The organism is Bacillus sp. Medicinal_06 (assembly GCF_056711665.1).
The window spans coordinates 56674-113518 of the sequence record NZ_JBWYHD010000006.1; the positions used below are offsets into that span (position 1 = coordinate 56674).

At 37.0% G+C, this 56845-nt stretch carries 67 protein-coding genes, 2 pseudogenes, 1 riboswitch and 1 other annotated feature (2 of these 71 running past the window's edge); of the genes and pseudogenes, 23 read left to right on the forward strand and 46 right to left on the reverse strand.

What is annotated here, in order from left to right; translation table 11 throughout:
* Both AC1M36_RS15855 and AC1M36_RS15860 read right to left on the reverse strand, forming a co-directional pair.
* Window positions 1-535, reverse strand: partial view of a helix-turn-helix transcriptional regulator gene (locus tag AC1M36_RS15855; RefSeq protein WP_336453441.1) — the 5' portion only. It extends 98 nt beyond the left edge of the window; 535 of the gene's 633 nt are visible here — the first part of the coding sequence; it begins with the start codon at window positions 533-535; the stop codon falls past the left edge of the window.
* A 76-nt stretch (window positions 536-611) separates the two neighbouring features.
* Complete coding sequence (locus AC1M36_RS15860) at window positions 612-1052, reverse strand: DUF86 domain-containing protein (protein WP_336453440.1); 441 nt, start codon at window positions 1050-1052, stop codon at window positions 612-614.
* A gap of 147 nt (window positions 1053-1199) precedes the next feature.
* Between AC1M36_RS15860 and glpX the strand changes: the two genes are divergently transcribed.
* From glpX to AC1M36_RS15875, 3 genes are all read left to right on the forward strand, one after another.
* Window positions 1200-2171, forward strand: a complete 972-nt coding sequence (gene glpX / locus AC1M36_RS15865; protein WP_336453439.1) for a class II fructose-bisphosphatase — start codon at window positions 1200-1202, stop codon at window positions 2169-2171.
* Window positions 2172-2188: 17 nt separating this feature from the next.
* On the forward strand, window positions 2189-2455 hold the full coding sequence (locus AC1M36_RS15870; RefSeq protein ID WP_003208880.1) for a DUF3055 domain-containing protein: 267 nt from the start codon (window positions 2189-2191) through the stop codon (window positions 2453-2455).
* A 373-nt stretch (window positions 2456-2828) separates the two neighbouring features.
* On the forward strand, window positions 2829-3329 hold the full coding sequence (locus AC1M36_RS15875; RefSeq protein ID WP_336453438.1) for a S4 domain-containing protein: 501 nt from the start codon (window positions 2829-2831) through the stop codon (window positions 3327-3329).
* A 39-nt stretch (window positions 3330-3368) separates the two neighbouring features.
* On the opposite strand, the gene AC1M36_RS15880 is transcribed toward AC1M36_RS15875, so the two are convergent.
* Window positions 3369-3671 carry a YutD family protein gene (locus AC1M36_RS15880; protein ID WP_336453437.1) on the reverse strand — a complete coding sequence of 101 codons (303 nt, stop codon included), beginning with the start codon at window positions 3669-3671 and terminating at the stop codon, window positions 3369-3371.
* 118 nt (window positions 3672-3789) lie between these two features.
* On the opposite strand from AC1M36_RS15880, the gene AC1M36_RS15885 reads away from it, so the two are divergent.
* Complete coding sequence (locus AC1M36_RS15885; protein ID WP_479846030.1) at window positions 3790-4368, forward strand: YhcN/YlaJ family sporulation lipoprotein; 579 nt, start codon at window positions 3790-3792, stop codon at window positions 4366-4368.
* 218 nt (window positions 4369-4586) lie between these two features.
* On the opposite strand, the gene AC1M36_RS15890 is transcribed toward AC1M36_RS15885, so the two are convergent.
* A complete protein-coding gene (locus AC1M36_RS15890) occupies window positions 4587-5321 on the reverse strand; it encodes a MerR family transcriptional regulator (protein WP_336453435.1) in 735 nt (244 codons plus the stop codon).
* Between the two features lie 156 nt (window positions 5322-5477).
* Between AC1M36_RS15890 and AC1M36_RS15895 the strand changes: the two genes are divergently transcribed.
* The 4 genes and pseudogenes from AC1M36_RS15895 (at window position 5478) to AC1M36_RS15910 (ending at window position 8149) form a co-directional block, all read left to right on the forward strand.
* Window positions 5478-6257 carry a YhfC family intramembrane metalloprotease gene (locus tag AC1M36_RS15895; protein ID WP_479846031.1) on the forward strand — a complete coding sequence of 260 codons (780 nt, stop codon included), beginning with the start codon at window positions 5478-5480 and terminating at the stop codon, window positions 6255-6257.
* 88 nt (window positions 6258-6345) lie between these two features.
* Window positions 6346-6915 (forward strand): histidine phosphatase family protein, encoded by a 570-nt coding sequence (locus tag AC1M36_RS15900; protein WP_479846032.1) that lies wholly within the window; start codon window positions 6346-6348, stop codon window positions 6913-6915.
* Between the two features lie 28 nt (window positions 6916-6943).
* Window positions 6944-7653: pseudogene (locus AC1M36_RS15905) on the forward strand (GNAT family N-acetyltransferase).
* 19 nt (window positions 7654-7672) lie between these two features.
* A complete protein-coding gene (locus AC1M36_RS15910; RefSeq protein ID WP_336453432.1) occupies window positions 7673-8149 on the forward strand; it encodes a YbaK/EbsC family protein in 477 nt (158 codons plus the stop codon).
* Window positions 8150-8355: 206 nt separating this feature from the next.
* On the opposite strand, the gene AC1M36_RS15915 is transcribed toward AC1M36_RS15910, so the two are convergent.
* A complete protein-coding gene (locus AC1M36_RS15915) occupies window positions 8356-8685 on the reverse strand; it encodes a DMT family transporter (protein ID WP_479846033.1) in 330 nt (109 codons plus the stop codon).
* Window positions 8686-8740: 55 nt separating this feature from the next.
* A complete protein-coding gene (gene lipA, locus AC1M36_RS15920) occupies window positions 8741-9637 on the reverse strand; it encodes a lipoyl synthase (RefSeq protein WP_336453430.1) in 897 nt (298 codons plus the stop codon).
* 190 nt (window positions 9638-9827) lie between these two features.
* On the opposite strand from lipA, the gene AC1M36_RS15925 reads away from it, so the two are divergent.
* A complete protein-coding gene (locus AC1M36_RS15925; RefSeq protein WP_336453429.1) occupies window positions 9828-10826 on the forward strand; it encodes a M23 family metallopeptidase in 999 nt (332 codons plus the stop codon).
* Window positions 10827-10895: 69 nt separating this feature from the next.
* On the opposite strand, the gene yunB is transcribed toward AC1M36_RS15925, so the two are convergent.
* The 3 genes from yunB to AC1M36_RS15940 form a co-directional block, all read right to left on the reverse strand.
* A complete protein-coding gene (gene yunB, locus AC1M36_RS15930) occupies window positions 10896-11633 on the reverse strand; it encodes a sporulation protein YunB (protein ID WP_336453428.1) in 738 nt (245 codons plus the stop codon).
* Between the two features lie 55 nt (window positions 11634-11688).
* Window positions 11689-11991, reverse strand: coding sequence for a YunC family protein (locus AC1M36_RS15935; protein WP_026594181.1), 303 nt, complete (start codon window positions 11989-11991; stop codon window positions 11689-11691).
* Window positions 11992-12058: 67 nt separating this feature from the next.
* Window positions 12059-13474 carry a bifunctional metallophosphatase/5'-nucleotidase gene (locus AC1M36_RS15940; protein WP_431612963.1) on the reverse strand — a complete coding sequence of 472 codons (1416 nt, stop codon included), beginning with the start codon at window positions 13472-13474 and terminating at the stop codon, window positions 12059-12061.
* 464 nt (window positions 13475-13938) lie between these two features.
* Between AC1M36_RS15940 and AC1M36_RS15945 the strand changes: the two genes are divergently transcribed.
* From AC1M36_RS15945 to AC1M36_RS15955, 3 genes are read left to right on the forward strand one after another with little or no spacing between them, the layout of a single operon-like run.
* Window positions 13939-14310 carry a GntR family transcriptional regulator gene (locus AC1M36_RS15945; RefSeq protein ID WP_336453427.1) on the forward strand — a complete coding sequence of 124 codons (372 nt, stop codon included), beginning with the start codon at window positions 13939-13941 and terminating at the stop codon, window positions 14308-14310.
* Between the two features lie 5 nt (window positions 14311-14315).
* Window positions 14316-15182 carry an ABC transporter ATP-binding protein gene (locus AC1M36_RS15950; protein WP_336453426.1) on the forward strand — a complete coding sequence of 289 codons (867 nt, stop codon included), beginning with the start codon at window positions 14316-14318 and terminating at the stop codon, window positions 15180-15182.
* Window positions 15175-15780 (forward strand): ABC-2 transporter permease, encoded by a 606-nt coding sequence (locus tag AC1M36_RS15955; protein WP_479846034.1) that lies wholly within the window; start codon window positions 15175-15177, stop codon window positions 15778-15780. Before AC1M36_RS15950 ends, AC1M36_RS15955 begins: the two co-directional genes overlap by 8 nt.
* 234 nt (window positions 15781-16014) lie before the next feature.
* On the opposite strand, the gene sufB is transcribed toward AC1M36_RS15955, so the two are convergent.
* From sufB to AC1M36_RS16030, 15 genes are all read right to left on the reverse strand, one after another.
* A complete protein-coding gene (sufB, locus tag AC1M36_RS15960) occupies window positions 16015-17412 on the reverse strand; it encodes a Fe-S cluster assembly protein SufB (RefSeq protein ID WP_336453424.1) in 1398 nt (465 codons plus the stop codon).
* Between the two features lie 48 nt (window positions 17413-17460).
* A complete protein-coding gene (gene sufU / locus AC1M36_RS15965) occupies window positions 17461-17892 on the reverse strand; it encodes a Fe-S cluster assembly sulfur transfer protein SufU (protein WP_017153241.1) in 432 nt (143 codons plus the stop codon).
* The gene (gene sufS, locus AC1M36_RS15970) at window positions 17882-19102 is read right to left on the reverse strand and encodes a cysteine desulfurase SufS (protein WP_336453423.1); all 1221 of its coding nucleotides are present in this window, start codon (window positions 19100-19102) and stop codon (window positions 17882-17884) included. Before sufS ends, sufU begins: the two co-directional genes overlap by 11 nt.
* Entirely contained in the window at window positions 19102-20394 is a 1293-nt protein-coding gene (sufD, locus tag AC1M36_RS15975; protein ID WP_336453422.1) for a Fe-S cluster assembly protein SufD, read from the reverse strand. The genes sufS and sufD overlap by 1 nt, the downstream gene beginning before the upstream one ends.
* Before the next feature lie 15 nt (window positions 20395-20409).
* Window positions 20410-21195 (reverse strand): Fe-S cluster assembly ATPase SufC, encoded by a 786-nt coding sequence (gene sufC, locus AC1M36_RS15980; protein ID WP_017153244.1) that lies wholly within the window; start codon window positions 21193-21195, stop codon window positions 20410-20412.
* Between the two features lie 236 nt (window positions 21196-21431).
* A complete protein-coding gene (metQ, locus tag AC1M36_RS15985; protein WP_479846035.1) occupies window positions 21432-22238 on the reverse strand; it encodes a methionine ABC transporter substrate-binding lipoprotein MetQ in 807 nt (268 codons plus the stop codon).
* A 102-nt stretch (window positions 22239-22340) separates the two neighbouring features.
* On the reverse strand, window positions 22341-23153 hold the full coding sequence (gene metQ / locus AC1M36_RS15990) for a methionine ABC transporter substrate-binding lipoprotein MetQ (protein WP_336453419.1): 813 nt from the start codon (window positions 23151-23153) through the stop codon (window positions 22341-22343).
* Between the two features lie 22 nt (window positions 23154-23175).
* Window positions 23176-23841, reverse strand: a complete 666-nt coding sequence (locus AC1M36_RS15995) for a methionine ABC transporter permease (RefSeq protein ID WP_336453418.1) — start codon at window positions 23839-23841, stop codon at window positions 23176-23178.
* Window positions 23834-24859 (reverse strand): methionine ABC transporter ATP-binding protein, encoded by a 1026-nt coding sequence (locus AC1M36_RS16000; protein ID WP_336453417.1) that lies wholly within the window; start codon window positions 24857-24859, stop codon window positions 23834-23836. Before AC1M36_RS16000 ends, AC1M36_RS15995 begins: the two co-directional genes overlap by 8 nt.
* Before the next feature lie 228 nt (window positions 24860-25087).
* Window positions 25088-25197, reverse strand: a riboswitch (SAM riboswitch).
* A gap of 125 nt (window positions 25198-25322) precedes the next feature.
* Window positions 25323-25667 (reverse strand): hypothetical protein, encoded by a 345-nt coding sequence (locus AC1M36_RS16005; protein WP_336453497.1) that lies wholly within the window; start codon window positions 25665-25667, stop codon window positions 25323-25325.
* A 150-nt stretch (window positions 25668-25817) separates the two neighbouring features.
* Complete coding sequence (locus AC1M36_RS16010; RefSeq protein ID WP_336453416.1) at window positions 25818-26126, reverse strand: thioredoxin family protein; 309 nt, start codon at window positions 26124-26126, stop codon at window positions 25818-25820.
* Window positions 26127-26129: 3 nt separating this feature from the next.
* Window positions 26130-26474 carry a toprim domain-containing protein gene (locus AC1M36_RS16015; RefSeq protein ID WP_000263236.1) on the reverse strand — a complete coding sequence of 115 codons (345 nt, stop codon included), beginning with the start codon at window positions 26472-26474 and terminating at the stop codon, window positions 26130-26132.
* Window positions 26475-26866: 392 nt separating this feature from the next.
* Complete coding sequence (gene gcvH / locus AC1M36_RS16020) at window positions 26867-27250, reverse strand: glycine cleavage system protein GcvH (RefSeq protein ID WP_336453415.1); 384 nt, start codon at window positions 27248-27250, stop codon at window positions 26867-26869.
* Between the two features lie 41 nt (window positions 27251-27291).
* Window positions 27292-27657 carry an arsenate reductase family protein gene (locus AC1M36_RS16025; RefSeq protein ID WP_026049293.1) on the reverse strand — a complete coding sequence of 122 codons (366 nt, stop codon included), beginning with the start codon at window positions 27655-27657 and terminating at the stop codon, window positions 27292-27294.
* Between the two features lie 343 nt (window positions 27658-28000).
* Window positions 28001-28534: a hypothetical protein gene (locus AC1M36_RS16030; RefSeq protein ID WP_479846036.1), complete on the reverse strand. Its 534-nt coding sequence runs from the start codon at window positions 28532-28534 to the stop codon at window positions 28001-28003.
* Window positions 28535-28675: 141 nt separating this feature from the next.
* On the opposite strand from AC1M36_RS16030, the gene AC1M36_RS16035 reads away from it, so the two are divergent.
* On the forward strand, window positions 28676-29323 hold the full coding sequence (locus tag AC1M36_RS16035) for a phosphatase PAP2 family protein (protein ID WP_336453413.1): 648 nt from the start codon (window positions 28676-28678) through the stop codon (window positions 29321-29323).
* Between the two features lie 81 nt (window positions 29324-29404).
* On the opposite strand, the gene AC1M36_RS16040 is transcribed toward AC1M36_RS16035, so the two are convergent.
* From AC1M36_RS16040 to AC1M36_RS16055, 4 genes are all read right to left on the reverse strand, one after another.
* Entirely contained in the window at window positions 29405-30418 is a 1014-nt protein-coding gene (locus AC1M36_RS16040; RefSeq protein WP_336453412.1) for a PTS sugar transporter subunit IIC, read from the reverse strand.
* Between the two features lie 20 nt (window positions 30419-30438).
* Window positions 30439-31389, reverse strand: a complete 951-nt coding sequence (locus AC1M36_RS16045; RefSeq protein ID WP_336453411.1) for an L-lactate dehydrogenase — start codon at window positions 31387-31389, stop codon at window positions 30439-30441.
* Window positions 31390-31644: 255 nt separating this feature from the next.
* Entirely contained in the window at window positions 31645-31893 is a 249-nt protein-coding gene (locus AC1M36_RS16050; RefSeq protein WP_336453410.1) for a spore coat protein, read from the reverse strand.
* A gap of 13 nt (window positions 31894-31906) precedes the next feature.
* The gene (locus AC1M36_RS16055; RefSeq protein ID WP_012096045.1) at window positions 31907-32092 is read right to left on the reverse strand and encodes a hypothetical protein; all 186 of its coding nucleotides are present in this window, start codon (window positions 32090-32092) and stop codon (window positions 31907-31909) included.
* 246 nt (window positions 32093-32338) lie between these two features.
* Here AC1M36_RS16055 and AC1M36_RS16060 point away from each other — a divergent pair, with 246 nt between their 5' ends.
* Window positions 32339-32467, forward strand: coding sequence for a hypothetical protein (locus AC1M36_RS16060; RefSeq protein WP_336453409.1), 129 nt, complete (start codon window positions 32339-32341; stop codon window positions 32465-32467).
* 228 nt (window positions 32468-32695) lie between these two features.
* Here the strand turns inward: AC1M36_RS16060 and AC1M36_RS16065 are convergent.
* The 5 genes and pseudogenes from AC1M36_RS16065 to AC1M36_RS16085 all read right to left on the reverse strand — a co-directional run.
* Window positions 32696-32845: pseudogene (locus tag AC1M36_RS16065) on the reverse strand (DUF2178 domain-containing protein); the annotation flags it as partial.
* A gap of 459 nt (window positions 32846-33304) precedes the next feature.
* Window positions 33305-35089 carry an acyl-CoA dehydrogenase family protein gene (locus AC1M36_RS16070; RefSeq protein WP_336453408.1) on the reverse strand — a complete coding sequence of 595 codons (1785 nt, stop codon included), beginning with the start codon at window positions 35087-35089 and terminating at the stop codon, window positions 33305-33307.
* Window positions 35090-35174: 85 nt separating this feature from the next.
* Window positions 35175-35309, reverse strand: coding sequence for a hypothetical protein (locus AC1M36_RS16075; protein ID WP_336453407.1), 135 nt, complete (start codon window positions 35307-35309; stop codon window positions 35175-35177).
* Between the two features lie 3 nt (window positions 35310-35312).
* Complete coding sequence (locus tag AC1M36_RS16080; protein ID WP_336453406.1) at window positions 35313-36488, reverse strand: acetyl-CoA C-acetyltransferase; 1176 nt, start codon at window positions 36486-36488, stop codon at window positions 35313-35315.
* A gap of 21 nt (window positions 36489-36509) precedes the next feature.
* On the reverse strand, window positions 36510-38891 hold the full coding sequence (locus AC1M36_RS16085; RefSeq protein WP_336453405.1) for a 3-hydroxyacyl-CoA dehydrogenase/enoyl-CoA hydratase family protein: 2382 nt from the start codon (window positions 38889-38891) through the stop codon (window positions 36510-36512).
* 238 nt (window positions 38892-39129) lie between these two features.
* Here AC1M36_RS16085 and AC1M36_RS16090 point away from each other — a divergent pair, with 238 nt between their 5' ends.
* Window positions 39130-39276: a YuzL family protein gene (locus tag AC1M36_RS16090; protein ID WP_174102368.1), complete on the forward strand. Its 147-nt coding sequence runs from the start codon at window positions 39130-39132 to the stop codon at window positions 39274-39276.
* Between the two features lie 412 nt (window positions 39277-39688).
* On the forward strand, window positions 39689-40528 hold the full coding sequence (locus AC1M36_RS16095; RefSeq protein WP_336453404.1) for a D-alanyl-D-alanine carboxypeptidase family protein: 840 nt from the start codon (window positions 39689-39691) through the stop codon (window positions 40526-40528).
* A gap of 23 nt (window positions 40529-40551) precedes the next feature.
* Here the strand turns inward: AC1M36_RS16095 and AC1M36_RS16100 are convergent, their stop codons facing one another.
* Window positions 40552-41469, reverse strand: a complete 918-nt coding sequence (locus AC1M36_RS16100; protein WP_479846037.1) for a proline dehydrogenase family protein — start codon at window positions 41467-41469, stop codon at window positions 40552-40554.
* 482 nt (window positions 41470-41951) lie between these two features.
* Here AC1M36_RS16100 and AC1M36_RS16105 point away from each other — a divergent pair, with 482 nt between their 5' ends.
* Complete coding sequence (locus AC1M36_RS16105) at window positions 41952-42479, forward strand: GNAT family N-acetyltransferase (RefSeq protein ID WP_336453402.1); 528 nt, start codon at window positions 41952-41954, stop codon at window positions 42477-42479.
* A gap of 136 nt (window positions 42480-42615) precedes the next feature.
* On the opposite strand, the gene AC1M36_RS16110 is transcribed toward AC1M36_RS16105, so the two are convergent.
* Window positions 42616-42861 carry a YusU family protein gene (locus AC1M36_RS16110; protein WP_336453401.1) on the reverse strand — a complete coding sequence of 82 codons (246 nt, stop codon included), beginning with the start codon at window positions 42859-42861 and terminating at the stop codon, window positions 42616-42618.
* Between the two features lie 114 nt (window positions 42862-42975).
* Window positions 42976-43278 carry an MTH1187 family thiamine-binding protein gene (locus tag AC1M36_RS16115; RefSeq protein ID WP_001018864.1) on the reverse strand — a complete coding sequence of 101 codons (303 nt, stop codon included), beginning with the start codon at window positions 43276-43278 and terminating at the stop codon, window positions 42976-42978.
* A 188-nt stretch (window positions 43279-43466) separates the two neighbouring features.
* Here AC1M36_RS16115 and AC1M36_RS16120 point away from each other — a divergent pair, with 188 nt between their 5' ends.
* Window positions 43467-44102, forward strand: coding sequence for an adhesin (locus tag AC1M36_RS16120; protein WP_336453400.1), 636 nt, complete (start codon window positions 43467-43469; stop codon window positions 44100-44102).
* A 131-nt stretch (window positions 44103-44233) separates the two neighbouring features.
* Window positions 44234-44992: a TrmB family transcriptional regulator gene (locus tag AC1M36_RS16125; RefSeq protein ID WP_336453399.1), complete on the forward strand. Its 759-nt coding sequence runs from the start codon at window positions 44234-44236 to the stop codon at window positions 44990-44992.
* A 250-nt stretch (window positions 44993-45242) separates the two neighbouring features.
* On the opposite strand, the gene AC1M36_RS16130 is transcribed toward AC1M36_RS16125, so the two are convergent.
* A complete protein-coding gene (locus tag AC1M36_RS16130; RefSeq protein WP_479846038.1) occupies window positions 45243-46415 on the reverse strand; it encodes an MFS transporter in 1173 nt (390 codons plus the stop codon).
* A gap of 252 nt (window positions 46416-46667) precedes the next feature.
* Here AC1M36_RS16130 and AC1M36_RS16135 point away from each other — a divergent pair, with 252 nt between their 5' ends.
* Entirely contained in the window at window positions 46668-46916 is a 249-nt protein-coding gene (locus AC1M36_RS16135) for a PepSY domain-containing protein (RefSeq protein WP_336453397.1), read from the forward strand.
* A 103-nt stretch (window positions 46917-47019) separates the two neighbouring features.
* On the opposite strand, the gene AC1M36_RS16140 is transcribed toward AC1M36_RS16135, so the two are convergent.
* The 4 genes from AC1M36_RS16140 to AC1M36_RS16155 all read right to left on the reverse strand — a co-directional run bounded on the left by AC1M36_RS16140 (window position 47020) and on the right by AC1M36_RS16155 (window position 51249).
* Window positions 47020-48333 (reverse strand): APC family permease, encoded by a 1314-nt coding sequence (locus tag AC1M36_RS16140; RefSeq protein ID WP_479846039.1) that lies wholly within the window; start codon window positions 48331-48333, stop codon window positions 47020-47022.
* Between the two features lie 65 nt (window positions 48334-48398).
* Window positions 48399-48636, reverse strand: a binding site (T-box leader).
* Window positions 48637-48893: 257 nt separating this feature from the next.
* Window positions 48894-49730, reverse strand: a complete 837-nt coding sequence (locus AC1M36_RS16145) for a hypothetical protein (protein WP_336453395.1) — start codon at window positions 49728-49730, stop codon at window positions 48894-48896.
* A 423-nt stretch (window positions 49731-50153) separates the two neighbouring features.
* Window positions 50154-50936, reverse strand: coding sequence for a membrane protein insertase YidC (locus AC1M36_RS16150; RefSeq protein ID WP_336453394.1), 783 nt, complete (start codon window positions 50934-50936; stop codon window positions 50154-50156).
* 28 nt (window positions 50937-50964) lie between these two features.
* Window positions 50965-51249 (reverse strand): hypothetical protein, encoded by a 285-nt coding sequence (locus AC1M36_RS16155; RefSeq protein ID WP_336453393.1) that lies wholly within the window; start codon window positions 51247-51249, stop codon window positions 50965-50967.
* A 275-nt stretch (window positions 51250-51524) separates the two neighbouring features.
* On the opposite strand from AC1M36_RS16155, the gene AC1M36_RS16160 reads away from it, so the two are divergent.
* The gene (locus AC1M36_RS16160; protein WP_336453392.1) at window positions 51525-52418 is read left to right on the forward strand and encodes a YitT family protein; all 894 of its coding nucleotides are present in this window, start codon (window positions 51525-51527) and stop codon (window positions 52416-52418) included.
* Between the two features lie 365 nt (window positions 52419-52783).
* Window positions 52784-53170, forward strand: a complete 387-nt coding sequence (locus AC1M36_RS16165; protein WP_336453391.1) for a DUF3938 domain-containing protein — start codon at window positions 52784-52786, stop codon at window positions 53168-53170.
* Between the two features lie 78 nt (window positions 53171-53248).
* On the opposite strand, the gene AC1M36_RS16170 is transcribed toward AC1M36_RS16165, so the two are convergent.
* From AC1M36_RS16170 to AC1M36_RS16185, 4 genes are all read right to left on the reverse strand, one after another.
* Window positions 53249-53389 carry a DUF3985 family protein gene (locus tag AC1M36_RS16170; RefSeq protein WP_336453390.1) on the reverse strand — a complete coding sequence of 47 codons (141 nt, stop codon included), beginning with the start codon at window positions 53387-53389 and terminating at the stop codon, window positions 53249-53251.
* A gap of 141 nt (window positions 53390-53530) precedes the next feature.
* Window positions 53531-54607 (reverse strand): site-2 protease family protein, encoded by a 1077-nt coding sequence (locus tag AC1M36_RS16175; RefSeq protein ID WP_479846040.1) that lies wholly within the window; start codon window positions 54605-54607, stop codon window positions 53531-53533.
* A 29-nt stretch (window positions 54608-54636) separates the two neighbouring features.
* Entirely contained in the window at window positions 54637-55170 is a 534-nt protein-coding gene (locus tag AC1M36_RS16180) for a DUF3169 family protein (RefSeq protein WP_479846041.1), read from the reverse strand.
* A 164-nt stretch (window positions 55171-55334) separates the two neighbouring features.
* Window positions 55335-55553, reverse strand: a complete 219-nt coding sequence (locus tag AC1M36_RS16185; protein ID WP_336453388.1) for a helix-turn-helix transcriptional regulator — start codon at window positions 55551-55553, stop codon at window positions 55335-55337.
* Between the two features lie 164 nt (window positions 55554-55717).
* Here AC1M36_RS16185 and AC1M36_RS16190 point away from each other — a divergent pair, with 164 nt between their 5' ends.
* Window positions 55718-56494: a hypothetical protein gene (locus tag AC1M36_RS16190; RefSeq protein ID WP_336453387.1), complete on the forward strand. Its 777-nt coding sequence runs from the start codon at window positions 55718-55720 to the stop codon at window positions 56492-56494.
* A gap of 116 nt (window positions 56495-56610) precedes the next feature.
* On the opposite strand, the gene AC1M36_RS16195 is transcribed toward AC1M36_RS16190, so the two are convergent.
* Window positions 56611-56845: the 3' portion of a DedA family protein gene (locus AC1M36_RS16195; RefSeq protein ID WP_336453386.1), read on the reverse strand. 380 nt of this gene lie beyond the right edge of the window; the window shows 235 of its 615 coding nt (coding positions 381-615); the start codon falls outside the window, past its right edge; it ends in the stop codon at window positions 56611-56613.

The window sequence follows — 56845 nt, forward strand, 5'->3', positions numbered from 1 at the left end:
TATTTTCTTCCTCCAAACAAAGCTGTGGATATTTTTCAGCAACGGCTTTTAATGGACAATTTTGTTTTTGTAATATGTATGAGTTTTCTTCCTCTTGCTTCACTTGGACCATATATCCATTTTCCTCTTGAATAACGGCAACTTCCCGAAGCTTTTGCAGTACATGATCTTGGCGACTTACTCGCTTTTGTAATTGCTCTTCCATTCGATTCGTTCTTGCCTTTAAGATAGCATTTACAAGCGTTTCATCACCAATTTCCTCTAAATCCTCTAACATACCTAAAGCAAATTGCTTATAATCTTTCGGAAATGAATCTTCCCCTTTTTGGCTTAGACCGTATACATATGTTGGTCTACCAACGTGCTGGCGCACCATTTTCGATTGAATAACTTGTTCTTTCTCAAGCTTACTTAAATGTCGGCGTACTGCCATCTCTGTAATCTCTAAAAATTCGGCTAGCGATCCAACGGTTTGTTCACCATTTCTTTTTAAGATCTGTACAATCTCTTCCTTTGTTGTACGAGCTTGCCCCATTGCTCACCCCTTCTTCCTATTAACCTATAATAAAAAGTAGAAGATCCCCAAAAGGTGATTGGGGATCTTCTTACATTTATTCTGCCACGAATGCAGATACAGGTCCTAATTCCTTTTCTAAATAACGTCGAATATTCGCAGGGTATTTCTGTACCACAGCGATTTGTTTTTGAATCGTTGTATATAATTCCTCATGGTTCATTTGAATATAATCTTGCATAAGCATTTTACGAAGAAGGATTACCTCTTTAATTCCTTTTCCTTCTTCATCACTTATAACTTTTTCATCCATTAAAATATCAATAATATCTTCATAACTTCCTGGATCACGCATAATAAATCCATCTATCATTGCATTTCCAACATCTAATATGCAATCCATGATAAGATGCGACATACGCTCTAATGCGTAATATTCAAAAGGCGTTTCATATCGCTGCTTCTCTTGAAATGTATCTACTGCTTGTTCTAAACATGTTAACATTTGTTCTATTTTTTTTCTGTCTACAAAGTACATGAATGTCACCCACCTAGAAATAAAAGCATTTATATTTCAATTGTAACCGTTTCCCTTGAAAAAATCGACAATTTTTCGAATTCACCTTTTCCTCGTTATTTGTTATAGTTATAACTGTATGATTTTTGAAATTGGAGGAATGTCACCTTGGAACGTGAACTCGCACTAGAAATTGTCCGTGTAACAGAAGCAGCAGCCTTAGCATCCGCACAATGGATGGGCCGCGGAAAGAAAAACGAAGCAGATGATGCAGCAACTACAGCTATGCGCGATATGTTTGATTCAGTAAACATGGCAGGTACTGTTGTAATTGGCGAAGGAGAACTTGATGAAGCACCAATGTTATATATTGGTGAGGAACTAGGAACAGGTAACGGTCCAGAAGTTGATATTGCCGTTGACCCATTAGAAGGTACAAACATTGTTGCAAAAGGTCTTGCAAACGCAATGGCAGTTATCGCAATCGCAGATAAAGGAAACCTTCTTCATGCTCCGGATATGTACATGGAAAAAATCGCGGTTGGTCCAAAAGCAGCTGGTAAAATTAGCTTAGATGATCCAATTGAAAAAACAATTGAAATTGTAGCAGAAGCAAACAATAAAAAAATTCGTGACCTAACGGTTATCATCCAAGAACGTGAACGTCATCAAGATATTATTGACCGTGTTCGTGCAAAAGGTGCACGTGTAAAACTATTCGGTGATGGCGATGTTGGTGCGTCAATCGCAACAGCTCTTCCCGGAACAGGTATTGATTTATTCGTTGGTGTTGGTGGTGCTCCAGAAGGCGTTATCTCTGCAGCTGCACTGAAATGTCTTGGCGGAGAAATGCAAGCACGCTTAGTGCCAATGAACGAAGAAGAAGAAGCACGTTGCCGTAAAATGGGATTAGAAGATCCTCGTCAACTTCTTATGTTAGATGACCTAGTATCAGGAGATGATGCAATCTTCTCAGCAACAGGCGTATCTGCCGGCGAGTTATTAGATGGTGTAAAATTCCTTGGCGGAGATTTAGCAGAAACATATTCTATCGTTATGCGTTACAAAACAAGAACAGTGCGCTTTATTAAAACACATCACCATTTAGATCATAAGCCTCACTTAAATTTAGACATTTAAAAAGGAGCTTTTGTAATATGGAAGAACGTTTCTTTCTTTACGACGATACAGTCGATACAAAAACACGTTTCGTTAGCTTTATGGGAGAAAATGAGCGCCACGATTTAGCGCTTTTATATTCCGATCGTCATTACGGTAAAACAATTGTCCTTGATATGCAGCGCAATAAATTTGCAATCATTGGAACCGATGATTTAAACGAACCGGGCTACTTAGAGCACGCATTTTCTGTCTCTGAAGAAATTGCAGAGGAACTACGCTCATTCTTATTTGAACTTATATAATATTATGCACCAGCTATTATAGTAGCTGGTGTTTTTTTACGAAATGTATTTTGAATATTCCGACTTTTTTGTTATAATTATGAGCAAATCTATTTGGAAGAAAGGACGTCTACTACGTATGCCAACATTTACTTTGTAATGGATCAGCAATTGAATAGCACTACTCTCAAAAAAGCCGTGTGCTTTATCAAGGGAGTAGTCTGTTCATTTCCCATTACAAAGGAACGTAACACATCTGTAGTATGATGTTGTACGGAGGTTCCTCTTAAGGGAACCTCCTTTTATTTTTATCCATTTCTTCCCTATTCATACTGCAAGACATCCAAATAGCTGTATTACGTTCCTTTATCCCATATATACGAGGTGAAGGAAAATGCAGAAAGTACAACTTTCTTGGAATTTATATGAAAATGAATTTGAAACAACTGCCCTAAAACATTGTAAAAACTGTGGGCATACCACCCTTTTTATTGATACAAATATTCGCAGGCATAACGCAAATGGAAAGAACATTTACCGCTTTGCTATTTATAAATGCCCGAAAGGTCATACGTGGAATAAAAAACTTCACATTTATAAATCGTTTTCTGATCATGTGGAAACGATTGATGTGTTTCAAAAAGAACAAGTTGAAACAACAACTACCATCTCGATTATGCAATATAAAGAAGCTGGTACTACAGAAATAACCATTGTATTAGAAACAGTCTTTGGCTCCCATCGCATTGACAAAGCTTTATCAACATATATTTCAGATTGGAGCCGCACATTGATTGTAGACAGAATAAAGAACGGACACATTCAGTTGAATGGACAGAGGATGAAACCAAATACAACGCTTTCTGAAGGTGACCTTATTTCAATTTGCTTGTAAAAAAGAAATCCTCTTACGCTTATCGTAAGAGGATTTCTTTTATTTCTTCACTTTTCGCAATACAAAGTGTGCACAACCAAAATTACAGTACTCATATAAGTACTCCGATAAAGTACTAATTTTCGTATCATATGTCGCACGTTGGTTACTATCATCAAAAAATCCGCGTAATCTGAGTTGATCGTAGCCCCAGTCACCAACGATATAATCATATTTATTTAAAATTTCTGCATAGCGCTCTTTAAATGCTTCTTCACGAAAACCGTCACGATTGTCTTTAATTACTTCGTACTGAACATTATTAATGTTCACCGTAGCATGAATCTCTTGCTTTTGCTCCATCACTAACTTCCTTTCTAAGCATTCTTCTTTTTATCGTATCACAAAGCCCAACAACCAACAATTTCAAATACAAAAAATTGAAAAGTAGTACATGCTATGGAGAAGGAGGTGATACATCGTGAAAAAACAAATAATACTCTCTCTTCTCACCCTTTCCTTATTTGCAGGGTGTCAAACAGCAAATAAAGCTGAAATGGAACGTGAGGAAGGCAGCCGTGTTCTTGTTTCCAATAGAAACGACATGTATCATACAGAAAATACAAATACAAGGCTCACAAGAGTCGGCTATTCCTCTAAACAAAAAGACGAAGTATCTAACAAACAAGTAGGCGTAATTAACCGTGAGAAAGTAGCTGAAATGATTACAAATATGACCGTACAACTCCCTGACGTCACAAATGCCGCTACGCTTGTCACTGACGATGAAGTATTTGTTGTATACCGATCAAATACTTCAGACCCTGGGCTAGTAACAGATCAAGTCTATAGAACTGCTTTGTCCATCGTTCCTCGCTATTATAAAGCATATGTATCAACAGACCAAAAATTGATTACACAAATTCAAGGGCTGCAATCTGGTACATTAAACAATAAGGAATATGAGCAAAGCCTTGATATGTTAAAACGCGAAATGGGGAAAAATCCACATTTAAATAATAGTCAAAATGCTACGCTAAGTGACATGATAAAGAAGTAAAGTGAAACTCTCCATCCAAATTATTGAAAAACAGGAGCTAGCAGGCTCCTGTTTTTGTTGTTATTTGTCGCATCGTCGATATCCTTTGTCGAATCGCTGATATATTGAGAAAATCGCCGATATATTTTGAGAAACGTTCGATATATTTAAATTTACGCCGATAAAATTTCATTTACCATTTTACACCAACAAAATCGATCACTAAAAGCCCCATCTTTTTATTTTTTACGCTTATCTGCATACACTGCCATTGCCTCACACATAAACTGTGCTAACCCTTCTCCAAACTGATCAATATTTTTTGTAAAGCGTTCATCATCGACATACATTTGCCCTAATCCTTTAAACGCCTCTAATGAATATTGACCAAAGTTTTGCAAGTAATCATACCATACTTGGATCGCTTCTTGCGCTTCTTTAGAATCAGGTGCACCATGCCGAAGTGTAGCAAGATTTCTATAAATATTATTAAACTCTTCTTGCTTTTCCTTAGACATACCAGCAGCTGCTTTATTCGCCTTTTCCACAGCTTCGTCTCCCCATCGTGTGCGTGCTTCTTCTTCATATGGGTTATGACTAAAATCAAATCCTTCAAATTTTTCTTTGTTCGTCATTTCAATCTCTCCTTTTGTATGCTGAATCGTCTTATCAATTGTCGCAATCACCTTATCCAGTCGAGCTCGCTTTTCAAGTAACATTTTCCGGTGCATCTGAAGCGCCTCTTGCCTGTCAAATGAAGGACTACTGATAATTTCTTTAATCTTCTTTAAAGGGAAGCCAAGCTCTTTAAAAAATAAGATTTGCTGTAATAGCTCTAGATTTTCATTGGAATACAAACGATAACCAGACTCGGTCGTTTCATCTGGGGTTAAAAGCCCAATTTCATCATAATGATGCAGTGTGCGCACACTAATACCAACTAAATCGGCTACTTCTTTTACCTTCATTGCCATGATTTCGCCTCCCTTAATACATACAATAAAGTATTACGCAACGTGAGAGTCAACTGAAAAAACTCTTTTTTAATACCTATATTTTTTCTAAGGTAAACGATTCCCATAATTCCCTGTATAATATAAAAGTACATATATTAGAAAGTGGTGAAAAGTATGGTTTCAAATGCTGTAATGGCCAGTATCATTACACAGCTTGTACTCTCGGTTCTCGTTCCGATTATAGTACTTGTTTATTTTCGAAAAAAATACCATATAAACTGGAAAATAGTTGGGATTGGCGTTCTTATCTTTATCGGATTTGCACAAATTCTCGAAACGCCTTTTCACGTATTTATGTTAGGGAACGAGACAACATCAGAAGTCTTAAAGAATCCATTTCTTTATGCCATCTATGGCGGACTCACTGCTGCTATCTTTGAAGAAGCAGGACGGTTCATTGCCTTCTTCTACTTACTTAAGAAATTCCGAGAATATAAAGATGGTTTAGCATATGGAATTGGACATGGAGGAATTGAATCTATTTCAATTGGAGCTCTAGCTAGTCTCCAAACTCTATACTTTGCTATTTCAATCAATAATGGAAGTTTTTCAAAGCTTATTGAAAAAGCTCCTCAGCTCAGTCAAGTACAAGATCTATTGCTTAGCACGCCTTCCTATCTCTACTTACTAGGTAGCTTAGAGAGGATTTTCGCACTGATCCTGCAAATCGCTTTCACAATGCTTGTATTATATGGCGTAAAACATAAGAAATATATTTTTGTCTTATACGCTGTACTTTTCCACGCTTTTGTGGATTTCTTTGCGGCCCTATATCAGAAGCACGTAATCAACATATTCATTACAGAGGGCCTCATGGTTGTGTTTGCAATTTGCGCTTTTATCCTTATTCGCAAAATGAAAGAAAAACTGATTACAGAATCCACTACAAGCTAAGCCAACATGGCTTAGCTTTTTTGTATAGAGGACTTTTTCCCTCTTTGTCGAAGTATGTATCGTCAACTAAAAAAATGAGGGATGGATTTTGAAAAAACTTATTGTTATACGTCACTGCTCAGCTGCTGGACAAGAGCAAGATGCAGCACTAACAATTGCAGGAAGAGAGCAAGCAAACGCTCTTGCGGAGTTTCTCATAAATAATAACCTGCAAATACAGTCCATTATTTCAAGCCCGTTTACTCGTGCTATTCAATCCATTGCACCATTTGCATTACAAGCTAATTTACCAATTCAAGAAGACGACAGACTATCAGAGCGCATATTAAGCGAGGTTCCAATGGAAGATTGGCTAAACAAACTAGAACATACTTTTACAAATATAGATATTGCCTTTTCAGGCGGAGAGTCAACAAAACAAGCGATGAACCGCGTTGCATCGCTTATTCAAAATGTTTTAAACCAAGAACAACAAGTAACATTACTTGTTACACATGGAAATTTATTAACACTCCTTTTAAAATACTTTGATAATCGGATTGGTTTTCTAGAGTGGAAAAGCTTAAGCAATCCTGATGTGTATGAAATTACGATTGATGAACAAACAACAATCCACAGATTGTGGGGAGCTACTGTTGAAAACTGTAACACAAAATAATATTGAACAAGAACATATTTGCTGTGCAATGTCAGATAAGAAAGTGAAACGTGGTGTCGAGCTAAAAAAAGAGTGGTTACAAGATCGATTTGAAGAAGGACTTGTATTTAAAAAGCTAGATGTGAAAGGAAAAGTGTTCATTGAATACCTTCCAGCTGAGTACGCATGGGTACCTATCTCCGCACCAGGATACACATGTATCAATTGCTTTTGGGTATCAGGGCGCTTTAAAGGGCAAGGATACGGAACAGAGCTCTTAGAAGAATGTATTCAAGATTCTAAAGCAAATGAGAAGCATGGTATCGTTGTTATTTCAAGTAAGAAGAAACGCCCATATTTATCAGATGGCAGCTACTTAAAGAAAAAAGGATTTCAAGTATGTGATACAGCACCGCCTTATTTTGAATTACTTGTGTATAAGTTTGATTCAAATGCTCCTTCACCACATTTTATAGCAAGTGCCAAAAACATGAAAATACCAAATCAAAACGGCTTAGTTGTCTATTATACAAATCAGTGTCCTTACACTGATTATTACATTCATCAAGAATTAGCCAATATCACAAAGCAATATAACATCCCTTTTGAATACATTCAGTTGACATCGCGAGAAGATGCGCAGCATGCTCCTTGTGCCTTTACAACATACGGAGCTTTTTACAATGGAAAATTTTGAAACATGAAATTTTAAGTGCGAAAAAATTTAAAAAAGTGATGATGAAACTGCAACAAATATAGAAAGGGGTATCACCAAAATATGTACGAAGAAGTTATCTCTTTATTACATAAAACAAATGCTTCCTACGAAAAATTTGAACACGAACCCGTTCTCGATTATGAGACGGATCGAGTCGTTCGTGAACGTCTCGGCTTGCAAGGTGCTCCTAGTAAAAGCTTATTTTTAAAATCAAAATCTGGATTCTATTACGTTTTCTTCACACTGGAAGGAACTCGTCTCGAGAGAAATGAAATGAAGGAACTTACCGGTGAGCGCTTATCCATTTGTTCACCTGATGAACTAAGGGAACAAACAGGATGTATTCCTGGATGCGTCGCTCCTTTTGGCTATTCACAAGAAGTAACGATTATTGTGGATAGCTCCGTTTATAACTATGACAAAATTTTAATTACACCAGGTGTTCCGGAATTTACAATTGAATTATCCACAGAGGAATTAAAAAAAATTTTATCCACATGTCAAAATAATGTTTTGGAGTATAGAAAAGCAAATTAAAAAACCTAGGTAAAACATTTCTTTTAGGTGGCAGAGAGCGTCCGACCGTGGATAGATGCGGTCAGGGACTCTTTTCGCCCATTCCATGTGAAAACCAAAAGATTCAATCAGTAGAGATTCCTCTTTTATTTTTATAGCCATAGTTTATGTGTCAGCAAATCACTATGAATGGATATCAAAAACAGAGCTAATGATTCAGCTCTGTTTTAATGTGCGCTAGATCCTGACATATTTAGTACTGCTACCCCGCCTATGATAAGTACTAATCCAACTGCTGTTTGCCACGTGAAGGCATCTTTCCAAACAAGCACACCAATTAATGCCGTTAAAGCTGTTCCTACTCCTGACCAAATGGCATATGCCGTACTAAGTTGTATATGTTGCAATGCTTTTGACAGAAAGAAAAATGCTGAGGCAAACCCTAACACGACTCCTATGCTGGGCAATACTTTTGTAAAACCATTTGAGACCTTTAACATGGATGTACCAAATACTTCACTTACAATCGCAATTGCTAAAAACAGAAAGGCTTTCATACAGTCCCTCCTAAAAAATCCTTCTTAGCATGTCACTAAGAAGGATTTTTTACAATTATTTTGCTGCTGCTGTATTTTCTTTCGCAGAGCGTACTTGCTCATCTGCATGATAAGAAGAACGAACAAGCGGACCAGCTTCACAGTGGCTAAATCCTTTGCTAAGTGCAATTTCTTTCAGCTCAGCAAATTCAGCTGGTGTGTAGTATTTAATAACTGGTAAATGCTTTTTAGATGGTTGTAGATATTGTCCAAGTGTTAAAATATCCACATTGTTCGCACGTAAGTCGTCCATTGCTTCAATTAAGTCTTCTCTTGTTTCACCTAGTCCCACCATAATGCTAGATTTAGTTGGAATATCAGGTTGCATTTCTTTTGCACGACGTAAAAACTCTAATGAACGAGGGTATTTTGCTCTAGCGCGAACTCGGTCAGATAATCGACTTACTGTTTCAATGTTATGGTTTAAAATATCTGGTTTTGCATCCATTAACATTTTTAAGTTTTCTTCTACCCCGCCCATATCAGATGGTAACACTTCAATAGACGTGAATGGATTTTTACGACGAACAGCGCGTACTGTTTCAGCAAAAACAGCTGCTCCGCCATCTTTTAAATCATCACGTGCAACCGCTGTTATAACAACGTGTTTTAAACCCATTTGTACAACAGAATCTGCTACGCGTTCTGGTTCTTGTAAATCAAGCTCTGTTGGTAAGCCTGTTTTAACCGCACAAAAACGACAAGCACGTGTACAAACCGCACCTAAGATCATAAATGTTGCTGTTTTTCTTACTGCCCAACATTCGTGAATGTTTGGACATTTTGCCTCTTCACAAACGGTATGAAGCTGCTTAGAACGCATCATTTTCTTTAAGCCTGTATAGTTTTCATTTGTATTTAACTTAATTTTCAACCATTCGGGCTTGCGCTTATATTCTGTTTGTTTTGCCATGTTATCAACTCCGCACAATATGAAATAGTTTACCGTGTTCGCTTCTTTCAATGTAACATATCTATTCTAACGTATGAAAGCGATTTGCTCAAATGAAGATTCCAAGAATTTTTACCAATGATTTACTATAATGAAATATCTCGTATATCCCACACTAAAAAGAGTGATGTTGTGAAAGGAGTTTATTTTCATGCTTCGAAAGATTGCCCTATTTCTTTCTATTTACTTTTTTCTTGGGCAAGGTATTGCCTATGGTGAAGTGGATCAAAATCAAATTTATGAAAAGCGCATGACATTATATAAGGAAACTGAAAAAAATACTAATATTCCATGGTATTATGTAGCAGCAATTGATCAATATGAACGTAACATTCGTAGCGTAAGAAAAGATATTCCGAAAAAACCTGATGCCGTCATATCCATTTACTTTAAACCAGAAATGTGGTCTGGTCCTGCCAATGCCACTTACAATGATACATTACCCCATACGATTTCTCTCTTTGGCGGGATTGGTTTAGACGGCGATAAAGATGGATTTGCAAATGCAAATAACGACCAAGATCTTTTACACACAATGGCAACTATTATAAAGAAGCAAGGGACTTCGGAAGACCGTATTAAAATTATGCTGTGGGAATATTATAGACGCGCAAAAACGGTTGAATTAATTACCGAGTACGCTCGAATCTATAAGCACTATGATCGCATTGACTTACAAGGAAATGCTTTTCCCCTTCCTGTCTATAGCGATAATAGCTACCGTAGTACATTCGGTGCTGGTCGCAGCTTTGGCGGAAGACGTATCCATGAAGGCACCGATATTTTTGCAGGACATGGTGTACCCGTAAGATCTACCTGCTACGGCATTATCGAAACAAAGGGCTGGAACCGCCTCGGTGGCTGGCGCATCGGTATCCGCGATTTATATAACAATTATCATTATTACGCACATTTAGGCGGTTTTTCGAAAGAAATACAACTTGGTCAAATTGTCGAACCAGGAAAAGTCATTGGCTTCGTTGGTAACACAGGCTACGGCCCTCCTGGTACATCTGGGAAATTCCCTCCGCACTTACACTTTGGTATGTATAAAGACAACGGCTATACAGAATGGGCTTTTGATCCATATATGCATTTAAGTTTGTGGGAGCGAAAAGAACGTGCAAATTTAAAAAACAACCGTAGCTAATCGCTACGGTTGTTTCCTTTTAGATCCTATAATGTCTTTTCAAACTTACTCATCCGTTATAGTATCTTGTTAATCATCCGCTTTCTTCCCTTTACTATCTGGCACAACAACTCCACCGCTTCCATAATAAGATGGTACCTCTCCTTGTACAATTCGCGTCGCAATCGGGATATGCTGTTTCACCTTAACTTCTTTTGTGCGAAAGGGAATAATCACCTGCAGCGTCACATCGACTTCCATGACCACTTCAATTGCGGTATTGTTAATCCCGTGTGGCTTTACATTTTGCTTAATATCCGTATTCACATGGCCGATTGTTGTAAAATCAATCGGAATATCTGGCCCTAAATTACCAAGGAGTGCATTATCCGTTATGCGCCCAAGGGGAACAGACATCGACACTCCGCTCTCTTCTGGCAAACCGAGCGCCTTCATATCCCCATTCTCTACTTGATGCAAATATTTCTCTATGTATGCAGTAGTCGATGTTAAAATCTCATTTACTTGCTTTGTATTTAAATCGATTGTGGATACTTTTCCATTCTTATCGTTTTGTACTTTCATTAATGAATCCACATCAAACCCTTCCTTAATCCGATCCTTTACTGCCTTCGTCATGACAACCGTTGCCATTTTATGTGTCTGCACTTCTCCATACTTGATCAATGTCGGCTGAATACTTTTATTCACAATCCAGAATCCTTGTAAAGTTAACAATAAAAAAATGATAAATGAGATGAGTAGTACATGCCGAAAAGGAAGCGGCCCTTTTCGAAACCGCGAAGCTTTTGGACGAAATGTACGCATAAGAAAACCCTCCTTCTTATATCATTTCTATGCAAGAAAGAGGGACGATATATGCTTATATCATTTTTAATAGTGCATCTTTTCCAATTGTTCCTGCTGGAATGCCTAAAGCCTCGGCCCCAGTCGTAACCGATTCAAGCGGTGCTTCAAGCAGTTGTTCAATTGTTCTCACACCAACTGCGCGGCCAGCAATAATTCCTCGGTCTCCTAATTTCTCATTTAAGAGACCGACATCTAAAGCGCCGCACATAATATATCCTTTATCGCTCATAACAGCCAGCAAATTTGTTTTTGGGAGCTTTACGCTAACCGCTATAAACGTATAGTTATCAATGATAATCGGTTCCACATTCACCATCGTTCACACACTCCTCTCTTTCTTATCTTTATGAAAAGAGAAAAATGAGTGTTACAGGTTAACTAGCCTATAGTTTAATGGAAGATGTATAAGTTATTAACATCTCTGCTAACACATCTCGTAACAGTTCTGGCATATAATATTGCTTTTCAGAAAGTGTGGATAGTTCTGGGTATAAGTACCCGAACGTAAACATATCAATCGTTCCAACAGTATATACGCGATCTAATTCTAAAGATTCCCCATTAATGAGCACATCTTTAAGTAAAATTTTATTTCCAGGAATCGTATCCGGAATAACTTCTATACCATCATAAATCATTTTCCCCATCACTTTCCCGCGAAAACCGAGCCCTTTTACTTCAAGCTCTTCCATACTTGGACAACGTGCTTTTAAAATAACTTCCCGTAATGTTTTACCTTTTACTTTTAGTGCACATGGATTAATAGGATGTGGACAAATGCGGTGAATATCGCCTCGTGTGACAATCCCTTCTTCTAATCCTTCTAATAATACACCCGCATTCACCATGCCCACTTCAGCATTACACCACTCTTTTAATGCACTTGCCAGCATACTAGGAAATGGTGTTTCCTTAAACCAATCAATTGGTAAAGGCTCCTTCAACTCAACCACAGGCTCTGCCATTATATTTTTACTTTCTTCTTGCAACATTTCAATTGTGGATAAAGGTTTGTTATAAGCACTTAAACGCTCTGTTTTAATCGCTCTACCATCCTTTTTCAACAACTGCCCTGTTTCCTTATCCACAGTAAGCTGAACATGGCCGATGTAGCGCCCCCACTTTTCACAGCAACAAAGTAAAGTTCCATTCACGAGAACACCACGTTCAAATAGGTGATGTGTATGCGCTCCTAAAATTACATCGATATCATAATTCTCCGCCATATACTCATCGGCACTTTTCCCAAGATGAGAAAGTACAACTGTAATATGCGCTTTATCTTTTACTTCTGCCAAAATGGATTCTAAATGCATCATCGGATCTTCAATATGCCAATCTAACATTTTATAGAACTCCGGATAGGCTACTGTTAAACCGATTAAAGCTATTGTAATCCCCTCTGTAGTTGTATGAAGTTTATACGGCTTCGCCCAAGTAGGACGAACGCCCTCTTTTTCAAATAAATTCGCTACGAGCACCTCAAATCCAGCATGATCATATAAATGGTTTAAATGCTCCTTCGCTAATGTAATCCCTTCATTATTTCCAATCGTTACATAATCATATAACGCCTCGTTTAATAACTTTGTATTTCCCAGTCCATTTGTTGCTTCCGTAATACTATGAAAACGATCCACGTGATCGCCAATATCTAACGTTAAAACAGATTCCCCCGCTTCTTGTCTTCGCTTTTTCTCTTCTAGTACAAACCTAGAAATTTGCGGCCAATTTTCAAAATGACTATGTATATCGTTTGTATGATAAAGGTGGATGATTGTTTCTTTATTGATATCCAGAGAAAAAACCTCCTCTCATTTCCTTACTGCATTTTACGCTACGCGCTTGCGATAATCCTGTAAATACTTTTCGCCTTTTCTTGCTATTTTACATTGTACTCTCATTAGGTGAAAAAGCAAAAAATTCTCCTTTTCATATAGAACTTCCCTTCTTTAAATATCTAACTTGTTTTTTGAAAGAAATACAAATTTCCTTCAAAAAACAAAAAATAATTCCCACCACTGATTATTAGCCTTCACCAATTGAACTTTTACGGGTAGTTAATCCGCTACCCGCCTTCTTTGCTTCTTCTGGGCTTTCAGATGGAAATCTTACTGATTGTTAATGTGGGAGAAATTTGAATATACTCACTCACATGAACATTTTTTATATAAAAATTCTGAAAATATATTGCATTTTTGATACGAAATATATATATTGTATATAGAGTGTATATACAATATAAAGACTAAGAGGGATTTGCATGCAAATAATTATTTCAAACAGTTCTAAGGAGCCAATTTACGAACAAGTTACCAATCAAATAAAATCACTAATTTTAACTGGTGATTTAAAAGAAGGATCGTCACTCCCATCAATGCGCCAGCTGGCAAAGGACTTACAGATTAGTGTTATTACGACAAAGCGCGCGTATGAGGAGCTAGAAAAAGCAGGCTTTATTTATTCAATTGTAGGTAAGGGCTCTTTTGTTGCTGAACAAAATTTAGATGTAGTACGTGAGAAAAAATTAAAAGTGATTGAAGAACAATTATTGGCTGTCATTACTAATAGTAAGGAAATTGGGCTACCCTTAACGGAACTGCAAGAATTATTAACTATTTTATATAAGGAGTAAACGATATGGAAAATATAGTAGAGCTACACAATGTTAGTAAAACATTTCAAGGTTTTTCAATAAAACAATTAAATTTACAAATTAAAAAAGGATTTGTAACAGGCTTCATTGGCGCAAATGGTGCAGGGAAATCGACAATCATTAAAATGATAATGAACTTATTAAAGCCAGATGCAGGCGAGATTAAAATTTTTGGATTAGACTATGCATCGCACGAAAAGGAAATTAAAGAGCGCATCGGTTTTGTTTTTGATAGTAACGTATTTTATGAAGGCTTAAATCTGAAAGATATTAAGCGAATCGTCGCACCTGCTTACAAAAATTGGGACGATACCATATTTAAGCGTTATATAGAGCAGTTTGAATTACCGATGAATAAAGCGATTAAAACTTTTTCAAAAGGTATGCAGATGAAAGCTTCATTAGCGCTTGCGCTATCACACCATGCCGAGTTGATTATTATGGATGAGCCAACAGCTGGCTTAGATCCAATATTTAGACGGGAGTTACTCGATTTACTGCATGAATTAATGCTGGATAGCAATCGTACAATTTTCTTCTCTACACATATTACGACGGATTTAGATCGCATCGCTGATTTTATTACCTTTTTAAAAAGGGGAAAATTAATCTTTAATCAGTCGATTCATGAGGTGGGAGAAAACTATGCTCTCGTCAAAGGCAGTACGGATTTATTAGATCGCGATACAGAAAAAGCCTTTATGCATGTTCATCGTGCACCAACTGGCTTTGAGGCATTAACGAATAATGTAGCCGAAGTTGAAGAAATTTTTGGTAATGAGGTTATAATTGAACGTGCCTCATTAGAAGATATTATGTATTATTCGAAAGGAGTAGGGTACCATGCTTAATTTAATCAAGCGCGATTTAATTTTACAGAAGAAACAATTGCTAGTTTATTTAGGCTGCATTATCTTTTTTATTGTGATGAACACGCACCCTATTTTGCTCTTTACAATTACAAGTATTTTTATTCCCTTTAATACGCATGCCTATGACGAAAAAACTGAAACAAATATTTTATTAAATTCTTTACCATATACCCGTAAGGAAATTGTCGCTTCACGCTATATTGGGGCAATTGTTTACATGTTGCTAGCAATTGCTGTAACAAGTTTAATGCTTATCATCTTTCAAAAGTCATTTACTATAGAGCATATTGTAATGGGCAATACACTATTTTTGCTATTTGCAGCCATTACCTTTCCACTATTTTATCAATTTAAGCAAAAGCATATGTCGTCCATTGTCATGGTTTCATTTTTAGCATCAGCTTATTTGGGTCCACCTGCTGTACAATTTCTAGCAACACAGTTTAGTACAGTTACCGATGCTATTTTCAGCTTATCTGTACCTGCATTGTATACCGTAGCTACATTTATTATCATATGTGCTTATATCATTTCATGGGGAGTATCATTCATCATTTATCAACGTAAAGCTTTTTAATTCAGAACATTTCCTATTATCAAAACTTCCTTAATGCATGATAGCATATACGCATCCATAACGAGATTATGGTTTCTTTATAGAAAACGAGAAAAACTCGAGATCTAAACATTTAGATCTCGAGTTTTTCCATGTCATTTATTGTCGAGCGGTCGATATCTCATGTCGAATCGCCGATATATTTGCCTCGCACAAAAAAGCGCCCTGCTTGGCAGGGCGCTTCCACTTTAAATATTAACCAATAGAACCTTCCATCTCAAACTTGATTAGGCGGTTCATTTCAACTGCGTATTCCATTGGAAGTTCGCGAGTGAATGGCTCGATGAAGCCCATTACGATCATTTCTGTTGCTTCTTGCTCAGAAATACCACGGCTCATTAGGTAGAATAATTGTTCTTCTGATACTTTTGATACTTTCGCTTCGTGCTCAAGTGAAACGTGATCGTTTTTAATCTCGTTGTAAGGGATTGTATCAGATGTAGATTGGTTATCCATGATTAACGTGTCACATTCGATGTTAGAGCGAGAATTTGTCGCTTTTGGTCCGAAGTGTACAATACCACGGTACGTTACTTTACCACCATGTTTTGCAATCGATTTAGAAACGATTGTTGAAGATGTATTTGGTGCTAAGTGAATCATTTTCGCACCAGCATCTTGGTGTTGGCCTTTACCAGCAATCGCGATAGATAATGTTAAACCACGAGCGCCTTCGCCTTTTAAGATAACTGCTGGGTATTTCATCGTTAATTTAGATCCGATGTTACCGTCAATCCATTCCATCGTTGCGTTTGCTTCACAAACAGCACGTTTTGTAACTAGGTTGTATACGTTGTTCGCCCAGTTTTGGATTGTTGTGTAACGGCAATATGCATCTTTCTTAATGATAATTTCTACTACCGCACTGTGCAGTGAGTTTGTTGTGTAAACAGGTGCTGTACAACCTTCTACGTAGTGGACGTGTGCGCCTTCGTCTACGATAATAAGCGTACGCTCGAATTGTCCCATATTTTCAGAGTTAATACGGAAATACGCTTGAAGTGGCGTATCAACTTTTACACCTTTTGGAACGTAGATGAATGATCCACCAGACCAAACTGCAGAGTTTAATGCTGCGAATTTGTTATCAGTTGGTGGGATTACTTTTCCGAAATGCTCACGGAAAATATCTTCGTTCTCTTTTAATGCGCTATCTGTATCTTTGAACACGATTCCTAGAGCTTCTAGGTCTTCTTTCATGTTGTGGTATACAACTTCAGATTCGTACTGTGCAGATACACCAGCTAAATATTTTTGCTCAGCTTCTGGAATACCTAATTTATCAAATGTTGCTTTAATTTCATCAGGTACTTCATCCCAAGACTTCTCAGATTTCTCAGATGGTTTTACGTAGTACGTAATTTCATCGAAATCTAAGTCGTTTAAGTCGCCGCCCCATTGTGGCATTGGCATTTCATAGAACTTATCCAGTGATTTCAAACGGAAGTCTAACATCCACTGTGGTTCTTCTTTCATACGTGAAATCTCTTCAACGATTTCTTTTGTTAAACCGCGTCCAGCACGGAAAATCGAAACGTCTTTATCCTTGAAACCATATTTATAATCGCCGATATCTGGCAGTTGCTTCGCCATGTTGGTATGTCCCTCCTTAGATAACCTCGTTTTTAGGAACCCTTCACATTACTTATCTTCGTTTAAGCCTTTTTCTAACGCTTTCCAAGCTAATGTTGCACATTTAATACGTGCTGGAAACTTGCATACGCCTTGTAATGCTTCAATATCTCCTAAATCTACGCTGTCATCATACTCTTTTCCTAGCATCATGTCAGAGAAAATTTTAGAAAGCTGAAGTGCTTCTTCAATTTTCTTTCCTTTTACTGCTTGCGTCATCATCGAAGCTGAAGACATAGAGATAGAACAACCTTCTCCTTCAAACTTCGCTTCTTGCACAATCCCATCTTCTACTTTCATCGTAAGTTGAATACGATCGCCGCAAGTTGGGTTGTTCAAGTTAACTGTAACACTATCTTCTAACACGCCATGGTTACGAGGATTTTTATAATGATCCATAATAACTTGACGATATAACGTATCTAAATTATTAAATGACATTTGTGAAATACTCCTTTGTTTTCGTTAGCGCTTCAACAAATGTATCAATTTCTTCTTTTGTATTATATAAATAGAAGCTTGCACGTGCTGTAGAAGAAGCTTTTAACCACTTCATAAGCGGTTGTGCACAGTGATGTCCTGCGCGAACCGCAATGCCTTCTACGTCTAATACTGTTGCCACATCGTGAGGATGTACTTCATCAATATTAAATGTCACAAGACCAGCGCGATGCTTTGGACCATAAATTGTTACGCCATCTACTTCTGATAGTCTTTCTAAAGCGTACTGCGCTAATTCATGTTCATGCTTTTCAATATTATCAAGACCGATCTCTTCTAGGAAATCAATTGCCGCTCCAAGTCCAATCGCGTTACCGATAATCGGTGTACCCGCTTCAAACTTCCACGGAAGTTCTTTCCACGTAGAATCTTGCAAGTCTACGAAATCAATCATTTCACCGCCAAATTCAATTGGCTCCATATTTTCTAGCAATTCCTTCTTACCATATAATACGCCGACACCTGTAGGCCCGCACATTTTATGAGCGGATAACGCGTAGAAATCACAGTTTAAATCTTGTACATCCACTTTCATATGAGGTGTACTTTGCGCACCATCAACGACCATAATTGCACCGTTTTGATGAGCGATTTCTGCAATTTCTTTTACAGGATTAATCGTTCCAAGTACGTTAGACACATACATGATAGAAACAATTTTTGTATTCGGTGTAATTGTTTGACGGGCATCTTCAATAGAGATAGTTCCGTCTGGCTGAAGCGGAAGATATTTTAAAGTTGCGCCTGTTTTCTTCGCAACTTGTTGCCACGGAATAATGTTACTATGGTGCTCCATGTAAGAGATGACGATTTCATCGCCTTCTTTTACATGTTCCAGGCCATAGCTGGCTGCTACTGTATTTAATGCAGTTGTTGTTCCGCGCGTGAAAATAATTTCTTCCATTGATTTTGCATTAATAAACTTGCGAACTTTCTCGCGTGCACCTTCATACGCATCGGTAGCTTTCGTACCGAGCGTATGAACACCGCGATGCACGTTAGAATTATATTCTTTATAGTAACGCTCTAACGTTTCAATGACTTGAATTGGTTTTTGAGAAGTTGCTGCACTATCGAAATATACAAGTTGTTTACCGTTCACCTTTTGATCAAGAATTGGAAACTGTTTGCGTATTTCATGAATATCCATTAGCGAACTTTCCTTTCAATTACCTCAACAAGCTGTGCTTTTACTCCTTCAATTGGAAGCTCATTTACTACAGGTGCTAAGAATCCATGGATGACTAAACGTTCTGCTTCTCTTTTCGGAATACCACGGCTCATTAGGTAGTATAGTTGAATTGGATCTACGCGACCTACAGAAGCTGCGTGACCTGCCATTACATCGTCTTCGTCAATCAGAAGAATTGGGTTTGCATCACCGCGTGCTTTTTCATTTAACATAAGAACGCGAGAAGATTGCTGTGCATTTGATTTAGATGCACCGTGTTCAATCTTACCGATTCCGTTAAAGATAGATGTTGCGCTATCTGTTTGTACACCGTGTTTTAAAATGAAGCCTTCAGAGTGTTTACCGAAGTGAACAACTTTCGTTGTAAAGTTTTGTGTTTGAGACCCGCGGCCAATTGTTACTGTTTTTGTATCAGCAAATGATCCGTCGCCCATTAAGTTCGTTACGTTCTCTGAAATTGTATTTCCGTCATTCATAAGGCCTAATGCCCACTCAATACGGCCGTCACGTCCTACAACACCGCGGCGGTTTACGTAAGATGTTACATCTTTCGCTAATAGATCAACTGCACCGAATTTCACTTGTGCACCTTGTTCTACGATTACTTCTGCCACGATATTTGCAATACCTGTAACAGTTTCATGTGCTACGTAGTTTTCTACGTATGTTGCAGAACTGTTCGCATCAGCTACAAATAATACGTGGTTATATACGTTTGCTTCTTCGCCGTCTACTAAGAATACAGCTTGAAGTGGCGTTTCAAGAACAACGTTTTTCGGAACATATACAAATGCTCCGCCGTTGATTAATGCTGCATGAAGTGCTGTTAAACGATGTTCGTCTACCTTCACACCGTCTTTCATTAAATACTTTTGTACTAGTTCAGCATGCTCATTTGCAGCTGTTACGATATCCGTGAAAATAACACCTTTTTCTTTCGCTTCATCAGCTAAAGAAACGAATGCAGTTGTACCAGTGCGGCCCACTAGTACGCTGTTATTTTCATCGATTAAGTTTTTCACCGTTTCTGGAAGTTCCGCTAAAGAACTTACAGGCTCTTGCTTAGGAGTAGCGCCTTTTCCGATAAAATCCCATTTATCGATTTTTGTTTTATCAGGCGTTGGCATTGGAAGTTCAGTTGCTTGTGCAAGAGCTTGTAAGCGGAACTCAGTCAACCAAGCAGCTTCGTTAACTTCGCTAGCGCGCTGACGGATTGTTTCTTGATCGAAAGGTAATGTACCGATTGTCATGTTTATGCTCCTCTCTTACGCTTCTTGCTCTGCTGTTTCGTCTTCAATACCTAGTTCTTTTTTAATCCAGTCGTAACCTTCAGCTTCTAGACGTTGTGCAAGCTCAGGGCCACCAGATTTAACAATGCGACCGTTCATCATAACGTGAACGAAGTCTGGAGTGATGTAGTTTAATAAACGTTGGTAATGCGTAATCATTAGGCAGCCGAACTCTTCGCCGCGCATTTCGTTAATACCTTTAGATACAACTTTTAATGCATCGATATCAAGACCAGAGTCGATTTCATCTAAGATTGCGATTTTTGGCTCAATCATCATTAATTGAAGAATTTCGTTACGTTTTTTCTCACCGCCAGAGAAACCTTCGTTTAAGTAACGTTGTGCCATTTCTGGATCCATTTCTAGGAACTCCATATTTTTATCTAATTTACGGATAAATTTCATAAGAGAAATTTCGTCGCCTTCTTCACGACGTGCGTTAATTGCAGAACGTAAGAAGTCAGCGTTTGTTACTCCGCTAATTTCACTTGGATATTGCATTGCTAGGAATAGACCCGCTTGTGCGCGCTCATCTACTTCCATTTCTAATACATCTTCACCGTCGATGATGATGCTACCTTCTGTTACTTCATATTTCGGGTGACCCATAATTGCAGAAGATAAAGTTGATTTACCTGTTCCGTTAGGTCCCATAATTGCGTGGATTTCTCCACCTTTTACTTCAAGGTTTACACCTTTTAAAATTTCTTTACCGTCGATTGATACATGTAAGTCTTTAACCGTTAATGTAGAACCAGCCATCTCAATACCTCCATTAATCCTCTATATACATTTTAAAAATTCCTAAAACATTCACATTCTCATTTTATTCTCATTCTAATTTTATATCAAATAAAATGATATCGCAAACGCTGAAAAAAAGTAACACTTTTTTCACAAATGTATATAAGTATTTCCCTCACATCCTACTATGATACACCTTTCTTCTTATTTATATAAAGAAAAAAGGGCTGGAAATTTCCTAGCCCCTTTCATGTCTACTCATTTACCGGAAGTACTGCTCCCTTATATTCTTTATTAATAAAATCTTGAATTTCTTTTGAATGTAAAACTTCTACTAATTCCTTAATTTCTTTTTTCTTTTCATCGCCTTTACGAACGGCAATAATATTTGCATACGGAGAATCTGATCCTTCAATTGCAATTGCATCTTTTGTAGGATTTAATTTTGCATCAATTGCATAGTTTGAATTAATGAATAACGCATCACCTTCATTATTTTCGTATAGCTTTGGCGAAAGCCCTGGCTCAACATCTGTTTTAAACTTCAAGTTCTTTGGATTCTCCACGATATCTTTGACTGTCGCTTTAACGATATCTACACCATCTTTCAGTTTAATGACGCCGCCTTTTTGCAATAATGCAAGCATACGACCGCGTTCTGCTACGTTATTACTCATAATAACCGTTCCACCATCTGGAAGGTCTTTTAATTTTTTATATTTTTTGGAATATATTCCCATTGGCTCTAAATGGATTTTCCCTGCATTTACAATTTTATATCCCTTTTCCTCGATCTCCTTATCTAAATAAGGAATGTGTTGAAAATAGTTGGCATCAATGTCTTTATCGGCTAACGCTTTATTAGGTAACACATAATCTTGGAATGTTTCAATTTTTAGTTTGATTCCTTTTTTCTCTAATATTGGCTGTGCTTTTTCTAAAATAACAGCATGTGGCACGTTAGAAGCTCCCACAACAAGTGTACTTTCATCTTTCCCGCCGCAAGCAGCTAATGCAAATACAAAGACTGCTATAAAAATGGTTAATATAATTTTCTTCATCAGATGTCACCCTTATTTTTGTAATTTTCATAACTTTTTTCATATATGCATTTTATTAGGTACAAAATAAGAGCTGGCATTTACCAGCCCTTTTGATACCTACTATTCTTTTACAGGAACAACTGCGCCTTTATATTCCTTGTCAATGAAGTCTTCAATTTCTTTAGAATGCAGCACTTCTACAAGAGCTTTAATTTCTTTCTTATCTTTATCACCTTTACGAACCGCTACTACGTTTGCATATGGAGAGTCATTTCCTTCAATCGCGATTGCATCTTTTTCTGGGTTTAATTTCGCATCAATCGCATAGTTAGAGTTAATTAGAACAGCATCGCCTTCTTTATTGTTATACACTTGTGGCAATAAACCAGGCTCGATATCCGTTTTAAATTTTAGATTTTTTGGATTATCTGCAATATCTTTTGTAGTTGCTTTAACTGGATCTACCCCATCTTTAATTTTTAAAATACCTTCTTTTTGTAAAATCGCTAAACCACGTCCATGGTCAGCGACAGAGTTACTCATAATAATCGTCGCTCCATCTGGAAGGTCTTTTAAGCTCTTATACTTTTGAGAATATACACCAATTGGTTCTAAATGAATTTTTCCGGCTACTTCAAAATCGTATTTTTTATCTTTAATTTCTTTTTCTAAGTATGGAATGTGTTGGAAGTAGTTCGCATCTAATTCCTTATCCGCTAATGATTTATTCGGCAATACATAGTCTTGGAATGTTTCAATTTTTAATTCAATTCCCTTTTTCTCTAATAAAGGTTTTGCCTTTTCTAAGATAACAGCGTGCGGTACGTTAGAAGCTCCTACAACAAGTTTCTTTTCATCTTTATCTTTCCCACCACAAGCAGCTAAACCAAAAATTGACGTTGAAATAAGTGCTGTAAGTAATAATTTTTTCATTTGAAACACCCTCCCATTTTAATTATCGTTTATCAATTCGAATTGTTACACGATCACCAATCCACTGAATTAAAAATACAACGAGTAATACACAAATTGTTGCAACGATTGTTACATCGTTATTTCCACGCTGAAATCCTTCTAAATAAGCAAGTGTACCAAGACCACCAGCACCGACAACACCAGCCATCGCTGTATAGCCTACAAGTGCAATTGTCGTTACTGTAATACCAGATACAAGTGCTGGCAAAGATTCTGGAATCAATACTTTCCAAATAATCGTACTCGTTTTTGCTCCCATTGCTTTTGAAGCTTCTATTACTCCTTTATCAATCTCACGAAGTGCAATTTCAACCATCCTTGCATAAAATGGTGCCGCTCCAATAATTAAAGCTGGTAGTGCTGCGCTTGCTCCAAGAATTGTTCCAAGGAGAATCTTCGTAAATGGAATTAATAAAATAATTAAAATGATAAATGGAATGGAACGAAAGATATTTACAAATGCTCCAATCGCTGTGTGAATCGCTCTATTTTCCCATAAATTATCCTTTGCCGTCATGAAAAGTAATAGTCCTAAAATAAGACCTAAAACAAATGTCGCAAATGCTGCGATTGCCGTCATATATAATGTTTCACCTGTTGCTTCTAGCATTTGATTCCAGTCGACGTTCGCGAGTAACTTATCCATGTGCAATCACCTCCAGCTCTACTTGCTCTTGATGGATTCCTGCTATTGCTTGTTGGATTGCCACTTCCTCACCATTTAAGTGAATCACTAAACTTCCATACGATCCATTGTTTGTTTGAGCAATATTCCCTTGAAGTACACTTACTTCTATATCATCCCGCCTCATTAATCTCTGGAGTACTGGACGCTCTACAGAATCACCAATAAACTGTAAACGAATGACTTTTCCATCTGGATATTTTTCTAATAAACTCTCAATTGTTTCATTTGTATCTTCAGAATCTGTTAGCTGTTGTACAAATCGCTTTGTAATCTCCTTCTGTGGGTTACGGAATACCTCTAGTACAGGACCCGTCTCTACAATTTTTCCTTTTTCCATGACTGCAACACGATTACAAATTTTACGAATCACATGCATCTCATGTGTAATAAGTACAATTGTTAAGCCAAGACGTTTATTAATATCTAGTAGTAAATCTAAAATTTGATCTGTTGTTTCAGGGTCAAGCGCTGACGTCGCTTCATCACATAGCAGCACTTTCGGATTATTTGCTAATGCTCTCGCAATCCCAACGCGCTGCTTTTGTCCACCGCTTAATTGAGACGGATATGCATCGCCTCTTCCTTCTAATCCAACAAGATGAATTAACTCATCTACTCGTTTTTTTCGCTTTTCCTTATCCACTCCCGCAATTTCAAGTGGAAAAGCAATGTTCTCACGTACAGTTCGTGACCACAGTAAATTAAAATGTTGAAAAATCATTCCGATTTCTTGTCTTGCCTTTCGAAGTTCATTCCCAGTAATTGCTGAAATCACACGATTTGCTATCGTAATCTGTCCTGAAGTTGGTTTCTCTAATTGATTAAATAATCTGATTAAAGAACTTTTACCAGCGCCACTATATCCGATAACACCAAAGATCTCGCCTTTTTCTATTTTTAAATTGGCATCATCTACAGCAGTGACATCACCGCTTTTTGATTTATATATTTTCTTTACATTTTCCAATAAAATCATGATGTTCACCCCTTTTTGAATTAAAAAGCGTAAGCAGCTCGTTCAGATTTACTCCCACAATTTTTATTTTTGGTGTAAGAATTACTTAAATCTAACCGTCGCCATAGCTAAATTTCTTATTAGCTCCTCTTATTATTCGAATGTCCTCCTCATTCAAACAACAAAAAAACCTTTCTGCTTTTAGAATGAGCAGAAAGGTTTATATGCGTATATCAACATGATCCCTTCCTCTCATCTCTCAAAGCATTTGCTTTGCAGGAATTGGCACCATTTCAATCTAAAAATTGACGGTTGCCGGGCTTCACAGGGCTCAGTCCCTCCACCTCTCTTGATAAGAGAAATCAGATTTAATTTTCGTCTGATTTGAAATTTATGAAATTGTCTATATTTTATGACTTGAATTGTATCAATATACACCCACTATGTCAACAAAAAAATTCTTAAAAAACGAAACTTCAGACTATTAAGCACCTACTGGCATTGGCTTACATATATGAAATACGGATTCTAATAATAACATCGTACGATACGTTCCGTTATATTGCACACGTCCGCTGTGCAATAGTGTTTGCAACCGAACATTTCCAGTAACTAATCGCCTTAAATCTTCTTCCTGAAAGCAAATAAGTTGTTCCGTTCCCCGTGTCTCTTTCAAAAGCTGTATATACTCTCTTGAAATTTGAAGTGAGCAACACTCATCTCCAAAACGAAAATTGATCGTTTTTTCTCCTTGCCGAAGAAGCGGTTCTAGATGATATTGGCTATTAGCATACGTTACAAATGATTGAAGCAACGAATATAATCTCATTCTAGTCACATCCTTCATCTCACTTTCTCCTAATACCATTCCATCTTCTCAAACAGCAATCCTGTTACTTTCTCTCGACAAATAACGTACCGCTTTGATACCTCGACATATTTCCCAGAAAATATGTCGAGGCGGCAAAAACTTTGCCGCCTACTGTAATTCTTTATATAAATATTCAACTGAATGAAATGCATATATTTTCTTCACAATTGTTCCACGCTCAAATACGAGTAAGCAAGGTACACTTTCTACTTCATACTCTCGCGCTAAATGCGGGGCATAGTTTAAGTCTAGCATTCCTATTTCTAATTCAGATATAGTTGCTTCTACCACTGTTAGCATCTTCTTTGCTAATTGGCATGTTCCACACATCGGTGTATATACATATAACACTGTTTTTTCTTGGTCTGCTATTAGAGCTGTAGCTTCAGCACCTGTCCAGTCAATCACTTCTATCATTCCTTACCGTAAATATTCTGTATAAACGTCAATGTCAGCTCCCCATAATACGTTCGCTAAATGATTAGAAGGAGCAGTAGCCACTTCACGGTACGAACGATCAATGTAAATATGCTCGGCCTGCGGGAATTCTTTTCGAAATTGTTTTCTAAGCTTTTCACCTGCAGCATCAGCATCCACTAATACATACACTTCTTTATCAAAAAACTGATCAATGAGCTCATCCATTTTCGACAAACCAATTGTACCATTTGTACAAACAATTTCCACTGGTTCACGAATAATAGATTCAATCTTTCTTCTATCTGATTTTCCTTCGACAATAATGACTTTCTCTACATAGACCATACGTCATCACCCGATCACCATATACTATAAAACAACCTTACTTTAGTATATAGTATATTCGATATTTTCATGTTGTTTCCTGTTTATTTTTACAAAGAAAAGCGGAGGCGGCTCACTCAGAATGTGAGGGGGATGGAGCTAAATCAAGAAAAGCGCAAGCGGCTCGTTCAGAACAGGAGGACGTTGGAACTCCTGACGTAGAGGCGCTCTTTGCCTCGCAGGAAGGAGTGAAACGACCGACTGTTCTAGCCGCTAGAGCTAGACAAAGAAAAGCGCAAGCGGCTCGTTCAGAATGTGAAGGGGATGGAGGTTCTGACATAGAGGCACTCTTTCATTCACACAATACAAAATAAAAAGGACAGCACACTGGCTGCCCTTTTTGGTGACTAGAATTAGTCCTGGTTTGTCATTTCTGCATATTTTTCTGCAGATAATAACTTTTCTAATTGGCTTTCATCAGAAAGTTCAACTTTAACCATCCATGCACCTTCGTACGGAGATTCGTTAACAAGTTCTGGTTGGTCACTTAATTCTTCGTTTACTGCTACAACTTTACCACTTACAGGTGCGTATAATTCAGAAACTGTTTTAACAGATTCTACACTTCCGAATGGCTCGTCAGCTTCAAGTGTTGCACCTACTTCAGGAAGTTCAACGAATACGATATCGCCTAACTCGTTTTGTGCAAAATGAGTAATACCGATAACAACTTGGTTGCCTTCAGTTTTTACCCATTCGTGTTCTTCAGAGTAACGTAAATGATTTGGAATGCTCATGACTGTACCTCCAGTGAATGTATTAATTATGTAAAAATACCTTATTGGTACTTTTTCCACACACTTTCAAACTGCTCTTCGTTAAAACCAAGTGTTACATTCGTGCCATCTGTTACGATTGGACGTTTAATCAACATGCCATCAGACGCTAAAAGTTCAAACATTTCGTCCTCACTTGCATCCTTTAATTTATCTTTTAAGCCAAGTTCACGGTAACGCATTCCACTTGTATTAAAGAATTTTTTTAATGGCAATTCACTTTTTGCATGTAAATTACGCAAATCTTCTTTTGACGGTGGATTTTCAACAATATGAATCATTTCATATGCTACATCGTTTGCCTCAAACCATTTTTTCGCTTTTTGACATGTGCCACACTTTGGATATGAATAAAATGTTACTGTCATAAATTCACCTACTTTTTTACTAACCTTTACCTTTATCATATAGAAAACGTTTTATTATTTCAAACGATTCTTCTCTAAACTTTAACTTATTTCGTGATAATTTTCTTTTATCCTGCAAATTTTTCTTATTTTTCCGGTATTTCTGTATAAATTGCAAGTATAAAAATATATATGTATGCCGAATACACATATTAAACAAACGTTTATTTAATAGATTCGCCGCTACAAAAGCGAACATACGTCTTAAACAAACGTTTGATTAATTGAACTCCCTCTACACGAGCTTAAGATAGGGGGGATTCTCCGTTAAAATGATAAAAAAAGCTCCTAATCTAGAGCTCCTTCACTGTCTACTCAAATAATCCGCAATCGTTTGAAACACGTATATATACATATTATGAATACTTTGCTCTGAAATCGTATCATTGTATAAATCAGTGCCCCAAAATTGCCCTTCCCCACTTCCTATATTTACAAATCCTTGTGTATACATCATCGCTCTATCTCTTGGTGCATTGTTATAATCTAGATCTTTTTCAGTAAAAATTAAATACGGTCGATCTTTTAAACCAACAAAAAACACTGGCTTTTTTAAGCCTAAAAATAGATCTGTATATTTTTCTTTTGATGCTTCTTCAAAATGTTCTTTCATAACAAGAAATCCATCAACTTTCTCTGATTTCTCCTTCATTTCATCTAACTTTACCTTCTCAAACTTTATATTTCGAAACGTGTCTTTTGGCGCTTCACCGACAACTCCAATTGTCAATGCCCTTCCGCTATACTCTTGAACAAGCGGTATATCCTTATTCTTTGCACACCCAGCTCCTACTAGGCATAACAATATAAGAAAACAAAAATTAAGCGAACGCTTCATTTCTACTCCCCCATCCCAAAAGTCAAGTGACAAAAATGTAAGGCAAATCCAAAAAATGTAAGTAAAATCGATAGCTCATTTTGATTTTCTATATTATAATCAATTGGATTTACTTTCATTACTAAACACTAGGAGATACTCATGAAAAAATATAAACTTTCATCTTTTCTTCCATTAAGTTATATACTTCTACTCGTACTCGTAAGTCCCCTTTACGATGTACTAAATAAATCTACTGTTCACGCTGTAAACGTTACAACTGTAGTAGATGATTGGATTCCATTTGTAAAAGCATTCATCATTCCATATTTACTGTGGTTTCCATACTTATACGGAGCACTTATTTATTACTGCTTTGCTGATCGAAAGCAATATTATGTCACTTTAAGTAGTGTAATTCTTGGAAAGCTTGCTTGTTTTTCTATTTATTACTTTTGGCAAACGACTGTACCGCGTCCAACCGTCGTTGGAACAGACATATTTTCTGAACTAGTTCGCTATATTTATAGTATTGATCAACCCGTAAACTGTTTCCCTAGCATTCATGTGCTTACGACATTTGTCATTATGTTAGCTGCCTTTAAACGCCGAGAACAACATGCTTTTGAATATTATATTCTTACTTTCTTTGGTACACTCATCATTTTATCAACACTATTTACAAAGCAGCATGCCTTCATAGATGCCGTTTCTGGGATGACGCTAGCAAGTATACTATACTTTGGTATTCAGCTAGTATTAGTAAAAGAAACGGTGACAGTTCCGATGAAACAAAATCATAAAATGTAAACAAAAAAGCAGACTGTGGCTTCTTCAGTCTGCTTTTATCTATATAAAGGAGATTTTCAGGTGCAATACGTTGTTTGGCGATTAAGATTGCGGCACAGTCATATCGCCAGAATGAATTCGACCCGCTTTTTTTAATGCGATATATATTATATAAGAAACAGCTACTGGGATTACGATATAAGTGATCACCATCGCTGGTACAACACCGAATCCTTGGCTGGAGATTAAATTAATTGGTGCAATCAGAGAACTTAATCCAAGACCTGCGATTTCTTTACCTGCTTCTAATTGGAAAATCAGTGCAGATACAGGGCCCACAATGGCGCTAGCAACGACAGTTGGGACGAGAATCATTGGATTTTTAGTAATGTTCGGCAATTGGACTTTCGGAGTACAAAGGGCCTGTGCTAAAATACCACCTAAATTGTTTTCTTTTGCTGAGATAACAGAGAATCCGATAAATTGAGCGACGCATCCTGCAAGTGCTGCACCTCCTGCAACACCATCTAGGCTAAGTGCAATTGCTAGAGCTGCTGATGACGCTGGTGAGATTAATAATAGTCCCCAAACAACCGCAAGCACGATAGAAGCAATAAATGGACTACCAGCTGAACTATCTTTAATAAATGCGCCAATTGCATTTAAAACAGGACTAATATTTTGAGATAACCAAATACCGACTATGCCAGAACCAAGTATTGCTACAAATGGAACGAGCATCATATCTAAAGCAGTTTTTCCGCTTAACCGTTTACCGATATAAACTGCTAAAGTTGCTGTTAATAACGCACCAATCGGTTCACCAGTTTTAATGATTAGACCAGCTTCAGTAATCGAAATGGATCCTGCTCCAATCGCCCCGGCAACCATCGCTGAGAAAATGACAAGTCCGTTTGCTCCAAGCATAAAAGCAATCCCTGCTCCAATTGCTGGTGCCATCAGTGATTTCGCAACAACTCCAATTGTAATCAACATCGGAATATCAACAATTCTTCCAATATTTTCGATAAGTAAACCAATTCCAAGGGATACGAAAATACCTTGTGCAATTCCGGCAGAACCTTTAAAGACACGAGACATTATATATTCCTTCATCTGCTTCACCTTCTCCTAGTTTAGTAGCCGATTGTTTTCATATAGTCACGTAAAATATCATTTGATTGTGCAAATCGGCCTTCTTCAGTTTCTGTTAAGTTTAGTTCAACAACTTCTTTCACACCATCTCTTGTAATAATTGCTGGTACACCTGTGCAAATATTATATTCACCATACTCACCATCTAAAATTGCTGAAACAGCAATTACACGGTGATCATCATTAAAGATAGAGCGTGCGATATAAGCTAGTGAGTTACCAATGCCGTAATAAGTAGTTCCTTTACGTTTATAAATTTCCCAACCAGCTTTGGCAGTTTTCTCAACAATTTCATCTAAGTCAATTTCACCGAAACGCTCTTTTTGTTCATCTAAAATTTGTAAGATTGGTTTCCCACCAACTGTAACGTGAGACCAAGCAACCATTTGGGAATCACCATGCTCACCTAATGAATAACCGTGAATACTACGAGGATCCACTTCAAGCATTTCAGATAAAATTGTTCTTAAACGTGAAGAATCTAACGATGTTCCAGTACCAATCACGCGATTTCTTGGCAATCCAGACAATTTCCAAACTTGATAAGTAATAATATCAACTGGGTTTGATGCGATTAAGAAAATGCCATCAAATCCACTTTCCATTACACCTGCTACAACACTTTCCATAATCTTTGCGCTTGCTCCTAGAGTATCTAAACGACTTTGTCCTGGTTTTGGCGCTGGACCTGCTGTAATAATCACAATGTCCATATCTTTGCAGTCTTCATAAGTAGCTGCATATACTTTTGTTCTTGTATTTGTAAAATTAATGCAGTGCGATAAATCCATCGCTTCTCCAACTGCACGTTCATGATTTATATCAATTAATGTCAGTTCTTCACAGATACCTTGATTCACAATTGAATACGCACAGCTTGATCCAACTAATCCAGTTCCAATAATTGCGATTTTTCTTGTGTTTCTATTCATAAGAATCTCTCCTAAGTATTTCTGTATTGTTTTTGTTTGTTCTTTACACTTTTTATTATAGAGATTCTCACTATAGAAACCATGGATACTTTGTGAAATGTTGAGCAAGTTTTATGTATATTTTGTGAAACACGCTACTCTGTTTTCGTCATATTTGTTACAACTGGAAAAATATTTTATACATCTTTATTGACATATATACAAATAAAAAAGCGAGTGAATGATCATCTGATATTCACTCGCTTTTTTTATTCATTACTGTGCGCTTAATTGACTTTTCGTTTGCTGAACAACCATTGGATTTGCAGGAGCCGCTGGTTTATAATACCCTTTTTGCAATGCATATTTATATACATTACGTTGTCTCATCTCATCCTGGTTTCGAATGTGAATCAGCGTTTGATGTAGCTGTTCGTTATTTGACTCTGCTATGTAATGCGCATAACTTGCTAAGCTTGCATTTAATCCCGCTAAATAATCATTCACCATATCTTTTTCATTCATATTTCATAACCTCCTATCCTAAAAAGGACATTAATTGTTGTTTTGTGTTTCTTGCAGCTTGCGCATCTTGTTGTAGTATTTGCTTTAGTTGAGGATCTGTACATTGCTGTGCATATTGATCTAATTTATTTGCAATTGTTGTATGCCCCCCAATAATATGGCGTAAGTTTTCTAATTCAAGCTCTGTTAAATTTGGCATAATTAAGACCTTCCTTTCTTTGTTCATTCATCATTTAGTATTTATTTATTTTTGGATTGTATGCACGAGTTAACCTTTTTCTTGATTTACTCAAAAAAGACATAGTATGCAATTATAGATAAGTATCAAAGTCCTATATTTTATAGTTTTTATAGATAAATTATTATATAATACTTATAGAATGAAAATTCAAAAAATAGAACCTAATAATTATTAAGCAAACCATTAGTTAAAGGAGATATGAACATGAAAACACACGAATTCTTTACAAAAATTCAAAAAAGCTACGATCCCAATCCAAGCCAAGATGCTCTAACCTTTACTTTATTTGGTTTCTTATTAGCTCTATATACGTTTTTAAAACCTGCAAAATAACATACAAAAGAGCTGTTTACAAGTTACTCTATAAAACAGCTCCTTTTTAGATTGTGGATAAAGGCTTCGCCCACCTGTTTTTGTTATCGTTCTTTGTCGGAACGCCGATACATTTGAATTTGTGCCGATAAAATTTTATGTATTAATTTTCTATCAACCCACTCTACTGCTGAACTCTCTACTCTTTCTATCACTGGTACGTTTTATTATAACGTTTCTCCTTTCCACCTAATATTTTCTCTTCAAAACTACAATTGATAGTGAATAAGAACCTAACACCCCTGCCAATAAAAACGCATTTGCTAATTTATACTGCTCAGCTGTCAATGAATACAGGTTACCAATTAAAAAAATAATCAAATACGAAAGTAAGAATACTTTTTCAAAGACAGTATGAGAACCCCTCCGCAATAGAATTACTATTCGAAGGTGTCACACAATTCCATGTAACTCCTAAAAAACATGATCCAATCATTTACGATGCATCTCTTATCTTCCAAAACAATTTATTTTATTAGGCCGATGACAGTAGCTGGAAACCTGATCAGGTTATAGAATATGAAGTAAGCTGGATTTCTGCAAAAAATGTAAAATGGAGAGATGTTAGTTCGTGGATGGGAGATAAAATGAGATACGGAGTAATGAGTGAAGATTAATATATACATAAAGTAACAGTGACGATTCACATATCAATATTTCATCGTGGTAGACAAAAGTAAATGAAATTTTATCAGCGTAAATCCGAATATGTTGGCGATTCAACAAGGGATATCGACATTCCGACAAAGAACAACAAAAAAGCAGTAGCCAAACGTGGCTACTGCTTTCCCTTACTTATTAAACTGTATAACGCTCATCCTCTAAAATCTTCGCAGCAATTTCACGCTTCTTCGGAATTACGTTAAGCGGCGTGTGGCGTGTGAATTTGCGAAGCGCTGATAACATCATGCGCAGCATATCACCATTTTCAACTGCGATAATTGTTTCTTTTGCATCTGCTTCGATTTGGTTGAACGCTTCTTGGCAGAATACTTCTGTGTATAATACTTTTTGTTTATTCTTTTCAAGACCAGTTGCTTTAATTGCTTTTTCTGTACGAAGAACAGCTGATTCCATTGCGTATAAGTTGCTTACGATATCAGCGATATTAACAAGAACTTCTTGTTCTTTATCTAATGCTTTACCGTATTTTTGAACAGCTAATCCAGCTACCATTAAACCAATTTTCTTCGCATTATTTACTAAATATTTTTGAAGTGCTAATGGCTCGTCGCCTACTTCTTCAGGTATCATCATCATTAACTCTTCTTGTAATTTTTGTGCTTTTTGAAGAAGTGGTAATTCACCTTTCATTGCTTTACGTAAGAATGTACCTGGTACGATTAAACGGTTGATTTCGTTCGTACCTTCGAAAATACGGTTAATACGAGAATCACGGTACATTCTTTCAATCTCGTACTCTGCCATAAATCCGTAACCACCATGGATTTGAACACCCTCATCTACTACATAGTCTAATACTTCCGAACCGAATACTTTATTTAAAGAGCACTCAATTGCATATTCAGCAATAGAAGCTGCGACAGCTTTACCGTCTTTTACTTGCTCTTCTGTTAATGTACTCATATGGCTTTCAAATAAACCTACTGTACGGTATACAGAGCTTTCAGCTGCATAAATTTTCGCTGCCATATTCGCTAATTTTTCTTGAATTAATGGGAAGCGAGCGATTGGTTGTTTAAACTGTTGACGTTGGTTTGCATATTGTGCTGAAATTTCTAACGCACGTTTAGAAGAACCAACTGTACCAACACCTAATTTATAACGACCGATATTTAAAATGTTGAACGCGATAACATGACCTTTACCAATTTCACCAAGTACATTTTCTTTCGGAACAAGTGCATCTTCTAAAATTAATGTACGGGTAGATGAACATTTAATACCCATTTTCTTTTCTTCTGGGCTTGTAGATACGCCAGGATATTCTTTCTCAACGATAAATGCTGTGAAGTGCTCGCCATCAACTTTTGCGTATACGATAAATACATCAGCAAAAGCAGAGTTTGTAATCCATTGTTTCTCACCATTTAATACATAGTGTGTACCTTCTGCATTTAAACGAGCTGTTGTTCTTGCACCTAATGCGTCAGATCCAGATCCTGGCTCAGTTAATGCGTATGCAGCTAATTTTTCACCAGTTGCTAAGGCAGGTAAATATTGTTTCTTTTGCTCTTCGTTACCAAATAATACGATTGGTAACGATCCGATCCCAACGTGCGCACCGTGCGTAATTGCAAATCCACCAGCACGAGAGAATTTCTCTGCGATTAATGCTGAACTAACTTTATCAAGACCAATTCCGCCGTACTCTTCTGGTACGTCAGCACCTAGTAAACCAAGCTCGCCAGCTTCTTTTAATAAGCGAACAGAGCGATCAAATTCATGTTGCTCTAAATACTCAAGCTCTGGCAGAACTTCATTTACGATAAAGTCCTCTGTTGTTTTCGCTATCATTTTATGCTCATCGCTGTAATCCTCTGGTGTAAATACTTGATCAATTGTAATCTCATCAACTAAAAAGCTACCGCCCTTAACTGCGCTTCCTACTATTTTCTCCATGAAAATTTCCTCCTTCATATTTTCATAAGCCGCTTCTCTCATTTTGAGAGAAGCTGGCTCTCCCTTTGTTTTTTATACCCTTTAGTTACTTCCATTCTTCTTTATCTAATCCAGTTCCAGTGGCTAGAACAGTCGGCCATTTCGCCCCTTCCTCCGAGGCAAAAGGCGCCTCTATGTCAGGAGCTCCAATGTCCTCTTGTTCTGGACGAGCTCCTTCCACTTTTTATAGAAGTTCAAACACCCCAGCAGCTCCCATGCCGCCGCCGATACACATTGTTACGATACCGAATTGCTCGTTGCGGCGTTTCATCTCATGAATAAGAGATAACGTTAATTTTGCTCCTGTACAACCAAGCGGATGTCCAAGTGCAATTGCACCGCCGTTTACATTTACCTTTTCTTCATCTAGACCAAGCTCACGAATAACTTGGATTGATTGAGATGCGAATGCTTCATTTAGCTCAAATAAGCCGATATCAGATAGCTCTAATCCTGCTAACCTTAACGCTTTTGGAATTGCTGCGATTGGTCCAATTCCCATTACCTCTGGTGGTACACCAGCAACTGCAAATGAACGGAATTTTGCAAGTGGCTTCATGCCATCACTCACTGCTTTTTCACGATCCATAAGAAGAACAGATGCTGCACCATCACTCATTTGTGAAGAGTTACCAGCCGTTACAGAACCACGAACGTTAAATGCTGGACGTAGTTTCCCTAAGATATCTAGCGTAGTATCCGCTCTTACGCCTTCATCTTGTGAGAAAGTAATCATTTCTTCTTGAATTTTATTATTTGCTCCTACAGTACGAAGCGTTACATCTACAGGTACTGTTTCATCAGCAAATTTCCCTTCAGCTAATGCTTTCGCTGCACGCTGGTGACTTCTTACCGCAAATGCATCTTGCTCTTCACGGGAAATGCCATATTTCACAGCAACTTGCTCTGCTGTATGGCCCATGCCCATATAATATTCTGGAGCCGCTTCTACAAGACGGCTATTTGGACGAACGACATGCCCCATCATTGGAACTAAACTCATCGATTCAGCTCCACCAGATAACACCGCTTCAGAATGACCAAGCATAATGCGCTCTGCACCGTAAGCGATACTTTGCAGTCCTGAAGAACAGTAACGGTTAATTGTAATAGCCGGAACATCATAAGAAAGTCCTGCTAATCCTCCGATATTACGTGCCATATTTAAGCCTTGCTCTGCTTCTGGCATCGCACAACCAAAAATTAAATCATCAATTGGTCCTTCATAGTTATTCGCACGCTTTAACGTTTCTTTTACTACTAATGCTCCTAAATCATCAGGACGAACTGTTTTTAATGAACCTCTCTTTGCCTTACCAATTGGTGTTCTTGCTCCCGCAACAATGACAGCTTCTCTCATGAACGATATCTCCCCTCGTTATTAGTTACGTAATGGCTTTCCTTTTACAAGCATGTGCTGCATTCTTGCTTGTGATTTCATCTCACTTACTAAGCTAATAAATGCTTCGCGCTCCACATCTAATAAATATTGCTCATCAACTTCTGTTCCGTACGGCACTTTTCCGCCAGCAATGACATATGCAAGCTTTTTCGCAATGTGTAAGTCATACTCGGAAATGTAACCAGATAAGTGCATTGCTTCTGCTCCAAGTAAAAGCGTTGCATATCCTGTTTCACCAACAACCGGTATCTTTTTACGAATCGGTGCTTTATAGCCCGCTTCATATAAAGCAAGAGCTTTTTGTTTTGCATCGTATAGTAAGTGATCACCATTCACACTAATACCATCTTTATCGCCTAAGAAGTTGCGAGAAACAGCCTCTTGCGCTGATGTAGATACTTTCGCCATCGCAACTGATTCGAACACTTTATTCGCAACCTTTTGCAGGTCAAACTCCACACCGTTTGCCATTTTATTTAAATGTTTAATATATAGTTCTTTGTTACCGCCACCGCCAGGGATTAAGCCAACGCCAACTTCTACTAATCCCATATACGTTTCACTAGAAGCTTGAATACTCGCTGCTGGTAAACATACCTCTGTACCGCCGCCAAGCGTCATGCCATATGGCGCTGCAACAATTGGCTTAGAACAGTACTTAATTTTCATCATTGCGTCTTGGAAGTTTTTCACAACCCACTCAATTTCAAAGTAGTTGTCATCTTGCGCTTCCATTAAGATCATTGCAAGGTTTGCCCCAACGCAGAAGTTTTTCGATTGGTTCCCGATAACAAGACCTTTGTAGTTCTTTTCAACTTCATCAACAGCGTAATTAATCATTTGCGTAATATCCATACCGATTGCATTGCTCTTCGAGTGGAATTCTAAACAAAGGACGCCATCTCCTAAATCGATTAAGCTTGCACCACTATTTTTCTTTAGTACACCATTTTTCTCTTTTAATTGTTTAAGGGAAATTGCTTTTTTATTGCGTTCAATCAATTTGTATTCGCCGTTATCGTAGTAATAGCTTTCGCCGTTATCATGTTTATAGAAAGTGCTAAACCCTTTCTCTAACATGTCTTTCACCCATGCCGGAACAACTTTTCCGTTCTCTTCCATCTTTTGAACGGATTTTTCTACGCCAATTGCATCCCAAATTTCAAATGGTCCTTGCTCCCAACCAAATCCCCATTTCATCGCTTGATCAATTGCAACAATGTCATCCGCAATTTCTTTATGAAGCTTCGCAGAATATAAAAGGGTTGGCGTAATAATATTCCATAAAAGCTCTCCTGCACGATCCTTCGCGTATACAAGCGCTTTCAATTTATTCGCTAATCCTTTTTCTTGTTTGCTTAATTCTACGGAAGCAGCTTTTAATTTTTTACGAGGTCCATACTCCATTGTTTCAGGATTTAACTCTAAAATTTCTTTTCCTTGTTTTAAGAAGAAACCTTGACCAGTTTTACTTCCAAGCCATTTTTTATCTAGCATGTCATGCATGAAAGCAGGTACTTTAAATACGTCACGCTCTTCTTCTTGTACATTTTCATATACGTTGTTTGCAACATGAACGAATGTATCTAAACCAACAACATCTAACGTACGGAACGTTGCACTCTTCGGACGACCAATTAATGGGCCTGTTACAGAATCAACTTCCCCAACGCTATAACCGCGCTTCATCATTTCTTGCAATGTTACAAGTAAGCCGTACGTGCCGATGCGGTTTCCAATAAAGTTTGGTGTATCTTTTGCGATAACAACGCCTTTTCCAAGAACGTCTTCGCCGAATAATTTCATAAAGTTTAACACTTGTGAATCTGTTTCTTTTGTCGGTATAATCTCTAGAAGTTTTAAATAACGTGGTGGGTTAAAGAAGTGCGTTCCTAAGAAGTGTTTTTGGAAGTCATCTGAACGACCTTCTGCCATTTTTTCAACGGAAATACCTGATGTATTTGAACTCACAATCGAGCCAGGTTTACGAACTGCATCTACTTTTTCAAATAATTTCTTTTTAATATCTAAGTTTTCAACAACAACCTCAATAATCCAATCTACATCAGCAAGACGCTCAAGGTCATCTTCTAAATTCCCTGCTTCAATCAGTGCTAAGTTATCTTTCACCGTAAGAGGAGCTGGCTTTTGCTTTACTAATTTTTGCAGTGCCCCGTTACTAAAACGATTTCTCACACTTTTATGTTCTAATGTAAGCCCCTTCGCTTCTTCTTCTTTTGTAAGCGCCTGTGGCACAATATCAAGCAGTAATGTTGGTATACCGATATTGGCTAAATGTGCAGCAATCCCTGAGCCCATTACGCCAGAACCGAGAACAGCAGCCTTTTTAATTTGGAACATTCATTTCTCCCCCTATTCTTGAATGAATGCTCATTCAATTTTTCGACATACGTCGCAATCAATGAGTGAGCCTCTACTAATAAATATATGATACTGTTTAAATTTTCGCAATATATTTATTGATAAAATTTTCTGAAATAAATACTTTTCTTTTATTCGGTTATCCTATAACTGTGTATTTTCGCGATAAAATACGCTTTTTCCTTTTTTAGAATTTGACGAAAACGGAGGAATATATATGGGAAAACTTAAGAAAGACCCTTCAAAAGCAGGCGTTAGCGCAGCAAGTGTAACAGGAAACGCAGGACCGGTTGATCGCGGCATTGAAAAAGGCCGCCAAGGTAACAACCAGCAATACAAAAAGCACAACATGGGTGAAAAATAATCCTATATGTGTTTGTTCAAAAGGAGGATAAAGAGAGCCGAACAGTTCGAGGCACGGAAGCCGGGAGGATACGGAGTGTAGCTGGGACTACATGAGTACCGGACTGGCGACGTAACGAAGAAATGCGAAAGCTATCTTTACCGGACTTTTTGAACTTCCGCTATATGTGCTTGTTCAAAAAGGAGGATAAAAAGAGCCGAGCAGTTCGAGGCGCGGAAGCCGGAAGGATACGGAGTGTAGCTGGGACTACATGAGTACCGGACTAGCGACGTAACGAAGAAATGCGAAAGCTATCTTTACCGGACTTTTTGAACTTCCGCTATATTTTTGGGCAGAGAACGTGGCATAATGAGTATTGGGCTGCTTTTCTGCCCAATTTATTTGTATACATAAGTAAAAGAGGGACTAAGTGATGAAACGAACAATAGTCATGATTGTGATGATTGCTACACTGTTTACAAGTATGATCTTCTGCTCTTATGCAAACAGGCAAAAAAACGTAAGAGCTAATCAGCCTGCTATTACAGGCAAATACGCCATTACAATTGATGCCGATACTGGCGAAATTCTATATGGAAAACGTGAACAAGAACGCTCTTATCCAGCAAGTATAGCAAAGATGATGACAACTCTTCTATTATTAGAAAATGTGAAAAAAGATGAAGAAATTACAATCACAGAGAACGCGATAAAAACAGAAAGTCAAAGTAAGAAAATTAAACTTCGTGCCGGCGAAAAGTTAAAAAGAGATGAAGCGCTGAAACTGATGCTCATCATCAGTGCCGATCCCATTTCTGAATCCATTGCGGAACATATTGCAGGGTCAAAAGAGAAGTTTGTAGAAATGATGAATGCGAGGGCCAAAGAACTTGGAACAAAGCATGCGACTTTTAAAAATGCGAGCGGGGCTGATGCAATGGGCAATAAAGTATCACCTTATGACATCGCCATCATTACGAAGGAAGCATTAAAGTATCCGATTGTGCTAGATTATATGAACACAACGCGCACAACATTACATACTTCACAGAGGTCTCCAAAAATCGCAAACTATGGCCGTGAAGAACTTTACGATGATCCATATGCAATTGGAAGTAAAAGTGGTTTATCTGCTTTAGGAAAATACACGGTCGTCACAGTCGATGAAAAAGACGGTAAACGAGTTATTAACGTTGTACTATCTTCTACCCGTACTCAGTTATATCCTGATACGAAAAAGATGGCACATTATGCATTCAAGCAATTAAAATAACCAAGGAGTATGTTTCTCCTTGGTTATTTTTTGATCATTCCTTTTAAAACGAACGCAACGTTTGCTGGACGTTCTGCTAGGCGGCGCATGAAATAACCATACCAGTCATTTCCATATGGTACGTAAACACGCATTTTATAGCCTTCTTTTACAAGCTCAAGCTGACGTTCTGTACGAATACCATATAGCATTTGGAATTCAAATTGATCACGTGAAATATTATGTTCTTCGGCAAGTTTCTTCGTATATTCAATAATTGCCTCATCGTGAGAAGCAATAGCAGTATAGTTTCCATTTAATAAGTGCATTTTAATAATTTTCTTATAATTGTCATCTACATCTTTCTTTTCCGGGAACGCAACTTCTTCAGATTCTTTATAAGCGCCTTTTACAAGACGTAAATTTGGGCTATATGCATTTAAATCCTCAATATCCTTTTCTGTACGATATAGGTACGCTTGAATAACAGTACCGATATTATCGTATTCAGATTTTAATTGCTTAAAGATATCAATTGTTTTCCCGCAGCGCGTATAGTCTTCCATATCAATCGTAACAAACACGCCGTTTTCTTTTGCAGCCTCTAAAATGCGGCGCATATTATTCATTACGATTTCATCTGAGATATCTAATCCCATAGAAGTCATCTTTAAAGAAAGCTGTGACTCTAGTTTTTCACGTCCAATTGCGCGAATTGCTTCAATCGATTGGTTCGCCATTTCATTTGCTTCCGCTTCATTATCAACGAACTCACCTAAATAATCGATTGTTACACAAAGGCCTTGCTTGTTTAATTGTTTAATTGCTGCAGCAGCTAAATCAATTGTCTCCCCTGCGACAAAGCGCCCTGCACCAAAGCGTAAACCGTACTTCTTAGCCAGTTTTGTTAACGCTTTATTTTTTGATAAAAAAAGAAACGAATTGCGCATTAATTGTTCCATGTAATTCACCCCTATGACTGTACTTTATCTGTTTTTTACCCCTCTTCAAAATTATATCATTGTTTAAAATTATTTGATACAAATAATTATTTAGATAATTTATAAAATACTATAAAAATGTTTAAAAGCCTATAATGTCGCTTTCAAATATCCAAAAAAATTTTTCGACATTTAAAAAGAAACTAGAAAAACAAGTGAATAACTAGCCTAAAAATAAAAATTCGACACTACTCATCACACCTCTTACTTCTCCCCATAAATTATATAAAAATATTAATATGACTGAAGATGAATACAAATATAAGAGCCTGAGTGCACTTAATTCACTCCTATAAAAATCAAGTGTAAAGGTGGGAGAGGATCCCTGTTGAAATAAGAATAGCAAGTGTAAAAACATAGAATCCCGTTTTCATTTACAGGTACTACCCTACATTGCATATACAATTTTTTCAGGGTGGAAAATAACAATTGGAGTGTGAAAAATGACAGGAAGAATAAATGCACAATACGTTCGGATTGAACCTTGGAACGATACCAATCTTACTTTACTTCGTCTTATGAATACATCTGAAATGTTAGAATACCTAGGAGGTCCTGAAACCGAAGAACAACTCCTTGCTCGCCACGAACGGTACCTTAGGATTAGTAGACTTGGGACCGGACGTATGTTTAACATCGTCCTACTCCCGCAACTCGAAATTGTTGGTAGTGTTGGCTATTGGGACAACTACTGGCAAGAAGAGACCGTGTACGAAATTGGATGGAGTGTCCTACCAGCATTTCAAGGTAGAGGAATCGCAACAAAAGCCATTGAACAAGCTATCGCTCATGCTAGAATGGAACAAAAGCACAGATTCATTCATGCCTTTCCTTCCATTAGTAATCCTGCTTCAAACGCTATTTGCAAAAAACTCGGCTTCTTATTTATTAGTGAGTGTAATTTTGAATATCCACCAGGAAGTATTATGCGATGCAATGATTGGCGTTTAGAAATAGCTTCTACAACATAAAGCAATACCTTTATAGACACGTATTTTGTTGCATGTTATTGACTAATTTAGTGGAATAGCAGGAATAAAAATGAAAGCTTGAGGACTATTTTTCCTCAAGCTCTTTATGCGACAGTTACAAAATGATTTCTAACGCTTATTTATGATTTCGATGTTCTTCATTTAATCTTTTAATATCCGCAATTAAGTTCACTATTTCTTCTTTTCCATCTGGATACGTCTCATTCCAATGTTTCACTAAAGCTGGCATTGTTTTTGCAATGTAAGAGTACAGTGCCCACTTTTTCACCTGCTCTTTCCTCTCTTCGCTGCTTTCTCCTAGTAATAATTCTGTATACTTTTCAAGCAAGCCATCAAACTGTTCATTAAATTTGTCACTCACCTTCTCTTCCTCCTTCTCCAATCTCCATCATTAATATTAAAAAAGTGTATCACGAATAAAGTCTTCTTGCCTAATTTATCCATATAAAAAAGCAGCGAAGATCGCTGCTTTTTCTTATAATTTTGATCGAACAGAGTTTAATTTTTTCTCCATTGTGCTCTCTTTATCGCGACGATCATCAATACGGATTGTTGTCGCTACACGCTTTGCACCTTTTGTATATGGTACCTCATGCATTTGTTGAATCACTTCAAGTAATACAGGAAGATCCCCTTCAATTACTGTATTCATTGGTGTTAATTGATACTTCACGCGATCCGCATTTTTCTCTAACACTTTTTGTACTTCTGCTACGTATTCACTTACGCTTGGATTACCTGTTCCAACTGGAATAATCGACACATCAACAATTGCCATGATCGTTTCCCTCCTATGTTTGCTTCATTTCTATTGTACAAAACTCTCTCCGACTTTACTAACCATAACTATACTTTTAATTTATTTTTCATAATATGCTTATTCGTAGTAATCCTTCTTCATCTGTTGTGCATATATTGATGTTACCCTTTTTTAATCACCTTATCCTTTTGAAAGGAAGTGGACACATGAAAAAGTTGTTTCTTACTTTATTAGCTATTCCTCTTCTATTTGGAACAACAGCTTGTGACATATGGCAGAAGGACTCAAAACCGGTAGAAAAAACTGAGCCGAAACCGGAGCCAAAGCCGGAGCCAAAACCAGCACCAGCACCTAGTCCAACCCCACAACCTACCCCAACTCCACCACCTAATCCAACTCCACCACCAGCTTCAGTAGATACGGCCCAAATCATGCAAAAGCTAGTAAATGCAATTAACTCAGTTGGCAGTTCAAATGGTATTAGCATCAGCAACGTTAAACTCTTTACTGAAACAGCACAAATCGCGACATATAACGGAACATTTAATACTACATTTGGATTAGGCGTTTCCATTTATAAAGCAACTGGTGGTATTGCCGCTGTTGCTATCGCTGGATCAGGTACATCTAAAGAACAAATCGATGCCTTTTATTCCACAATCAAAACTGTTATTCGTTCGCTTGATTCATCTCTAAGCGAACAAGATTTAAATACCATATTAGAAAAACTCGGTTCAAAAGATTACTTTCAAACAAAGCAATTCTCAACTCAAGCAATTAACGGTACATTAACTGTTACTGAAAGTAATGGTGCGCTCATGTTCAAGGCGCTTCATAATTAAACACACCGCAAAGAATAGGGGTCCAGGCTGACTCTATTCTTTCTTTTTTCCTCGTTAAAAAGTGAAGCACTTGTGTAAATACATATACTTCTTTATTCTTAGAGTAGAATCTATCTTGTTCGGGAGGCATTATGTTACAAAAATTCGGTTTCTCACAATATGAAAGCCAAGCATATGAGGTCGTAGTCTCAAGCGTTGAACCATTAGATGCAACAACGATTGTAAAGCATTCAGGTGTTCCAAAAGCGAAAATATATGAGGTATTAGCGCGCCTCATCGATAAAGGAATGGTCATGGATTCCGTCTCAGAAAAGAAAAAGTTATATACCGCCCTGCCACTAGACCTTGCCATTCAAAAATTAACGACAGAGTTTCAATCGAATATTAAAGAACTTCAAACAAACATTTCAAAGCGCTCTTTTACAGATGATCGTGTTTGGAGTTTAAAAATGCAATCTTCTATTCAAGTACAAAGTAAACAGTTAGTAGAAGAAGCGAAACAGTCTATCCGTATTTCCGCTTGGAATGATACCTTTTTGGATTATCTTCCTTTACTTGAAACAAAAGCAGAACAAGGCGTTGATATTGAGGCACTTGTAGTCGGTAATGTAGAAACAAAACTTGAAAACGTTCATTTCCTTATCCCAACCGAGGAACCTAATGCGTTAGAACGTTACTTACTTCTTATTATCGATGATCGTGAAATTTTATTTGCTGGAGTAGAGCAAGAATCATGGCAAGCAATGAAAACAATGTCCCAGCCATTCGTGAAATTCTTTACAGAGTTCTTCTATCATGATGTTGCTCTTGCAAAAATTACACAGAAGCATAACGATCTTTTTATGAATGATGAAGAGATACGAAGCATTTTAATGAAGTTGAGATATTAAAAATAGCAAAGGATCTACCTTTGCTATTTTTTATTTTGCTTTGTTATCTCAGATAACAGCTCAATAATTTGCTCATTTTGCTTCACCTGTTTCTCAGAATTATGATAGAGGAAACGAATCCATCGCAGTACAAAAGCAATCAAAAAACTGGTAACACTATCGCAAAGAAGCCAATCGTTGATTCAAAATCCATATACCATCACTCCTTCCCCCTGTACCCTTCAATTTATTACAAACAAAAAAGAACCTATCAAACGATAGATTCCTTCTTTGCTACATGAGTAGATTGTCCTCTCGTAATCGAAAAGATTGCGCAAAGTAATGCTAAAATCACAAAACCGCCGCCTACCCAAGCATTATATATAACAGACGATTGTTCAATAACAGCTCCGCCCACTGTTGAGCCAAGCGCAATACCTAAATGAAGAGCTGAGTTATTTAAACTTTGTTGAATACCAGCTGATTCTGGTGCAATTTCAATTAAATAGTTTTGCTGAGCTGGTGAAATAGCCCAGCTTAACATGCTCCAAATTCCCATCATGATGATAAATAACGGGAATGAGAATGTCATCATCGGTAAGATAAAGATGGCACATGCAAAGACGATAATAATAGAGATAATACTTTTCTTCGATCCCCATTTATCTGCAAGCCAACCACCAAATCCACCACCGATTACTGCTGCAATACCGAAAATAAAGTAAAACACGCTAATCCAGTTTGCCTCTACATGCATCACATCTTTTAAAAACGGTGTTAAATATGCATATAGTGTTAAATGCCCTGTTAAAAATAAGAACGATGTTAACTGTGCACTCACGATTTTTTTATCTTTCAAAGTAGCAATTTGTTCTCTTATAGACAATACAGCTACCAGTGGAACCTTTGTTAAAAATAAAGAAATACTAGCAATTGCTATAACCGTTAATACCGAAATTAAAACAAATGGTGCACGCCATCCGTATGCATTCCCAAGTACAAGACCTAATGGTACACCAAGTACAAGCGACCCACTAATCCCCATAAAAATAATTCCGATTGCACGTGCACGGAAATGAGGTTCTACAACACTAGAAGCTAGCGTTACCGATAACGCAATGATTAGGGAGCCACTTGCTGCACAAATGACCCTTGAGAACATTAGCATCGCATAATTCACACTAAACGCTGAAATAATATTTCCGATTAAAAAAATAGATAATGCCCCGATATATAATGTTTTGCGCTCAATTTTCCCTGTCACCGCTAATAAAATTGGACCTGATAGAGCAAATACAACCGAAAATATTGTAATAAGCTGGCCCGCTGCACTAATAGATACACCTAAATCATCCGCTACTAAATCGAGCGTTCCTCCAATAATTAACTCAACCGTCCCGACTACGAATGCCGCAATGGCTAAAATATATACACGAAAATTCAAGTTTTTCCCCACACTTTCTCTCGTTCACTATTGGTTACTACAATCATAGTAACCAAAATAACAAAAGCAATCAAGTGTAAATTCTCCTATATGCCTTCGGAAATTTTTTACAAATAAAATGGAAACATATTAGATTTCATCTAATATGAAGAACAAGAATAGGGAAAGATGAAATGAAATTTATCTATCTGCACCCCTGCCTTGTCTAATACATATGGATAAATAACATGATTAAATGAGGGGGGTTTTTCAATGTATAGAAATGCCTATCATGGTAACCCAGCACCTATATTTAGACAAAGAATTACTCTACAACAAGCAAAAGAAATCGCCCTAAAGCAAATACCTGGGCAAATTCTACACGTAGACATGGATTTAGAACATGGAGTCTTAGTTTATGAAATATTCATTTTGACACCACAAAACAGATTATTCGAGGTAGAAATACTCGCAAAAACAGGAAAAATCTTAAAAATCGAAGAAGAAAATGATTTTGACTAAAGCCAAGTATTTTTAAGAAGATGAAGCTCTTACTATCAGAATAAAGATAATAAAAAAACGCATGAATGCTCCATGCGTTTTTTCTCTATATCATCCTCATTCTTTACACACCAGTTTCTTTTTTCTTATTTAAATACCAATAAACAGGAAGGCCTGTAAATACCATTCCGATCGATAAGAAGCAGCTTAGCGGATCATTCATAATCGCACTTCCAATTACGAATAATGACCCTAAAATTGCTACGATTGGTACAATCGGGAATAGCGGCACACTGTATGCGCGTTCTTTCCCTTCATTACGTTTTCGTAAAATGAAGACCCCAATAAATGTCATCACATAGAAAATATAAATGATAAATACAGAAATCTCAGAGAGCTTATTTGGATCACTAATAATCATTAAAATAATCCCTAATATAATTTCAACAGTAATTGCATTTGCTGGTGTTTTAAATTTTTCATGTGCTTTTGCAATAAACTTAGAAAATGGAAGTTGTCCGCGTTCTGCCATTGACATTGGAATACGCGGGAATGTTAAAATCTTTCCGTTTAAGCAACCGAAAATAGAAATAATAATACCGATACTAATGATTTTCCCGCCATGTTCCCCAAGGAGCATGCCTGCTGCTGTCGCTGTCGCATTTTCTCCAAGATCTACAATCTTTGTTGCTGGTAATACTTTTAATAACGCCAAATTAATTAATACGTAAGCAGCTGTTACAATTAAAATCCCTACTGTCATCGCCTTAGGTAATAACTTTGTTGGATTTTTCATTTCACCGCCGATAGAAGCAAGTAAAATCCAACCATCATAAGCAAATAACGTTGCTAAAATCGCCATCCCAATACTTTGATTTTCTGATATTGGTACAACTACATTAAAGATATCGCTATTCCCTTTCCAAAAACCTAACATAACAATTAATACGATTGGAATCATCTTTCCAACTGTCGTAATGGTTTGGACAATCCCCCCATATTTTGTTCCAATACTATTTACAACACCAAGAAATACAACTGTTCCAATTGCTATCGGTAAATTCCATAATTTATCTAAATAGAAAAAGTTAATTACTAAAGAACTAAAATACAAACCTAATGTCCCAATAATAGCTGGACCATATACAATTGTTTGCATCCAACCGGATAAGTATCCCCAAAAGCTCCCGTAAATTTCCTCTAAATACGTATACAATCCACCATTTTTCGGAATTTGCGCTCCAATTTCAGCTACCGTTAAACCACTAGCTAATGTTAACAATCCACCTATTACCCAAGCGAGGATTGCCATATTCGAACTCCCTGAGTAATCTAATACGCTCCCTGGCTTCATAAATACACCAGACCCAATAATAGTCCCTACAACGATAGATAGTGCTACAGTTAAACCAATTTTGTTTTTCTCATCATGATGCATGCTGCGTATCCTCCTTCCAATTCTAGTGTGATGCAAAAATGAAATAAAAAAACACTCCTCCCTAAAAAAGGGACGAGTGTTATATTCGTGGTTCCACCCTTGTTTAATTGATAAAATAAAACACACTTCACCAATTTCTCAAGTCTAGATAACGGTTTTTGCCGGCAAGCAATTACTAGATGTTTATTCACTGCTGCAGTTCAGAGGTGGTAATCCATTTCTTCGTATTAGGAAGCTCACAGCCAAAGGCTTCCCTCTCTGAGAATCGTAAAAAATTGATCGTGTCCTCATCATCACTTCTTGATGTCGAATTTTGTAGTTATTGTTCATTATATTGAATTTTTAGAAATAATCAATATATTTTTTTATATAACATACAAAAAATATTTCCTCTTATATTATAACAGAACCTCATATATTTCTCTAATTTCCGATAAAAAAGGACAGATTTCTTCAAGAGAGAAATCTATCCTTAAGATAAGATTTTTAGTGTTTCTTTCGGTTGCCCACACGAAAGAGACTTCTATCAATCGTTTGTATTTTTTCTATATTTCAATTCGCTATTCGCCTTTTTCCATTAAAAATTTACTATCCTTACTTGGAAAATCAACACCTAACTCCGTCAATTGTGCTTTTGCTTTGTCCATAATCACCTTCGCTTTTTCTTTCGTTGCATCATCAAGATTAACGAATATTTCCTCGTGTTTCTCTTTTTCAAGAAGGTTCACTCCTAGTTCTGATAATTTCTCTTTTACTTGTTCGTGAGTTAATGTACCAGATTTTTTCTGCTCCATGATCGCTTTTGCTTTTTCTTTTGTAGCATCATCAAGATTCGCAAACATTTCTCCTCGCTTCCCTTTTTCAGGAAGAGTTACACCTAATTCCTTCAATTTCTCTTCTACTTGCTTATGTGTTAATGTACCGGATTTCTTCTGATCCATAATTGCTTTTACTTTTTCTTTTGTAGCGTCATCCAAGTTTGCTAGCATCTCACCACGCTTCCCTTTTTCAGGAAGGTTCACACCTAGTTCTGACAATTTCTCTTTTACTTGCTCGTGAGTTAATGTACCCGATTTCTTCTGATCCATAATCGCTTTTACTTTTTCTTTTGTAGCATCATCTAAGTTAGCGAACAGTTCCTTGTATTTTCCTTTCTCCGGAAGGTTCACTCCTAAATCCGATAATTGTTTTTTCATATCTTCCATAATTGTTTTTACTTTTTGTTTCGTGGCCTCATCTAAGTTCCGCTTCGTATTTTCTTTTGTAGTTTGTTCCGCCTCTGATATAGTATTTGCATCGTTAGTTGCCGCAAACGCAGGGATACTTGCTCCTCCTATGATTCCTAGTGATAAAGCTCCGGCAGCTACTAAATATCCAACTGTTTTTTTCTTCTTCATAGAAATTTTCCTCCCTCATCTTTTCAAAAACATGTACACTTTCGTATACAATGCATATAGTAAAGTTGGTTTCTTAACTTTTCCTTAACTACTTCTAAAAGAAATTCTGATTGTATATATGGTAGCAAACCTTAATTAGAGCAGCTTTCTCATGCCATGTTAAAAGGGAAATGTTACAAAACTATAAGAAAAACTATAGTGAACTGCCAAGGGTATTTCGTATAAAATGGTGAATGAAATTTTATCGGCGATTTTTCAAATATATCGAACATTTCCCACCATATATCAGCGCAAATTCGAATATATCAGCAATTCGACAAAGAATATCGATCAACCGACAAATAACAACAAAAAATAGGAGCCTCCTAGCTCCTATTTCCCGACAAACTGAAAAAGCCACTCCTAAATTAGAGTGGCTTTCTTTTATGCATTTTGTAATTGTCCTTCTTCACGTTCCATCACTTTTCGTAATACAATCATTTGCACCATTGTAAATATGTTACCTGTAACCCAGTACAACACAAGTCCTGATGGTGCGGCAAATCCCATAAATAAAATCATTGCCGGCATCATGAATTGCTGCATTTTAAGCATTGGAACTTGCTCTCCTGCCGATGCACTAGACTGCATAATTTTCATTTGAATAAACGTGGTTAGTGCTGCAAGAATCGGTAATATATGATACGGATCTGCATGTCCTAAGTTTACCCATAAAAATGAAGATGTACGAATCTCTTCAGTTCGGCTAATCGCATAATACAATGCTGAGAAAATCGGCATTTGTATCAAAAGTGGTAAGCAACCAGCTAGTGGATTCCAACCGCCTGTTTTCATTAGTTCTGACATTTCTTTTTGATATTGTTTTTGTTTTTCAATATCTTTGCTTACATCACCATGTTTTTCTTTCAGTTTCTGCAGCTCTGGCTGCATCTTTTTCATTTTCATTTGACTGCGATATTGCGAGACAGCTAATGGAATCATCGCTAAGCGAACCAAAAGCGTAATGATAATAATCGCAATCCCAAAGCTTCCGCCAGGTACATGATGAGCCACAAATTGAAGCATAAGTGAAATTGGGTAAACAAAATAGTGATCCCAAATCCCCGTACTATTTGCATCAATTGGTGCCGCATTGCTACATCCAGATAAAACAAAAACAAATAATAATGATAAACTAACGAGCACAGCTCGGTATGATTTTAACATGTTCATTCCTCCAATGTTTCGTAATTAGTTAGCGAAACATTGGTGTATACGGGCCAACCTCGTCACTCTCTCCGCTCGATTCTTGTCTACGAACCGACCGAATCATTCCATATTTATAGAAGGTGGAAAAAAGCGACGTATTTCCTATATGTTCTTCACATGTATCAACTAGTGCGAAAGCCCTTTGTCTACCGCTTGATGCTTGCTGCCGTACAAAGCGAGAAATATTAGCAAGAAAAAAGACTTCTAATAAACAAAGCGCTGTCGTTACAAAAGTTATATATAAACCCAAATCTTGCAATAAAAACTCCATCGCTTCACATCCTTAATACGTTCATTCTAGCACATTCTCCAAGCGTTCTCTATTTCCTTTTATTTTCAAAAAAAAGTTTTGCATATTCTCTCACAAAAACGATACAAAAAAACATTGTATTCGCTTTCTTTAGTATATTCACACACATAACTGAATAGGTTTGATTTGTTAGAAATTTATAAAATTTTTGCATTATAATAAAACTATTGCCAGTTTTTGAAAAAAGCATTATTCTCTTCTTGTAATCAAAAACGAATATGGAGATGAAACATACTATGGGTCAATTAGGAGACGCCGATTACGTTCCCGACACCGCCTTTTTATCCTTCCCAGCAGCTAGAACATTTCATTTAGAATTTATAATACAGTTGATTGTTATTTTTGTAGCTTCCATTTTGTATGCTATTTCTATGAATATGTTTTTTATCCCGCATAATATGATTAGCGGTGGTTTCGCTGGTGTAGGGATGATTATCGGTTATTTAATGCACTATAATATCGGTGCACTTATCTTTTTACTAAACATCCCACTACTTGTTCTAAGTCATTTTTACTTAGGAAAGAAAACAACTTTCTTAACAGCTTACTTCGTGGCAGTATCATCACTTGCCATGAACATTATCCCCGTACATCAAGTATCAGATGATATTTTACTTTCTTCGGTATTTGGTGGCGTTATCTGTGGTGCATCCTCAGGGATTATATTCCGATTTGCATCTTCGACTGGTGGATTTGATATTGTTGGATTGATTGTAGCGAAATATAAAGACATTTCGATTGGCGCTATTATTTTTGGCTTCAACTTAGTCTTGCTTGTGGTTGCTGGCTTTATTTTCGGATGGGATATTACACTGTATACGTTAATTAGCCGTTTTGTTGTCAGCAAGGTAATCGATGCTGTGCATACAAAACACATTAAATTAACGATCATGACAATTACAGAAAAAGGCGAGGAAATTAAAAGCGCACTACTGCATCACGGCATACGTGGTGTGACGATGGTAGACGCTGTCGGCGGCTATACCAACCATAAGAAAAAAATGATTTACACTGTCGTAACTCGTTACGAGTTAGGAGAAATAAAGCGCATTATTCGTCACGTCGACAATCATGCGTTTATGAATATTACAGAAACCGTTGAAATCGTTGGACGTTTCAAACGTATATAAGAAAGCGCAAGGAACTAGAATTCCTTGCGCTTTTACTTTTACACTTATTACAAAATCAGATAATTCTATTATTCTCTCGTTAAATATGCTATAATACAATAAGACTTACAAAAAAGAATGTATAGACTTGGGAGTTTCTCTTACTTTTATAAGCAAAAAGAAACGAGAAGTCGGGTATATCTCAATGCAAGTTTGCGTAATAACTAATTATTATCACATCATACAAGAAACGGTTTAAAAAAGCCGATCATCTTAGTTATTCTTCTTTAATCTTTTATAAAAAAGATACGTACAACTAACACTCACTTCTATTATACCTACCTTTTTGACTTCCAAATCATCTTATTATATAAGGAGATGAACATATGAATCAAAATATACGCTATATAGTAGCTGTACTGTTTGCTATCATCGGTGGTACGATTTGCTTCTGGACAAACATTCAGCTTGGAGAACATATCGTTTTTAATGGAATCGAATCACTTGTAAGCGCTTCAATATTAGGTGGATACATTTTCTTCCTCTTTAATCCAGAAGAAAATGCTCAAAAAACAATGCTATTAACAATGATCGGAATCGTCGGAGGATGTATTTCCTACTCCATGACAAATTATACATTACCACTTCAATTAAGCTCAGCTTTCTTCCACGGTCTTTGGACTTGGTTTATCGCATTTTGCTTAGCAGATGTATTTAATCTATTGCAAGACCCAGAAGAAGAAACTGGTCGAGGAGTCGAAAGTAATTCTTAATAGAAAAGAGGCTAGAAGATAAATCTTCTAGCCTCTTTTTTCAATATATCGACCGTTCGACAAAGCACAACACGCCCCTCAGAGCCCAAGCAACTTCTCTCCAAACTGAACGATACATACAATAATTAACACAATCGCTAACAGCTTCAGTGCTACATACGTCACTTTACAGAACACGTAAATAAGCAATAGTAGCAAAATAAGCGTCAAAATACCCATATGTACTGCCTCCACAACGTTCTCTTCTTCTTATAGGAAGTCCCTTCATTCTACTCTTCTCATTTCATTTGTGAAACCTAATAAATTTACATAAAGGAAAGAGGATATCTTACTCAGCGTAAGATATCCTCTTTCCTTTTACTAGACTACTAGTTTCTTTTGCAACTTCTCAAGCCATTCCCTCTCTAATTGCAAACAGCCTATTCCACTCTTTTCAGCATCCTTTAACTCTTTTTCTGCTTTCCTTAAATATGTATGAAAGGAGCCCATATCCTCCTGCAAATATTTCAAAATCGCCTGTGCACGATAATAACTATGTGGATCTAATTTCGTTATAGCATGAGCATGCTGCTTCATATCATGTAGAGAAACATCGTCCATATCATATAGCACCTTATATAACAGATACCAACTATGAAAACCACTGACAAAATATTTATTTTCTTTTGTAACAGGTGTTTGTAGAACTCGCTCTAAGCAAGTTATGCCTTTTTTCATTCCTTCTCTTTCACAGCGGTAATAGAACACAAGCATAAGGTCACTCATTATTTTCCTTACATCTTTGCTACTCTTTATTTTTTCTGCACTTATTTCTACTATCTTACCATCCCAATCTTTTGGCCTTTTTGAACTTAACAGCGCGCTGGATACTTGAATACTATGCAAATGCTGCCGAGCCTTCTCATCACCTTTAATTAAAATTAAAAATTGCTTGCCATCACTAAGCATGATTCCCTTCATCGGAATCGCTGTGGCCAAAGAGATTACAAAATGGAGTACAGAAAAATATAAAAGGAATTGATAATAACTCACCATGTATATGTAGCCTGATACAGCGCCGCACACAAAACTTGTTAGCGGTCCACCTAAAGTCATCCATGCCCATTTTTTTGAAAGGTTTGGTGTATATACAGAAGGAGGCAATAACATTGCAACGCCACCAAAATACATCCACCTTTTATTTTCTCTTATCCGCATTTTCCCCTCTTCTTTTTGGATCGTAATAGGTCCTGCCGTCATAAATTTAAATTGCAAACCATTTAACAAACCAAAAATAACATGCCCCAGTTCATGAATGGCAAGAACAAGCACCAGAATAACTAATACTCCCCATAGTTCCAATAAACCTTGTGTTTTTTCCGGCCTAATCCATCCATATATCACTGAACAAGCAAAAGCAATAACTATAGAAAAAACAGGCCTTTTCAAAATGTCCACCGCTTTTCTCTCCTCTATAATCTTTAACATTAATAAATCATTTTTTTATGCATTTCATACATGTATTTCCCGATATGTAGTATCCAAACAAGTGAAATAATACCAATTAGAAAGAAATCCGCTTCCCTTACAACTGTATAACCAATTGACAGAATCCATGCCCATGCAAGCACACCATTTGTAAATTGATATGCCTTGTAACCCGCTTCATGAACGATATGCTTTTGTCCCTCATCTGCATTTCTCGCCCACATTTCCATGGATTGTGAATATGTAACGGATTGTTCTGGGTATAACTTATTATATCGATTCTTCATAATAAAGCCACTCCATATAACAAGAATCAAACATACAGTAGCTATAACAAAGTTTACAATTTCAAATAACGACGGAGTTCCATCTGTAAATGATCGATAATACATAATCGCAGCACAACTCGCCCAAGACCATACAATAACTTCACTTATACGTAAATAAATGAGCATAGTCCCTAGTCTACGCCCCTGTATACTTTCTTCTTCATCACGTAACTTTGCTAATGTTCGCACATTCTTTCCAAACAAGAATAACCCCGCTGTACAAAACATAAACAGCGCAGCTATTGCGACATAAGAATCATCTTTGGTTGACCTAACATCAAAATAATGAACTAGTATGTATCCAACGATTAAACCCACTAGCATAGACAACAAGAATTTTATAATAAAAAAACATTGTATCTTTTATCCTACTCTCCATCTTCTTCCCCCTCAACTAACGTAAATATCTCTTCCACCGGTACCCCAAAAACTTGCGCAATCTTAAGCGACAAAACAATCGATGGCGCATAATCACCTCGCTCAATTAAGCTAATCGTCTGCCGCGATGAATCAATTACTTTCCCTAACTCACCTTGTGACATTCGGTGCTTCGCCCTGAATTCCCTCACTCGATTTTGAAGCTTCATATCTAACCTCTTTTTCATTTATTTAATTAAAATTGTAAATAATATCCTTACATTTGTCAATTATCATTGTCATTTTGACATTAATATATGGCAAATTCAACTATACATTCATACTAAGAAATTTTATATAATATATTTAAAATACATAATATGCGAGGTGAAATATGGAGAAAAAATCGATTTTTTCTTATCTTCTCATCAAACTTTCAGCAGCTTTTATTCTCTATCTTTCTTTTGGAATACTTTTCTTTCTAACAAATGAATTTGATTTATATGAGCTCTCAGACTTTATATGTAACGCCCTATATAACCCTTGGACTTATGCGCTTTTCTTCTATGCAATCTTATGCTCGCTCTTAATTGATAAGCTAAGTTCAAAACAAACAAGCATGATAAAAAAGAGCTTGCTCTACATCATGTGCGGTTATCTCTACTTTCTCCCTTTTCAATTATTTTACGATGAACACATTATTTTCTTTTTCATTGCCGGTTCTATCGGAGCAATCTGTGCGATTTACTTTTACTTATGCACTCTTATCGGAGAGAAATTTAAATGGTTTCGCTATATAGCTTCTATCATTATTCCCGCTTTATTTATTACAATTGCTTCAATTGATTTTACAAAGAAAGAACACTGGGTAGAACACACTACAAAAAATGAATTTGAAGCAACTTTTTCATATTTGAACGGCGAACATAAAATTCCTATTCACGCTCAAAAAGGAGAGGCACTTGAAATCAATATTCAATTTCTTATCGAGGAAAATAGGAACTATGGTCACGGCCTTCGTTTTTCTAGCGAATTTAGCAGAAGCGAACCTGTTTCAGAAATAAACGAAAATACTTACTTACTTTCAGTAACTAAAACGGGAACATATTATATTGTAGTGGCTGGCCACAACCTGAAAGGGAAAATAAAAGCAAGCTGGAAAGTACATTGAACTCCCTTCACCTTCACTTCGTTTAGAAGAGGTTGTCTTCTCGGTTAAAACGATAAAAAAGAGCAGTGCTTATAAGCACTGCTCTTTCCAATTTTCGACATAGAATGGATTCCATATTAATTTGCGCTTTGTACAAATACGCGTTTTAATTGCTTGCGGAAACGAACCCCTAACGTAATAGCTACAATGACAATCACTCCGAAAATAATTTTCCCGATGTGCTGTCCAAGTACTCCAAATATATCATGTAAGTTTCCACCTAACCAATAACCGCCGATTAAGAAGAAAGATACCCAGAATAGAGCGCCAGAGTAGATCGTAATCGCAAAGCGGCGGAACGGTAAATTAATA

Coding starts and splice junctions, on each gene's coding strand:
- AC1M36_RS15860 (WP_336453440.1), bottom strand. CDS start 1,052: ATGTACTTTGTAGACAGAAAAAAAATAGAACAAATGTTAACATGTTTA.
- AC1M36_RS15870 (WP_003208880.1), top strand. CDS start 2,189: ATGGAAGAACGTTTCTTTCTTTACGACGATACAGTCGATACAAAAACA.
- AC1M36_RS15875 (WP_336453438.1), top strand. CDS start 2,829: ATGCAGAAAGTACAACTTTCTTGGAATTTATATGAAAATGAATTTGAA.
- AC1M36_RS15880 (WP_336453437.1), bottom strand. CDS start 3,671: ATGGAGCAAAAGCAAGAGATTCATGCTACGGTGAACATTAATAATGTT.
- AC1M36_RS15890 (WP_336453435.1), bottom strand. CDS start 5,321: ATGGCAATGAAGGTAAAAGAAGTAGCCGATTTAGTTGGTATTAGTGTG.
- AC1M36_RS15895 (WP_479846031.1), top strand. CDS start 5,478: ATGGTTTCAAATGCTGTAATGGCCAGTATCATTACACAGCTTGTACTC.
- AC1M36_RS15910 (WP_336453432.1), top strand. CDS start 7,673: ATGTACGAAGAAGTTATCTCTTTATTACATAAAACAAATGCTTCCTAC.
- AC1M36_RS15915 (WP_479846033.1), bottom strand. CDS start 8,685: ATGAAAGCCTTTCTGTTTTTAGCAATTGCGATTGTAAGTGAAGTATTT.
- lipA (WP_336453430.1), bottom strand. CDS start 9,637: ATGGCAAAACAAACAGAATATAAGCGCAAGCCCGAATGGTTGAAAATT.
- AC1M36_RS15925 (WP_336453429.1), top strand. CDS start 9,828: ATGCTTCGAAAGATTGCCCTATTTCTTTCTATTTACTTTTTTCTTGGG.
- yunB (WP_336453428.1), bottom strand. CDS start 11,633: ATGCGTACATTTCGTCCAAAAGCTTCGCGGTTTCGAAAAGGGCCGCTT.
- AC1M36_RS15935 (WP_026594181.1), bottom strand. CDS start 11,991: ATGGTGAATGTGGAACCGATTATCATTGATAACTATACGTTTATAGCG.
- AC1M36_RS15945 (WP_336453427.1), top strand. CDS start 13,939: ATGCAAATAATTATTTCAAACAGTTCTAAGGAGCCAATTTACGAACAA.
- AC1M36_RS15950 (WP_336453426.1), top strand. CDS start 14,316: ATGGAAAATATAGTAGAGCTACACAATGTTAGTAAAACATTTCAAGGT.
- AC1M36_RS15955 (WP_479846034.1), top strand. CDS start 15,175: ATGCTTAATTTAATCAAGCGCGATTTAATTTTACAGAAGAAACAATTG.
- sufB (WP_336453424.1), bottom strand. CDS start 17,412: ATGGCGAAGCAACTGCCAGATATCGGCGATTATAAATATGGTTTCAAG.
- sufU (WP_017153241.1), bottom strand. CDS start 17,892: ATGTCATTTAATAATTTAGATACGTTATATCGTCAAGTTATTATGGAT.
- sufS (WP_336453423.1), bottom strand. CDS start 19,102: ATGGATATTCATGAAATACGCAAACAGTTTCCAATTCTTGATCAAAAG.
- sufD (WP_336453422.1), bottom strand. CDS start 20,394: ATGACAATCGGTACATTACCTTTCGATCAAGAAACAATCCGTCAGCGC.
- sufC (WP_017153244.1), bottom strand. CDS start 21,195: ATGGCTGGTTCTACATTAACGGTTAAAGACTTACATGTATCAATCGAC.
- metQ (WP_479846035.1), bottom strand. CDS start 22,238: ATGAAGAAAATTATATTAACCATTTTTATAGCAGTCTTTGTATTTGCA.
- metQ (WP_336453419.1), bottom strand. CDS start 23,153: ATGAAAAAATTATTACTTACAGCACTTATTTCAACGTCAATTTTTGGT.
- AC1M36_RS15995 (WP_336453418.1), bottom strand. CDS start 23,841: ATGGATAAGTTACTCGCGAACGTCGACTGGAATCAAATGCTAGAAGCA.
- AC1M36_RS16000 (WP_336453417.1), bottom strand. CDS start 24,859: ATGATTTTATTGGAAAATGTAAAGAAAATATATAAATCAAAAAGCGGT.
- AC1M36_RS16005 (WP_336453497.1), bottom strand. CDS start 25,667: ATGAGATTATATTCGTTGCTTCAATCATTTGTAACGTATGCTAATAGC.
- AC1M36_RS16010 (WP_336453416.1), bottom strand. CDS start 26,126: ATGATAGAAGTGATTGACTGGACAGGTGCTGAAGCTACAGCTCTAATA.
- AC1M36_RS16015 (WP_000263236.1), bottom strand. CDS start 26,474: ATGGTCTATGTAGAGAAAGTCATTATTGTCGAAGGAAAATCAGATAGA.
- gcvH (WP_336453415.1), bottom strand. CDS start 27,250: ATGAGCATTCCAAATCATTTACGTTACTCTGAAGAACACGAATGGGTA.
- AC1M36_RS16025 (WP_026049293.1), bottom strand. CDS start 27,657: ATGACAGTAACATTTTATTCATATCCAAAGTGTGGCACATGTCAAAAA.
- AC1M36_RS16030 (WP_479846036.1), bottom strand. CDS start 28,534: ATGAAGCGTTCGCTTAATTTTTGTTTTCTTATATTGTTATGCCTAGTA.
- AC1M36_RS16035 (WP_336453413.1), top strand. CDS start 28,676: ATGAAAAAATATAAACTTTCATCTTTTCTTCCATTAAGTTATATACTT.
- AC1M36_RS16040 (WP_336453412.1), bottom strand. CDS start 30,418: ATGAAGGAATATATAATGTCTCGTGTCTTTAAAGGTTCTGCCGGAATT.
- AC1M36_RS16045 (WP_336453411.1), bottom strand. CDS start 31,389: ATGAATAGAAACACAAGAAAAATCGCAATTATTGGAACTGGATTAGTT.
- AC1M36_RS16050 (WP_336453410.1), bottom strand. CDS start 31,893: ATGAATGAAAAAGATATGGTGAATGATTATTTAGCGGGATTAAATGCA.
- AC1M36_RS16055 (WP_012096045.1), bottom strand. CDS start 32,092: ATGCCAAATTTAACAGAGCTTGAATTAGAAAACTTACGCCATATTATT.
- AC1M36_RS16060 (WP_336453409.1), top strand. CDS start 32,339: ATGAAAACACACGAATTCTTTACAAAAATTCAAAAAAGCTACGATCCC.
- AC1M36_RS16070 (WP_336453408.1), bottom strand. CDS start 35,089: ATGGAGAAAATAGTAGGAAGCGCAGTTAAGGGCGGTAGCTTTTTAGTT.
- AC1M36_RS16080 (WP_336453406.1), bottom strand. CDS start 36,488: ATGAGAGAAGCTGTCATTGTTGCGGGAGCAAGAACACCAATTGGTAAG.
- AC1M36_RS16085 (WP_336453405.1), bottom strand. CDS start 38,891: ATGTTCCAAATTAAAAAGGCTGCTGTTCTCGGTTCTGGCGTAATGGGC.
- AC1M36_RS16090 (WP_174102368.1), top strand. CDS start 39,130: ATGGGAAAACTTAAGAAAGACCCTTCAAAAGCAGGCGTTAGCGCAGCA.
- AC1M36_RS16095 (WP_336453404.1), top strand. CDS start 39,689: ATGAAACGAACAATAGTCATGATTGTGATGATTGCTACACTGTTTACA.
- AC1M36_RS16100 (WP_479846037.1), bottom strand. CDS start 41,469: ATGGAACAATTAATGCGCAATTCGTTTCTTTTTTTATCAAAAAATAAA.
- AC1M36_RS16105 (WP_336453402.1), top strand. CDS start 41,952: ATGACAGGAAGAATAAATGCACAATACGTTCGGATTGAACCTTGGAAC.
- AC1M36_RS16115 (WP_001018864.1), bottom strand. CDS start 43,278: ATGGCAATTGTTGATGTGTCGATTATTCCAGTTGGAACAGGTAATCCA.
- AC1M36_RS16120 (WP_336453400.1), top strand. CDS start 43,467: ATGAAAAAGTTGTTTCTTACTTTATTAGCTATTCCTCTTCTATTTGGA.
- AC1M36_RS16125 (WP_336453399.1), top strand. CDS start 44,234: ATGTTACAAAAATTCGGTTTCTCACAATATGAAAGCCAAGCATATGAG.
- AC1M36_RS16135 (WP_336453397.1), top strand. CDS start 46,668: ATGTATAGAAATGCCTATCATGGTAACCCAGCACCTATATTTAGACAA.
- AC1M36_RS16140 (WP_479846039.1), bottom strand. CDS start 48,333: ATGCATCATGATGAGAAAAACAAAATTGGTTTAACTGTAGCACTATCT.
- AC1M36_RS16145 (WP_336453395.1), bottom strand. CDS start 49,730: ATGAAGAAGAAAAAAACAGTTGGATATTTAGTAGCTGCCGGAGCTTTA.
- AC1M36_RS16150 (WP_336453394.1), bottom strand. CDS start 50,936: ATGTTAAAATCATACCGAGCTGTGCTCGTTAGTTTATCATTATTATTT.
- AC1M36_RS16155 (WP_336453393.1), bottom strand. CDS start 51,249: ATGGAGTTTTTATTGCAAGATTTGGGTTTATATATAACTTTTGTAACG.
- AC1M36_RS16160 (WP_336453392.1), top strand. CDS start 51,525: ATGGGTCAATTAGGAGACGCCGATTACGTTCCCGACACCGCCTTTTTA.
- AC1M36_RS16165 (WP_336453391.1), top strand. CDS start 52,784: ATGAATCAAAATATACGCTATATAGTAGCTGTACTGTTTGCTATCATC.
- AC1M36_RS16170 (WP_336453390.1), bottom strand. CDS start 53,389: ATGGGTATTTTGACGCTTATTTTGCTACTATTGCTTATTTACGTGTTC.
- AC1M36_RS16185 (WP_336453388.1), bottom strand. CDS start 55,553: ATGAAGCTTCAAAATCGAGTGAGGGAATTCAGGGCGAAGCACCGAATG.
- AC1M36_RS16190 (WP_336453387.1), top strand. CDS start 55,718: ATGGAGAAAAAATCGATTTTTTCTTATCTTCTCATCAAACTTTCAGCA.